Origin of the sequence: Leekyejoonella antrihumi (assembly GCF_007845645.1) — a bacterium.
In the GTDB taxonomy this organism is placed as follows: domain Bacteria; phylum Actinomycetota; class Actinomycetes; order Actinomycetales; family Dermatophilaceae; genus Leekyejoonella; species Leekyejoonella antrihumi.
The window spans coordinates 1-56,124 of sequence record NZ_VCQV01000003.1 but is presented as its reverse complement, the minus strand read 5'-3'; the positions used below and the strand labels follow the sequence as shown (position 1 = coordinate 56,124).

The 56,124-nt window shown below is 68.9% G+C and carries 56 protein-coding genes, 1 pseudogene and 1 riboswitch (1 of these 58 only partly in view); of the genes and pseudogenes, 31 read left to right on the top strand and 26 right to left on the bottom strand.

The features are described from left to right. The 9 genes from FGL98_RS02845 to FGL98_RS02805 form a co-directional block, all read left to right on the top strand. A protein-coding gene (locus FGL98_RS02845; RefSeq protein ID WP_146315160.1) for a TerD family protein crosses the window boundary here: on the top strand, positions 1–206 show its end. Its footprint begins 382 nt before the window's first position; only the last 206 of its 588 coding nucleotides appear in the window; the start codon falls outside the window, past its left edge; its stop codon occupies positions 204–206. 142 nt (positions 207–348) lie between these two features. After that, positions 349–1,518: a DUF475 domain-containing protein gene (locus FGL98_RS02840; protein ID WP_146315159.1), complete on the top strand. Its 1,170-nt coding sequence runs from the start codon at positions 349–351 to the stop codon at positions 1,516–1,518. Further along, positions 1,515–2,105, top strand: a complete 591-nt coding sequence (locus tag FGL98_RS02835) for a TerD family protein (protein WP_146315158.1) — start codon at positions 1,515–1,517, stop codon at positions 2,103–2,105. The genes FGL98_RS02840 and FGL98_RS02835 overlap by 4 nt, the downstream gene beginning before the upstream one ends. Before the next feature lie 8 nt (positions 2,106–2,113). Next, on the top strand, positions 2,114–2,815 hold the full coding sequence (locus FGL98_RS02830) for an HAD family hydrolase (RefSeq protein WP_146315157.1): 702 nt from the start codon (positions 2,114–2,116) through the stop codon (positions 2,813–2,815). Positions 2,816–2,820: 5 nt separating this feature from the next. After that, complete coding sequence (locus tag FGL98_RS02825) at positions 2,821–3,720, top strand: phosphoribosyltransferase family protein (RefSeq protein ID WP_186525940.1); 900 nt, start codon at positions 2,821–2,823, stop codon at positions 3,718–3,720. Then, positions 3,713–4,543 carry a phosphoribosyltransferase family protein gene (locus FGL98_RS02820; RefSeq protein WP_186525939.1) on the top strand — a complete coding sequence of 277 codons (831 nt, stop codon included), beginning with the start codon at positions 3,713–3,715 and terminating at the stop codon, positions 4,541–4,543. Before FGL98_RS02825 ends, FGL98_RS02820 begins: the two co-directional genes overlap by 8 nt. Positions 4,544–4,648: 105 nt before the next feature. Next, positions 4,649–5,176 (top strand): YbhB/YbcL family Raf kinase inhibitor-like protein, encoded by a 528-nt coding sequence (locus FGL98_RS02815; RefSeq protein ID WP_146315154.1) that lies wholly within the window; start codon positions 4,649–4,651, stop codon positions 5,174–5,176. 130 nt (positions 5,177–5,306) lie between these two features. Next, positions 5,307–5,588: a metal-sensitive transcriptional regulator gene (locus FGL98_RS02810; protein ID WP_146315153.1), complete on the top strand. Its 282-nt coding sequence runs from the start codon at positions 5,307–5,309 to the stop codon at positions 5,586–5,588. 38 nt (positions 5,589–5,626) lie between these two features. Further along, on the top strand, positions 5,627–5,842 hold the full coding sequence (locus FGL98_RS02805) for a heavy-metal-associated domain-containing protein (protein ID WP_146315152.1): 216 nt from the start codon (positions 5,627–5,629) through the stop codon (positions 5,840–5,842). A 134-nt stretch (positions 5,843–5,976) separates the two neighbouring features. On the opposite strand, the gene FGL98_RS02800 is transcribed toward FGL98_RS02805, so the two are convergent. The 5 genes from FGL98_RS02800 to FGL98_RS02780 all read right to left on the bottom strand — a co-directional run bounded on the left by FGL98_RS02800 (position 5,977) and on the right by FGL98_RS02780 (position 10,482). Continuing rightward, positions 5,977–6,633 (bottom strand): VOC family protein, encoded by a 657-nt coding sequence (locus FGL98_RS02800; RefSeq protein ID WP_146315151.1) that lies wholly within the window; start codon positions 6,631–6,633, stop codon positions 5,977–5,979. A 20-nt stretch (positions 6,634–6,653) separates the two neighbouring features. Then, positions 6,654–7,499 (bottom strand): TrmH family RNA methyltransferase, encoded by an 846-nt coding sequence (locus tag FGL98_RS02795; RefSeq protein ID WP_146315150.1) that lies wholly within the window; start codon positions 7,497–7,499, stop codon positions 6,654–6,656. Positions 7,500–7,518: 19 nt separating this feature from the next. Beyond that, complete coding sequence (locus FGL98_RS02790; RefSeq protein ID WP_146315357.1) at positions 7,519–8,307, bottom strand: HAD family hydrolase; 789 nt, start codon at positions 8,305–8,307, stop codon at positions 7,519–7,521. A 70-nt stretch (positions 8,308–8,377) separates the two neighbouring features. Next, positions 8,378–9,604, bottom strand: coding sequence for an ABC transporter permease (locus tag FGL98_RS02785; protein ID WP_146315149.1), 1,227 nt, complete (start codon positions 9,602–9,604; stop codon positions 8,378–8,380). Continuing rightward, a complete protein-coding gene (locus FGL98_RS02780; protein WP_146315148.1) occupies positions 9,601–10,482 on the bottom strand; it encodes an ABC transporter ATP-binding protein in 882 nt (293 codons plus the stop codon). Before FGL98_RS02780 ends, FGL98_RS02785 begins: the two co-directional genes overlap by 4 nt. A 206-nt stretch (positions 10,483–10,688) precedes the next feature. Here FGL98_RS02780 and FGL98_RS02775 point away from each other — a divergent pair, with 206 nt between their 5' ends. The 4 genes from FGL98_RS02775 to FGL98_RS02760 all read left to right on the top strand — a co-directional run bounded on the left by FGL98_RS02775 (position 10,689) and on the right by FGL98_RS02760 (position 13,820). After that, positions 10,689–11,426 (top strand): IclR family transcriptional regulator, encoded by a 738-nt coding sequence (locus FGL98_RS02775; RefSeq protein ID WP_222431993.1) that lies wholly within the window; start codon positions 10,689–10,691, stop codon positions 11,424–11,426. 105 nt (positions 11,427–11,531) lie between these two features. After that, the gene (locus tag FGL98_RS02770; RefSeq protein ID WP_146315146.1) at positions 11,532–12,545 is read left to right on the top strand and encodes a thiamine pyrophosphate-dependent dehydrogenase E1 component subunit alpha; all 1,014 of its coding nucleotides are present in this window, start codon (positions 11,532–11,534) and stop codon (positions 12,543–12,545) included. A 10-nt stretch (positions 12,546–12,555) separates the two neighbouring features. Further along, complete coding sequence (locus tag FGL98_RS02765) at positions 12,556–13,590, top strand: alpha-ketoacid dehydrogenase subunit beta (RefSeq protein ID WP_146315145.1); 1,035 nt, start codon at positions 12,556–12,558, stop codon at positions 13,588–13,590. Beyond that, positions 13,587–13,820: a lipoyl domain-containing protein gene (locus FGL98_RS02760; protein ID WP_146315144.1), complete on the top strand. Its 234-nt coding sequence runs from the start codon at positions 13,587–13,589 to the stop codon at positions 13,818–13,820. The genes FGL98_RS02765 and FGL98_RS02760 overlap by 4 nt, the downstream gene beginning before the upstream one ends. A gap of 97 nt (positions 13,821–13,917) precedes the next feature. Here FGL98_RS02760 and FGL98_RS02755 read toward each other — a convergent pair whose 3' ends face one another. From FGL98_RS02755 to serS, 3 genes are all read right to left on the bottom strand, one after another. After that, entirely contained in the window at positions 13,918–14,595 is a 678-nt protein-coding gene (locus FGL98_RS02755) for a response regulator (RefSeq protein ID WP_146315143.1), read from the bottom strand. Then, positions 14,588–15,949: a sensor histidine kinase gene (locus FGL98_RS02750; RefSeq protein WP_146315142.1), complete on the bottom strand. Its 1,362-nt coding sequence runs from the start codon at positions 15,947–15,949 to the stop codon at positions 14,588–14,590. Before FGL98_RS02750 ends, FGL98_RS02755 begins: the two co-directional genes overlap by 8 nt. Before the next feature lie 142 nt (positions 15,950–16,091). After that, complete coding sequence (gene serS, locus FGL98_RS02745) at positions 16,092–17,402, bottom strand: serine--tRNA ligase (RefSeq protein WP_146315141.1); 1,311 nt, start codon at positions 17,400–17,402, stop codon at positions 16,092–16,094. 140 nt (positions 17,403–17,542) lie between these two features. Between serS and FGL98_RS02740 the strand changes: the two genes are divergently transcribed. After that, the gene (locus FGL98_RS02740; RefSeq protein WP_146315140.1) at positions 17,543–18,460 is read left to right on the top strand and encodes a diacylglycerol/lipid kinase family protein; all 918 of its coding nucleotides are present in this window, start codon (positions 17,543–17,545) and stop codon (positions 18,458–18,460) included. Continuing rightward, positions 18,457–18,921: an SRPBCC family protein gene (locus FGL98_RS02735; protein ID WP_146315139.1), complete on the top strand. Its 465-nt coding sequence runs from the start codon at positions 18,457–18,459 to the stop codon at positions 18,919–18,921. Before FGL98_RS02740 ends, FGL98_RS02735 begins: the two co-directional genes overlap by 4 nt. Before the next feature lie 69 nt (positions 18,922–18,990). On the opposite strand, the gene pheA is transcribed toward FGL98_RS02735, so the two are convergent. Then, complete coding sequence (pheA, locus tag FGL98_RS02730; protein ID WP_146315138.1) at positions 18,991–19,923, bottom strand: prephenate dehydratase; 933 nt, start codon at positions 19,921–19,923, stop codon at positions 18,991–18,993. A gap of 138 nt (positions 19,924–20,061) precedes the next feature. Then, positions 20,062–21,297 carry a glycosyltransferase 87 family protein gene (locus FGL98_RS02725; protein ID WP_186525938.1) on the bottom strand — a complete coding sequence of 412 codons (1,236 nt, stop codon included), beginning with the start codon at positions 21,295–21,297 and terminating at the stop codon, positions 20,062–20,064. Between the two features lie 37 nt (positions 21,298–21,334). Here FGL98_RS02725 and FGL98_RS02720 point away from each other — a divergent pair, with 37 nt between their 5' ends. Beyond that, the gene (locus FGL98_RS02720; RefSeq protein ID WP_186525937.1) at positions 21,335–23,413 is read left to right on the top strand and encodes a US12 family protein; all 2,079 of its coding nucleotides are present in this window, start codon (positions 21,335–21,337) and stop codon (positions 23,411–23,413) included. A 13-nt stretch (positions 23,414–23,426) separates the two neighbouring features. Here FGL98_RS02720 and FGL98_RS02715 read toward each other — a convergent pair whose 3' ends face one another. Genes FGL98_RS02715 through FGL98_RS02685 form a run of 7 tightly spaced genes read right to left on the bottom strand, consistent with a single transcriptional unit; the run spans position 23,427 to position 30,014 of the window. Beyond that, a complete protein-coding gene (locus FGL98_RS02715; RefSeq protein WP_146315135.1) occupies positions 23,427–24,035 on the bottom strand; it encodes a hypothetical protein in 609 nt (202 codons plus the stop codon). A gap of 27 nt (positions 24,036–24,062) precedes the next feature. Further along, positions 24,063–25,523, bottom strand: coding sequence for a polyprenol phosphomannose-dependent alpha 1,6 mannosyltransferase MptB (mptB, locus tag FGL98_RS02710; protein ID WP_146315134.1), 1,461 nt, complete (start codon positions 25,521–25,523; stop codon positions 24,063–24,065). A gap of 43 nt (positions 25,524–25,566) precedes the next feature. Beyond that, positions 25,567–26,277 carry a glycosyltransferase family 2 protein gene (locus FGL98_RS02705; protein WP_146315133.1) on the bottom strand — a complete coding sequence of 237 codons (711 nt, stop codon included), beginning with the start codon at positions 26,275–26,277 and terminating at the stop codon, positions 25,567–25,569. Then, a complete protein-coding gene (locus FGL98_RS02700; protein WP_222431992.1) occupies positions 26,277–27,149 on the bottom strand; it encodes a DUF5926 family protein in 873 nt (290 codons plus the stop codon). The genes FGL98_RS02705 and FGL98_RS02700 overlap by 1 nt, the downstream gene beginning before the upstream one ends. A gap of 11 nt (positions 27,150–27,160) precedes the next feature. After that, the gene (locus FGL98_RS02695) at positions 27,161–28,687 is read right to left on the bottom strand and encodes a DUF2079 domain-containing protein (protein ID WP_146315131.1); all 1,527 of its coding nucleotides are present in this window, start codon (positions 28,685–28,687) and stop codon (positions 27,161–27,163) included. A 9-nt stretch (positions 28,688–28,696) separates the two neighbouring features. After that, a complete protein-coding gene (locus FGL98_RS02690; protein ID WP_246136340.1) occupies positions 28,697–29,131 on the bottom strand; it encodes an ATP-binding protein in 435 nt (144 codons plus the stop codon). A 46-nt stretch (positions 29,132–29,177) separates the two neighbouring features. Then, positions 29,178–30,014 carry a glycerophosphodiester phosphodiesterase gene (locus FGL98_RS02685; RefSeq protein ID WP_222431991.1) on the bottom strand — a complete coding sequence of 279 codons (837 nt, stop codon included), beginning with the start codon at positions 30,012–30,014 and terminating at the stop codon, positions 29,178–29,180. Positions 30,015–30,079: 65 nt separating this feature from the next. Here FGL98_RS02685 and FGL98_RS02680 point away from each other — a divergent pair, with 65 nt between their 5' ends. The 3 genes from FGL98_RS02680 (at position 30,080) to FGL98_RS02670 (ending at position 31,762) form a co-directional block, all read left to right on the top strand. Continuing rightward, the gene (locus FGL98_RS02680) at positions 30,080–30,580 is read left to right on the top strand and encodes an enoyl-CoA hydratase/isomerase family protein (protein ID WP_146315128.1); all 501 of its coding nucleotides are present in this window, start codon (positions 30,080–30,082) and stop codon (positions 30,578–30,580) included. Beyond that, a complete protein-coding gene (locus tag FGL98_RS02675; protein ID WP_186525936.1) occupies positions 30,564–30,692 on the top strand; it encodes an enoyl-CoA hydratase/isomerase family protein in 129 nt (42 codons plus the stop codon). Before FGL98_RS02680 ends, FGL98_RS02675 begins: the two co-directional genes overlap by 17 nt. Positions 30,693–30,889: 197 nt before the next feature. Then, a complete protein-coding gene (locus tag FGL98_RS02670) occupies positions 30,890–31,762 on the top strand; it encodes a PDDEXK family nuclease (protein ID WP_146315126.1) in 873 nt (290 codons plus the stop codon). A 153-nt stretch (positions 31,763–31,915) separates the two neighbouring features. Here FGL98_RS02670 and FGL98_RS02665 read toward each other — a convergent pair whose 3' ends face one another. Next, positions 31,916–33,376 (bottom strand): UDP-N-acetylmuramoyl-L-alanyl-D-glutamate--2,6-diaminopimelate ligase, encoded by a 1,461-nt coding sequence (locus FGL98_RS02665; RefSeq protein ID WP_146315125.1) that lies wholly within the window; start codon positions 33,374–33,376, stop codon positions 31,916–31,918. 179 nt (positions 33,377–33,555) lie between these two features. After that, positions 33,556–33,735, top strand: a riboswitch (cobalamin riboswitch). Between the two features lie 108 nt (positions 33,736–33,843). Here FGL98_RS02665 and metE point away from each other — a divergent pair. From metE to FGL98_RS02635, 6 genes are all read left to right on the top strand, one after another. Continuing rightward, positions 33,844–36,153 (top strand): 5-methyltetrahydropteroyltriglutamate--homocysteine S-methyltransferase, encoded by a 2,310-nt coding sequence (gene metE / locus FGL98_RS02660; protein WP_146315124.1) that lies wholly within the window; start codon positions 33,844–33,846, stop codon positions 36,151–36,153. Between the two features lie 36 nt (positions 36,154–36,189). Beyond that, positions 36,190–37,611: an MFS transporter gene (locus FGL98_RS02655; RefSeq protein WP_222431990.1), complete on the top strand. Its 1,422-nt coding sequence runs from the start codon at positions 36,190–36,192 to the stop codon at positions 37,609–37,611. Between the two features lie 117 nt (positions 37,612–37,728). Next, positions 37,729–38,871, top strand: a complete 1,143-nt coding sequence (locus tag FGL98_RS02650; protein ID WP_146315123.1) for an alkaline phosphatase family protein — start codon at positions 37,729–37,731, stop codon at positions 38,869–38,871. Between the two features lie 220 nt (positions 38,872–39,091). Further along, complete coding sequence (locus tag FGL98_RS02645) at positions 39,092–40,000, top strand: LysR family transcriptional regulator (RefSeq protein WP_222431989.1); 909 nt, start codon at positions 39,092–39,094, stop codon at positions 39,998–40,000. 238 nt (positions 40,001–40,238) lie between these two features. After that, positions 40,239–41,516 (top strand): flavin-containing monooxygenase, encoded by a 1,278-nt coding sequence (locus FGL98_RS02640; protein ID WP_146315121.1) that lies wholly within the window; start codon positions 40,239–40,241, stop codon positions 41,514–41,516. A gap of 63 nt (positions 41,517–41,579) precedes the next feature. Then, positions 41,580–42,401 carry a nuclease-related domain-containing protein gene (locus FGL98_RS02635; RefSeq protein ID WP_246136339.1) on the top strand — a complete coding sequence of 274 codons (822 nt, stop codon included), beginning with the start codon at positions 41,580–41,582 and terminating at the stop codon, positions 42,399–42,401. A 16-nt stretch (positions 42,402–42,417) separates the two neighbouring features. Here the strand turns inward: FGL98_RS02635 and FGL98_RS02630 are convergent, their stop codons facing one another. Next, positions 42,418–42,978, bottom strand: coding sequence for a YdeI/OmpD-associated family protein (locus FGL98_RS02630; protein ID WP_222431988.1), 561 nt, complete (start codon positions 42,976–42,978; stop codon positions 42,418–42,420). A 58-nt stretch (positions 42,979–43,036) separates the two neighbouring features. Continuing rightward, complete coding sequence (locus tag FGL98_RS02625) at positions 43,037–44,221, bottom strand: beta propeller repeat protein (RefSeq protein WP_146315119.1); 1,185 nt, start codon at positions 44,219–44,221, stop codon at positions 43,037–43,039. Positions 44,222–44,509: 288 nt separating this feature from the next. On the opposite strand from FGL98_RS02625, the gene FGL98_RS02620 reads away from it, so the two are divergent. Then, positions 44,510–44,707, top strand: a complete 198-nt coding sequence (locus tag FGL98_RS02620; protein WP_146315118.1) for a hypothetical protein — start codon at positions 44,510–44,512, stop codon at positions 44,705–44,707. Positions 44,708–44,736: 29 nt separating this feature from the next. On the opposite strand, the gene FGL98_RS02615 is transcribed toward FGL98_RS02620, so the two are convergent. The 4 genes from FGL98_RS02615 to FGL98_RS02600 all read right to left on the bottom strand — a co-directional run bounded on the left by FGL98_RS02615 (position 44,737) and on the right by FGL98_RS02600 (position 49,282). Next, a complete protein-coding gene (locus FGL98_RS02615; protein ID WP_246136338.1) occupies positions 44,737–45,543 on the bottom strand; it encodes a GTPase in 807 nt (268 codons plus the stop codon). 159 nt (positions 45,544–45,702) lie between these two features. Next, positions 45,703–46,461: an SDR family NAD(P)-dependent oxidoreductase gene (locus tag FGL98_RS02610; RefSeq protein ID WP_146315117.1), complete on the bottom strand. Its 759-nt coding sequence runs from the start codon at positions 46,459–46,461 to the stop codon at positions 45,703–45,705. Between the two features lie 23 nt (positions 46,462–46,484). After that, a complete protein-coding gene (locus FGL98_RS02605; RefSeq protein ID WP_146315116.1) occupies positions 46,485–47,492 on the bottom strand; it encodes an acetamidase/formamidase family protein in 1,008 nt (335 codons plus the stop codon). A gap of 146 nt (positions 47,493–47,638) precedes the next feature. After that, positions 47,639–49,282 (bottom strand): ABC-F family ATP-binding cassette domain-containing protein, encoded by a 1,644-nt coding sequence (locus FGL98_RS02600; RefSeq protein ID WP_146315115.1) that lies wholly within the window; start codon positions 49,280–49,282, stop codon positions 47,639–47,641. Between the two features lie 62 nt (positions 49,283–49,344). Between FGL98_RS02600 and FGL98_RS27020 the strand changes: the two are divergent. From FGL98_RS27020 to FGL98_RS02575, 5 genes and pseudogenes are all read left to right on the top strand, one after another. Then, positions 49,345–49,491 (top strand): annotated as a pseudogene (locus FGL98_RS27020) (zinc-ribbon domain-containing protein); the annotation flags it as partial. Between the two features lie 54 nt (positions 49,492–49,545). Beyond that, the gene (locus tag FGL98_RS02595; RefSeq protein ID WP_246136337.1) at positions 49,546–52,995 is read left to right on the top strand and encodes an adenylate/guanylate cyclase domain-containing protein; all 3,450 of its coding nucleotides are present in this window, start codon (positions 49,546–49,548) and stop codon (positions 52,993–52,995) included. A gap of 136 nt (positions 52,996–53,131) precedes the next feature. Beyond that, positions 53,132–53,725 carry a YdeI/OmpD-associated family protein gene (locus tag FGL98_RS02590; RefSeq protein ID WP_146315113.1) on the top strand — a complete coding sequence of 198 codons (594 nt, stop codon included), beginning with the start codon at positions 53,132–53,134 and terminating at the stop codon, positions 53,723–53,725. A gap of 313 nt (positions 53,726–54,038) precedes the next feature. Beyond that, a complete protein-coding gene (locus FGL98_RS02580; RefSeq protein WP_146315112.1) occupies positions 54,039–54,440 on the top strand; it encodes a VOC family protein in 402 nt (133 codons plus the stop codon). Positions 54,441–54,635: 195 nt separating this feature from the next. Then, the gene (locus tag FGL98_RS02575; RefSeq protein WP_146315111.1) at positions 54,636–54,986 is read left to right on the top strand and encodes an iron chaperone; all 351 of its coding nucleotides are present in this window, start codon (positions 54,636–54,638) and stop codon (positions 54,984–54,986) included. 69 nt (positions 54,987–55,055) lie between these two features. Here FGL98_RS02575 and FGL98_RS02570 read toward each other — a convergent pair whose 3' ends face one another. Continuing rightward, positions 55,056–55,502, bottom strand: coding sequence for a type II toxin-antitoxin system VapC family toxin (locus FGL98_RS02570; protein WP_146315110.1), 447 nt, complete (start codon positions 55,500–55,502; stop codon positions 55,056–55,058). Beyond that, positions 55,499–55,750, bottom strand: coding sequence for a FitA-like ribbon-helix-helix domain-containing protein (locus FGL98_RS02565; RefSeq protein WP_222431987.1), 252 nt, complete (start codon positions 55,748–55,750; stop codon positions 55,499–55,501). Before FGL98_RS02565 ends, FGL98_RS02570 begins: the two co-directional genes overlap by 4 nt. Positions 55,751–56,124 lie beyond the last annotated feature (374 nt).

Genomic DNA, 56,124 nt, shown 5'->3' with positions numbered 1-56,124 from the left:
ACATCCGCGTCTTCGACGCCGACGACCCGACCAACACCACCAAGGGGGTGCGCTTCGATCTCGGTGAGGACGCCTCGACCGAGACCGCACTGATCTTCGGCGAGGTCTACCGTAACGGCTCCGAATGGAAGTTCCGCGCCATCGCGCAGGGCTACTCCACGGGGCTGGCCGGAGTCATCTCCGACTTCGGTCTCCAGGTCGGTTGATGCCCACCGCCGCACTGGGCGGCGACGCTTCCGCCCGCCCGCCCGCGCGCCACGTCGGTGCCGCGCGGGCCGGCGAGAATCTCACCCGCAGCTCGGCCGTGCCGACCGGCGGCGCGCGTGACGCCGAGCTCGAGGGAGCTGCATGTCCGGCCTGAAACATTTCCGCATCGACTTCGCCATCTGCGCCGCGGTCCTGGTGCTGGCGTTCTTCTACGGCGGGGGCGCCGCGGTCTGGCTGACGGCGGTCCTCATCCTGCTGGAGATCGTCTTCTCGTTCGACAACGCAGCCGTCAACGCGAAGTACCTGATCCGGCTGAACGACTTCTGGCAGCGGATGTTCCTGACCGTCGGCGTGCTGGTCGCGGTCTTCGGTATGCGGCTCGTCTTCCCCTTCATAATCGTGTGCACCTCCGGCGGCATCAGCCCGGTCAACGCGCTGCACCTGGCACTGGAGAAGGGCGACCCGCATACCCCGGGCACCTATGGCTATCTGCTAAATGAGGCGCACCCCAGCATTGCCGCCTTCGGCGGCATGTTCCTGCTGCTGCTCTTCCTCGACTTCATGTTCGACCAGGAGCGTGAGCTGCACTGGCTCACCTGGATCGAGAAGCCGCTGCAGCGCATCGGCAAACTCGACATGCTCTCGGTCGTCATCGGCGGGATCCTGCTGCTGGCCGCCTCCAAGTTCCTTGCCGCGAGCGACAAGGTGGACACGGTCCTCTTCTCCGGCCTGCTCGGCATCGTGCTCTATCTCGCTGTCGGTGGGCTGTCCTCGGTCATGGAAGGCCGCGAGGAGGCCAAGGACTCGCAGCTCGAGGAGGCGGCGAGCAGAGGCCAGCAGGTGCTGCTGGCGGGCAAGGCGGCCCTGTCGATGTTCTTCTTCCTGGAGGTCCTCGACGCGACGTTCTCCTTCGACGGCGTCATCGGTGCGTTCGCGATCACGCCTGACCCGATCGTCATCATGCTCGGCCTGGGTGTCGGCGCGCTGTTCGTGCGATCGATGACCATCTACCTCGTGCGCAACGGCACGCTCGCCGAATACAAGTTCCTGGAGCACGGCGCCCACTGGGCCATCGGGGCGCTGGCCATCATGCTGTTGCTGACCATCAGGTTCCACCTCGGAGAGGCAGTCATCGGCGGCATCGGCATCGCCCTCATCGTCGCGGCCTGGGCGACCTCGATCCAGTCCAACAAGAACGCGCGCGCTCGAGAGGGCGACGACGACGCCACAGAGGGCGACGACGACGCCCCAGAGGGCGACGACGAGCACGACCACACCTCTACACCCGCACAGAACGGAGCGACATCATGAGCATCAACCTCGGCAAGGGCCAGACCGTCAACCTGGCCAAGCAGGACGGCGGCGCGCTCACTCGAGTCCGGATGGGGCTCGGGTGGGACGTGAAGGTCATCACCAAGAAGAAGCTGTTCGGTGGGACCAAGCAGATCGAGAAGGACATCGACCTGGATGCGTCCGCGATCATGATCGGCGGCGGCCGGGTCCTCGACGTCATCTACTTCGGCAGCCTGCGCAGCAAGGACGGCTCGGTCAACCACACGGGGGACAACCTGACCGGTGAGGGCGAGGGCGATGACGAGTCGATCATCGTCGACCTTCCGCTGGTCTCACCACAGGTCGAGCACATCGTCTTCGTGGTCAACTCGTTCAGTGGGGAGAACTTCACGGAAATCGAGAACGCGTTCGTGCGGGTCGTGGACTCCGCAGCCCGTGACACCGAGCTGATCCGCTACCAGCTCACCGGCTCCGGCACGCACACCGCGCTCGTCATGGCCAAGGTGTCACGCAGCGGACAGGGTTGGAGCTTCACCGCCATCGGCCAGCCCGGCAGCGGTCGGGTAGCCCGTGACCTCGAGCCGCTCGCGCTCGCGGCCGTCTGACCACACGCGTGCCGCAGCAGCCGCGTGCCGTCAGCCTCGACATCTGGGGCACCCTGCTCGGCAGCGACCCGGACTTCAAGCCGGAGCGCAACGCACTGCTGCGGTCGACCTTCGCGCCGCACTACGACGCGGTGGAGTTCGACCAGGCGATGCGCCGGGCCGACCGGGATGCCGACGAGATCTGTATGTCGCGCGGCCGGGACGTCGGATTTGCCGAGCGGGTGCGCCTGACCCTGCGGCGGCTGGGGACCGCCGGCGACTCGGATGTCGACGCCGAGCTGCCGAATCTCCTGGAGCAGCAAGCCAAACTGGCGCAGGCGCACCCGCCGCACGCGCTGCATGCCGACCTGCCCGCGGTCGTGCAGGCACTGAGCGCACGGATGCCGGTGGTCCTGACCAGCAACACCGGCATGCTGCCCGGCACGCTGATGCGGCGACTGCTGGAACTTGCCGGGTTCACCGGTGACCTGGGCCAGGTCTTCTCGTGCGAGACCGGTTGGGCCAAGCCGGACCGGCGGATCTTCGAGGTCTCCTGGGAGTGGATCCGCGCCAGGGCGAGGGAACCACTGACACGCCCAGACGTCGTACATGTGGGTGACAACCCGCGCGCCGACGTCGATGGCGCGGCAGGCTTCGGGATGCGCACGGCGCTGGTCACCCCCGACGGCGCGTCCACGCTGGCGGTGCTGAGGCGGATCGAAGGGGAGTGATGGGGATGCAGAACGTCCGTCGGGTGACGGCGCATGTGCTGACCGGGGCGCCCGAGCGGCTGCGGGACGTGCGCAGTGGCGCGGCGTTCGACGCGGACGCCTACTCGCGGATGAAGCACGGCGACCTCGATGCCATCGAGGCCCTCGGCGGCGAGCTGGCGCGAGTGCTGCTGGCCGACCTGCCTTCGCTCGTCTCATCGCCTGCGGCGCCGGTCTTTCCGGTGGCGTATCTGGAGGTGCCGCCCAGCTGCTACTTTCTCGCGGACGTGGTGCTGCGCGCCGTGAACGAACGGCGCCACGCCGCAGGGACCGCACCCGGCCGAATCGTCAAGGTGCACAAGGACTCGGTAACCCACACCGACTATGCCACCGCGACGCCGGAGCAGCGTCGGGCGGAGCTGTCACGCATCGCCTTTCGGCTGGACGAGCCGATCGAGGGCAACGCCGTCGTCGTCGTCGATGACGTGCGCGTGACCGGGCACGCCGAGGCCACCATCCTGCGCGCGCTGGCCGGCGGCCGCCCGGCAAGCCTGGTCACGGCATACGTCGCGGTGTGCGATGACGATCTGGCGCGCACCCCGCAGGTGGAGTCGGCGCTGAACCAGGCGCGGGTGACCTCGGTGCTGGACCTGCTGCCCGCGATCCGGGCGGGCCGGTTTGTGCTGACCATCCGCTTCCTCAAGCGGGCGCTCGCCAGCCCGGACCTGGCGCGGCTGGTGGGCGAGTGCCCGCGGTCGGTGGTAGAGGCGATGTGCGCCGGCGCCGAGGCGACGGGTCCGTCGTTCGTCACGGCATACGCCGAGGGGATGGCCGTGCTGGAGGCTGCCCTCGGCGGTCCGGGGGGGCCTCGAGATGGCGGGCGCGGTGGGCCGGTCGGTGGGATCTCGCAGGTGGCGCATGCGTGAGCGACTCGCGCTGACGACGCTGACGCTGCCCGCGCTGCCCGCGGACGGTGTCGTGTCCGCGCACGGCTACAGCCTTTTCAAGCACGGTGATGCGCGCCTTGCGCGGGTGTACGGCCGGGCGCTCGGCGCGCTCTGGCTGCAGGGCGTCGACCTGCGGGAGGTCTCGTCGTTGTGCGTGACCGCATCCGGGTTCGGCGCGGTGGCCCCGGCGGCATACTCCCTCGTGCGCCCCTTTGCGCAGTGGGTGCGTGCCGCAGTGCCGGTGTCGACCTTCGAGGTGCGGCGACGTGGGATCAGCGCGGGCGACTACGCCCAGATGACGCCCGGTGCGCGCAAGGTCGCGGTCAGCAGCTCCTGCATGCAGGTGGACGGCGGCCTTGATCTGCGCGGCGCACGAGTAGTGGCATTGGATGACATCCGGGTCACCGGCACCCACGAGCAGGCGATGGACGAGTGCCTCACGGCTGCCGGCGCCGCCGCGGTGGACCACCTGTATCTCGTGGATGCACACGCCTTCGCCGACGAACCGACCGTGGAGTCGCGGCTCAACCTGGCGGCAGTGCCCGACGTCGATGCCCTGCTCCGGGTGGTCGAACGCCGCTCGTTCGTGCCCAATGCCCGCGTGTGCCGCCGGGTGATGCAACTGCCCGTGACGCAGCTGGAACGTTTTGTGGCCGGTGCGCCGGAACCGGTGCTCGGGTGGATGCTGCGTGCCGTCGAGCTGGACCGGCTCGAACGGGTGGGACCGTATCGCGCCGGGGTCACCGCCTTCCGCGAGCTCACCGCCGCGCTCGACGGGCCCGCCCAGACCGCCACCGCCTGAACCCAACACCCCCCGAGAGGTCACCTTCAGCACCCGAGGAGTCAGTTCCCGCACCCCGAGAGGTCAGTCTGGAACGAGAACTGTTCGCGGACTAGGGTCGGCGGTATGAGCCTTGATCGTCCAGTCACCCCGAATCCCTACGACCTGCTGCCCAGCGTGCCGTCGTTCACGGTCACCAGTGACGACGTGCAGGACGGCCGGCCACTCAAGGACGACCAGGTCGCCGACAAGGGAAATATCTCGCCGCATCTGTCGTGGTCCGGTGTCCCCGAGGGGACCAAGTCCTTTGTCGTGACCTGTTTCGACCCGGATGCGCCGACGCCGTCCGGCTTCTGGCACTGGGTGCTCGTGGATCTGCCGGGTGACACCACGTCGCTGGATGCTGGTGCGGGGGCCGCAGGTGCGAAGCTGCCGGGCCACGCCTTCATGTGCCGCAATGACGGCGGCTTCCAGGGATTCATGGGCGCGGCCCCGCCCGAAGGCGACCAGGTGCACCGCTACTTCTTCGTCGTGCACGCTGTGGGCGAGGAGTCGCTCGGAGTGGACGCCGATGCCTCACCGGCGGTCGTCTCGTTCAACCTCGCCTTCAAGACCCTCGGCCGCGCGATCATTCAGGGCACCTACCAGCACTGACGCCGGCCCGTTCTTCACCACGGACCCACTTCACCGACGCCTGGCTCGCGCGTTCCTCGAGCACCCCTGAGGAATACCCCACCAGGGTATGCTGTTGTCTCGGTCGGAATGACAGTCCTCAGGAGGCGCGATGGTCGGCTACACGGGCACCAAGGAGCAGTACCTCGCACGGCTGCGCCGCATCGAAGGTCAGGTGCGCGGCATCCAGCGGATGGTCGAGGACGACACGTACTGCATCGAGGTGCTGACGCAGGTCAGCGCCGTGACCAAGGCCCTGCAGTCGGTCAGTCTCGGCCTTCTCGAGGACCACATCGGCCACTGCGTCGTGGACGCGGCCCGCGAGTCGGATGAGGCCGCCGACGCGAAGGTCACTGAGGCCGCCGCAGCGATTGCGCGCCTGGTGCGCAGCTGAGTCGTTCCGGCAACCCGACGAGGAGAGAGAGCACAAACATGACCCAGACGGACATTCGAGTGACCGGTATGACGTGTGAGCACTGCGTGAGGGCCGTCACCGATGAGCTGAAGCTGGTGCCCGGAGTTCAGGGCGTCAGCGTCGAGCTGGTGAGTGGTGGCGACTCGCCCGTGCACATCACCAGCGACGAAGCGCTGACCGCTCAAGCCGTTGCCGAGGCGATCGACGAGGCCGGCTACGCGATCAGCGCCTAACCCCAACCCACCGAGAAGTCACAAATAACACGCGAGAAGTCACACAGAACCATCGAGGAGTCAGTTGCTCGAGTCTGACTGACTTCTCGCGGGTTGGGAGTGACTTCTCGCGTGCAGGTTGTGACTTCTCGCGGTCAGATGGTGACGGTGCCCTTGGTCCTGCTCTGGAAGGTCACCGACATCAGCCCGGGGGTGCCGCGCAACGCCGCGAAGTCGAACTCGATGTCCGGCTCCCAGTCGTTGCGGTCGACGCCGGGCAGGCCGGACAGGCCCAGCCACTCCCGGATGCGGTCGGGGGTTCCGGCGATCTGCAGACCGTGCAGCAGGCAGTCACTGGGACCATCCTGCGACGGGTGCTTCTGGCCGGCGTCCCACTTGATGAAGAAGGGCACCTGCGGGTCGGCTATCAGGCCCTTGACGCCCAACTGGGTCCAGGTGAGCTCGCCGCCGTCCGGGCAGTGCCGGTTGCCCGGGACTGCCGACCGGCCGAGCTTGGCCTCCGGCGGCGCCATGTCCTCGACCTCGACGACCCAACCGAGCCAGCCGCCGCCGGCCTCGGAGCGAGCCCGCACGGCCTGACCGAAGGGTGCCTTGTCCGATGCCGGGTGGTCGAGCACCTCCACGATCTCGATGAAGCGGCCATCCAACAGCGGGATGACGCTGTTGCGCGTGCCGAAGCGCGGATGCAGACCGCCGTCGACCGGCTCCACCCCGAGCTCCGCCCCCAACCGCTTGGACGTCGCGATCAGTCCATCTGATTCCGCGGCATAAACCACGTGGTCAACTCGCATGAATTCATCGTGCCATCTACTCAACCGGGGGTGTAATCCGGGTCACGCACCGAGGGCTTGACAGCCCGCCGCTGCCGCACGGCTTCATACAAAACGATGGCCGCCGAGGTGGCGACGTTGAGCGAGTTTGCCTTACCTACCATCGGGATTCGCACCCGCACAGCCGCCGCATCGAGCACCCGATCGGTGAGGCCGTGCTTCTCGGTGCCGACGGCGATCGCCACCGGCCCCGTCAGGTCGACGTCGGTATGCAGCACGTCCGTGTCGGGTGTCGCGGCGACCAGATGCGCCCCGACCCGGGACAACCAAGCCAGCGTGTCGTCGGTGGATGCGGTGGCCACCGGGACCGAAAAGACCGTCCCCTTCGAGCTGCGGACCACGTTGGGGTTGCCCCAGTCGGTCACCGGGTCTGCAGCGATCACCGCGTCGACTCCGGCGGCGTCGGCGGTGCGCAGCATCGCGCCGAGGTTGCCGGGCTTCTCCACCCCCTCGGCGACCAACAGCAGCGGGTCGACCGGCAGGCTCAGGTCCGACGGTGCGCGGTCGATGGCGCGCACGACCGCGAGGAAGCCGTCCGCGCCCTCGCGGTAGGCGACCTTCTCGAAGGCTGCCCGCGACAGCCGCAGCGTCTCGACACCACCCTCGGCGAGCTCGCGCACCAGGACCGACTGCGTAGGCGCGTCGAGCATCAGCTCGGGGCAGTGCAGCAGCGTGCGTGGACGCAGACCGGCGTCGAGGGCCAGCCGCAGCTCGTCATACCCCTCGAGCAGAGTGAGCCCCGTCTCCTCGCGATGTCGGCGGCGACGTAGGCCGGCCAGCGTCTTGAGCCGCGGGTTCGCCGCGGACGAGATGACCCGCTCCGTCATGACTCCACCGCCCGGTGAGTCACGGCAGGATCAGCGATCGCAGCACCGGCACGGCGCCGTCCTCGTCGATGGTGCCGGTCACCTCGTCGGCGACGGCCAGCACATCGTCGAGTGCCTGACCCATCGCGACGCCGCGCGCCGCCCAGGTCAGCATCTCCAGGTCGTTGCGGTGGTCGCCGATCGCGACCGTGGCAGCCGGTTCGACGTGCAGGTTGCGGCGGATCTGTTCGAGAGCCGAGGCCTTCGACACCCCCTCAGGGTTGATGTCGAGCCAGGCGGTGTAGCCGACCCCATAGCTGACGCCGTGCAGTCCGAGCTGTGGCGCCAGCTTCACGAAGTCGTCCGAGGTGCCCGTCGGCGACCGGAAGGTGACGCGGGTCGTCGGTTCCGCGGCCATTTCCTCCCACGAGACCACCCGCTGCGTCCCGAGCAGCTCACCGTCCGGGAAGGGCGCGCTCACCTTGGAGCCGATGCCGATCTCCTCGACGGCGACCACTGCATCCGGCCACGCATTCTCCAGCGACTTGAGCACCGGCGCGGGGTCGAACGTCACGGTCTCCACGATCCGGTAGCCATTCGGCGCCGACGGGTCCAGCTCGATAGTCACGGCGCCGTTCGAGGCGACGGCGAAGCCGCGGTCGAGGCCGAGCATGCCGGCGATCTCCATCACGCCGAGCACCGAACGCCCGGTGGCGATCGTCACGTGATGGCCGGCGCGCGCCACTGCCTGCACCGCGTCGCGCACGGTCTCCGACAGATGGCCGTCGTAGTGCAGCAGGGTTCCGTCGACGTCCAGGGCAACCAGCATCTCTGTCACGCAGTCAGCCTAGGTGGTCGCATGACGCGGACGGCACGGCTCACGCCCGTATGCCGATTGTTCACTCAGCCGTACGCAGCGCGTCACGATAGGACAGCTTGCGGCCGGTCTGCATCAGCGAACGTCGATACATCGCATCCGCGACTCGGATGATGCCGTAGCCGGCGGCGAGCGCCAGGACCAGGGACACCAGGGGCTCCCACCAGGTCGCGGTGCCGGCGACCACTCGGATCGGCATCGCGATCGTGGAGAACAGCGGGAGGTAGGACAGCACGACCTGGGCGGTGCCGGACACCGAGATGCCGGCGATGAACACGGCGATGATGACGACGCTGATCGGGGTCGAGGTCGCCTGCAGGTCCTCGCTGCGGGTCGCGAGGGCGCCGGCGACTGCCCATACGCATGCCAGGGTGATGAAGCCGACGAGATAGAAGACGATGAACCAGCTGATGCCGCCGGAAATGCCCGCGAGTGCCGAGCTGTTGCCGGTGGCCAGCAGCGCGATCAGCGCGGCTGCGGCAAAGATCACCAGCTGCGCGATCGCGAGCAGCGAGTTGCCGAGCACCTTGCCGATCAGCAGCTGTCGCAGCGAGATTGCACTCGCAAGGATCTCGACGATGCGGTTCTGCTTCTCCTCGATCACGCTGTTCGCGATCGCGAGGCCGAAAAGCAGCGATGCCAGGTAGAACAGGAATCCGAAGGCATAGCCGACACCCTTGGCCAGGCCGGTCGACGTCGCGCGCGGGTCGATCAGGTCGTAGGGCAGCGCCGTCCCCTTCTGCAGGGCCGGCAAGGACGTGCCGGCGGCCACCGCGTTCTTCTGCATGGTGGCCTGCTGCACTGCTACGCCCAGCCAGGTCGAGATGACGTCGTCCTTGGAGTCCTTGCCGATCAGTCGCCAGCCGTCCCCGGCAGGCACCAGACCGGCGTCGACCTTTCCGGACTGCACGGCACTCCGGACTGCCGAGGTCGAGCTCAGGACCCTGCTCTTGAGGCTGACTCCGTCTCGGCCGCCCTGATGCGCCAAGGTATCGGCCAGCCTGACGATCTGGGTGCCCGGACCGCTGGTTGCGACGGTCTTCTTGCCGGCGTGCGCGGCCATGACCGTCTGGAACGCGACAGCGCCGATGATGATGGCCAGGGTCACGACCGTCGTGATCAGGAAGGTCCGGTCCTTGAGCTTGACGCTGATCTCGCGCTCGGTGACGGTCCGCCACGCATGGTGCGCGCTCGAGGTGTCGTCCGCGCTCGAACGGGACTGGGCCGGGCGAGTCTGCACGGTGCTCATCTGGTGACCTCGCGGTAGGTGTCGGCAAGGGTGGGCACGACTTCGGTGAGCTCACGCACGCCGCCCCGACGAAGTGCCTCGGTCAGGATCCGGTCGGTGTCCGCAGGCTCGGACAGCTCCAGCAGCGCCGTGCCGCCGTCGACGTCGATCACCTCGATGCCCGGAAGGCCGCGCACCCACCCGGCGTCGCCGGCGGTGATCAGGCGATGGCGCACGGGACCACGGCGGCGCAGCTCGGCAGCGGTGCCGCGCGCCACGACCCGACCGGCGGACAGCACGACCAGCTGGTCGCACAGGCGGTCGACCAGATCCAGCTGGTGTGATGAGAAGAGCACTGGCACACCACGGTCGGTGAACTCACGCAGCACGTCGGCCATCTCGTCGACCGCAGCGGGGTCGAGACCGGAGAACGGTTCGTCCAGCACCAGCATCTGCGGGTCGCTGATGACCGCGGCAGCGATCTGCACCCGCTGCTGGTTGCCCAGTGACAGAGACTCGAGCTTGTCCTTGTGGCGGTCGCCGAGGTTGAACCGCTCGAGCAGCGTCTTGGCTCGCTGCCGCGCGCCGGACGCGCTCAGGCCCTGCAGACGGCCGAGATAGATGAGCTGGTCCATGATCGGCTGCTTCGGATAGAGCCCGCGCTCCTCCGGCATGTAGCCGAAGCCGCGGCGGTCGGCGGCGGTGATCGGCCGGCCCCGCCACTGCACGCCGCCACCATGAATGCTGAGCACCCCCATGATCATCCGCATGGTGGTGGTCTTGCCGGCACCATTGCCTCCCACGAAGCCGGTCATCTGACCGTCGCCGACGGCGAACGAGATGGCGTCCACCGCCGTGATCTCCCCAAACCGACGGACCAGATGATCGACCTCGAGCACAGCACTCCCTCCGGCTGACAGTCCGCAACCCAGCCGGTCGCGGCGTGCCTCAAACGCTAAGCGACCTGGGCGCCCCACACATCCGCCGCGCGGCGGATCTTCGGCCCATGCCGCGCGGCGGGCCTCCGTCGAGCGGAGGACTTCGCCTCTGGACCGCCGCCGACCGAGGCAATAGGCTCGGGCCAAGGAGATCTATGGTCGGGTCGTTGTCGCAGCCGACCCTGATCACATCTGTGGTCCGGGCGCTCTCGCTGCTGGACACTGTGGGTGCCCAGTGCGGCCCGGTGCCTGCGAAGAAGCTCGCACGGCTGACGGGGCTGCCCCTGGCCACGACCTACCACCTGCTGCGCACGCTGCTGCATGAGGGATACCTGGACCGGGAGGATGGCGGATATGTCCTCGGTGCACAAGTCTCGACCCTCGCCGATCGTCGGCAGGAGGACGGTCATCGCACCCACGGGGTGCTGCGCGGACTGCATGACGAGCTGCACGCACCCGCCTACCTCTCCGTGCTCGATGACGGAGAGATCCGGCTCGTCGACGTGGCGGACAGTCCGGATGCGCCGCGCACCGACATGTGGGTCGGCTTCGAGGACGCCGCGCACGCCACCGCCCTCGGCAAGGCCGTGCTGGCATCTCTCCCGGAGGCGCGGTGCCGGGACTATCTTTCCGAACATCCGCTGGTGGACCTGACGTCGGCGACCGTGACCAGCCGGAGGGTGCTGCTCCAGCAGCTGCAGCGCAACCCCGAGATCGCCACCGACGAGCAGGAGTATGCCGTGGGTGTCGCCTGCATGGCCGTGCCCGTGCCGTCGACGGCGATTGTCGGCGCCGTCGCGATCTCTGTCCCGCTGGAACGCCGCTCGGCACTGCTTGCCAGCAGGCACGCGCTGCGTCGCGCCGCGCAGCTCATCGCGCTCGCGCGCGACGCGGTTGCCGGCTGAGCCCGACACGAGTTTTGTCACCAACTGAAATATTGCCGTGGCCCGGCCCTGGCTCTCGGCGCACGCTGGAGTGGTCAGATTCGTTTCCCGAGCAAGGGGAGTCCCATGACGACCGACCTCTCCGCCCGAGCGAGCTCCACTGAGCTCACGGGCGACCTACGCAAGGCCCTGTTCACCACGATGATCCGCAGCCGAACCTTCGAGGAGGCGATCCTGCGGGAGTATCACGCCGACAAGGCGCCCGGTTTCGACATCGGCAAGGGCCTGATTCCCGGTGAGATGCACCTCTCGGCGGGCCAGGAGCCCGTGGCGGCCGGGGTCTGCGAGCATCTTACCGCCGCCGATGCGGTCACCTCGACCCACCGGCCGCACCACTTCGCTATCGCGCACGGCGTGGACCTGAAGCCGATGGCGGCCGAGATCTTCGGCCGGGTCGACGGGCTCGGCAGAGGTCGTGGCGGCCACATGCACCTGTTCGACCCCTCGACACACTTCTCCTGCTCGGGGATCGTCGCCGAGGGATATCCCGCGGCCCTCGGTATGGCGTTCGCATTCTCTCGCCGCGGCACCGATGCGATCGCGGTTGCCGTCACCGGTGAGGGTGCTGCAAATGCCGGTGCCTTCCACGAGTCCCTGAACCTCGCAGCGCTCTGGAAGCTGCCGGTGGTCTTCGTGATCGAGGACAACGAGTGGGGCATCTCGGTCTCTCGCGAGGCGTCGACCCCGATTCCGTCCAACGCCGACCGAGCCGCGGCATACGGCATCCCTGGCACGCGGGTCGAGGAGAACGACGTCGAGGCCGTGTATGCCGCAGCCGGAGAGGCCGTCGCGCGTGCCCGAGGCGGCGGTGGACCCACTCTGATCGAGGTGCACACGCTGCGTCTGTGGGGTCACTTCGAGGGTGACGCCCAGGGATACCGGCCCGACCTGGACCAGGTGCCGGACCGGGATCCGATCCCGCGCTATGAGGCAACGCTGCGGGACGCAGGCGTGCTCGACGATGCCGTAGGAGAGCAGATCCGCTCGGCGGCGAGCATCGAGGTCGAGGGCGCTATCGCCTTCGCCAAGGCCAGTGCCGAACCGGACCCCGCCACCGTTCTCGACTACGTGTTTGTGTGAAGGAGCTGTCATGACTGTCACTGACCGGCCGGCCCAGGCGCCCACCCGCCGGCTCAACACCTCGAAGGCGATGGTCGAGGCCATCGCCGCGGAGATGGAGGCAAACCCCGAGGTGTTCTACCTCGGTGAGGATGTCGGAGCCTACGGCGGCATCTTTTCTTCCACCACCGGTCTGCTCGACCGGTTCGGCCCGCAGCGGGTCCTCGACACCCCGATCTCCGAGACCGGGTTCATCGGCCTTGCGATCGGCGCGGCCACCGAAGGCATGCGACCGATCGTCGAGCTGATGTTTGCCGACTTCATGGGCGTGTGCCTGGACCAGATCTACAACCACATGGCCAAGATCCACTTCGAGTCCGGCGGCAACGTCAAGGTGCCGATGGTCCTCACGACGGCCGTGGGCGGCGGCTACTCCGACGGAGCCCAGCACTCGCAGTGCCTGTGGGGCACCTTCGCGCACCTGCCAGGTATGAAGGTCGTCGCACCCGCGACCCCTGCCGACGCGAAGGGGCTGATGACCGCGGCAATCCGCGACGACTCCCCGGTGGTCTACATGTTTCACAAGGGCGTCATGGGCCTGCCCTGGATGGTGAAGAACCCGCGCTCGATCGACGTGGTGCCTGCAGGTGAGCACGTCGTCGAGATCGGCAAGGCCCGGGTGGCACGCGAGGGCAGCGACGTCACGATCGTCACCATCTCGCTGTCGGTGCACCACGCGCTGGACGTCGCCGAGCAGTTGAGCAACGAAGGGATCTCGGCCGAGGTGATCGACCTGCGGTCGCTGGTTCCGCTGGACCGGGATGCCATCTGCGCGTCTGTCGCCAAGACGGGCCGACTGGTCGTCGTCGACGAGGACTACCTCTCCTTCGGGATGTCCGCCGAGGTGGTCGCATCGGTCACCGACCGTGACCCGAGCCTGTTCAAGGCGCCGCCCGTGCGGGTGGCCGTGCCCGACATACCCATTCCCTATGCGCGGCCGCTGGAGTATGCGGCACTTCCACGGCAGGATCGGATCGAGGAGGCCGTGCGGAAGGCGCTTCGATGACCGACGTCCCGTTCCCCGTCATGAGCCAGAAGGAGCCGGATGCCGTCGGGGTGGTCGCAACCTGGTACGTGGCCGAGGGTGAGCAGGTGGTCGCTGACCAGCTGCTCGCCGAGGTGCAGTTGGACAAGGTGGACGTCGAGGTGCCGGCGCCGTGTGCCGGCACGGTCCACCTGACCACGGGCGAGGGCACCGAGGTGGCGCAGGGCACCATCATTGCGACGATCGACTGACCTTCTCCCGCCGACAGGCATACCAAACCACCGAGCGGCATACATGTTTCATGCACCTCTCGAGCGGTTGGTATACCTCTCGGCGCGGGTGGTGGCGTCAGTCGCCGGGGTGGATGAGGCCGGCCTCATAGGCGAAGACCACCGCCTGGACGCGGTCGCGCAGATGCAGCTTGGCCAGGCAGCTGGAGACGTGGGTCTTGACCGTCGCGGCACCGACCACGAGGTGGTCGGCGATCTCCGCGTTCGAGCGCCCGCGACCGAGCAGGGTGAGCACCTCCCGCTCCCGCGGTGTCAGATTTGCCAGTGCATTCTGCTGCGGGTACGGCCGCCCGGTCGCGGTCGCGGACGTCATCCGCTCAATCACGCGGCGGGTGACCTCCGGTGCAAGCAGCGCGTGCCCGTGGCCGGCGGCGCGGATGGCGCCCACGAGGTCGTCGGGGTCGGTGTTCTTCAGCAGGAATCCGCTTGCGCCTGCATCGAGCCCGGCGAAGAGGTAGTCGTCGTGGTCGAACGTCGTGAGGAGCACTACACGGGACAGGCCGTCCGCCACAATGCGGCGGGTCGCCTCGATGCCATCCATCCGCGGCATCTCGACATCCATGAGGACCAGATCAGGCGCCAGCTCACGGCACAGCTCGATCGCGCACACCCCGTCGGGTGCCTCACCGACGACCTCGATGTCGTCCTCAACCGACAGCATCAAGGCGAATCCACCTCGAACCAAACGCTGGTCGTCGGCCACGACGATGCGCAGTGTGGCCGCCTGCTCAGTCATGCGACATCTCCGCGGAATGCTGTGGCACCCCACCGTGCCGAGAGTTGCCGTCGTCGAAGGGGAGTCGCACGCGCACGCGGTACCCGCCCGTGGCGCGCGGCCCGATCTCGGCGACTCCGCCGTGTGCGACCACGCGCTCTTGTATGCCGAGCAAGCCAAGTCCGGTGCCGTGCATGCCGGGGCGCAGGCGGCCCGCGTCGAGAACCTCCGCCTCGGCATACGCCCGTCCCCGCTCGCGGCCCAGGCGGATGCACACCGTCGCCGACCTCGAGGTCGAGTGACGGCGCACATTGGCCAGCGCCTCCTGGGTCGTGCGGTAGAGACCGAGGCCGACCGCCGGAGGCACATCGTCGGTGAGCGCCGGTGTGTCGTCCACAAACTGGAGATCAACGTGCATGCCGGCGACGCGGAACTGCTCAATCAAGGTCGCTATGTCCGGGAACCCCGGCTCGGGAGCGCGGTCGCCACAGGTCTGGCTCGCGCGCAGGGTGCCGAGCAGGTTGCGCATCTCGCCGACCGCAGACCGAGACGACGCCTCGATGGTGGAGAGGGCACCCTCTGCAGCCGCGGGGTTCTTGTCGAGCACGCGCCGGGCTGCTCCGGCCTGCACGCCGATGACCGACACATGATGGGCGACCACGTCGTGCAGCTCCCGCGCGATCCGTAGGCGTTCGGCCACCACCGCCTGCTCCTGCAGTTGCTCGGACTGGGACGCAATGGTCGAGGCCTGGTCGGCGAGGGACGCGTGCTGGCGTGCGTTGCGCCAGGCGGCCGCACCGCCGAGGACGGCACCGCCGAAATAGATGGAGTTGACGAGGTAGGAGTAGATGATGCTGGCCGCTGTGGCAGTGAGCAGGCCCTTGGTGCCGGCTCGGTCCAGTGCGTGCACCTGGTCCAGATTCGGCCCGCCGGCGATGAACTGGTAGGCGATCCAGCCGAACATGAAGAGGACGAGCAACGCCGCCGCGACGGCCGTGCGACGCCGTGGGTGACCCCAGGCGACAGCGCTGAAGAAGCCGTAGAGGTAGAGGAACTGCACGATCACGCCGAGCATGACCTCAGACATCGTGATCCCGGTGATGAACATGTTGGCTCCGCACAGCAGCATCACCGTCAGCGGGAGGCGCCGTCGCCACACGAGGATTGCCGCACCGATCACCAGTGGGAGATATTGCAACCAGATCGGCTGGACCGTCTTGGTGAGCTGGTAGGTGCTGCGACTCAGCTCGATCCCGAGAGCGGCGAAGATCAGGAACCCGACCGCGATGATCAGGTCGTTGCGTAGCCAGTGCTCGGGCAGCGGCCGACGCCAGGTGTCACCGATGCCGAAGAAGCTCGCTACCCGATCTCGCATCGCCTCAGCCTAACCGGGCGGTGGGCGACGCTGCCCACCGTCGCCGCCGAGCCGCATACCGTCGCCGGGTGGTCGACCAGGGCCACCCCGGCAGTGCACAACCGAAGAGAGGTCTTTGCGAGCTGGCGTCTCGAGTGACCGCTCAGGCGAGCGGCTCGAGGACCTCGAGGCCGAGGAACGGCTGCAGCGCCTTCGGCACGCGCACCGAACCGTCGGCCTGCTGGTGGTTCTCCAGGATCGCGACGATCCACCGGGTGGTGGCGAGCGTGCCGTTCAGCGTTGCCACGGTGTCGGTCTTGCCCGATTCCGTGCGATAACGCGTGCCCAACCGGCGTGCCTGGTAGGTCGTGCAGTTCGACGTCGAGGTCAGCTCGCGGTAGCGCTCCTGCGTCGGCACCCATGCCTCACAGTCGAACTTGCGCGCCGCCGATCCTCCGAGGTCTCCTGCGGCGGTGTCGATGATGCGGTAGGGCAGCTCCATCTTGGCCAGCATCTCGCGCTCCCAGCCGAGCAGTCGCTGATGCTCGTCGACGGCATCCTCCGGCTTGCAGTAGACGAACATCTCGACCTTCTGGAACTGGTGCACGCGGATGATGCCGCGGGTGTCCTTGCCATGCGAACCGGCCTCGCGGCGGTAGCAGGTCGACCACCCGGCATACCGCCTGGGACCTGCGGTGAGGTCGATGATCTCGTCCTTGTGATATCCGGCCAGTGCGACCTCGGAGGTGCCCACGAGATAGAGATCGTCGGTGGGCAGGTGGTAGACGTCCTCGTGCGCGTCGAGATATCCGGTGCCGTCCATGATCTCCGGCTTGACGAGTGTCGGCGTGATCATCGGGGTGAAGCCGTACTCGACCGCCTGCGCCACCGCCATGTTGAGCATCGCGAGCTCGAGGCGCGCGCCGACACCGGTCAAGAAGTAGAACCGGGCACCGCCGACCTTCGCGCCGCGCTCCATGTCGATCGCGCCCAGCTTTTCGCCGAGCGCCAGGTGGTCCAGCGGCTCGAAGTCGAATGTCGTTGGCTCACCGACGTGCTCCAGCACCGTGAAGTCGTCCTCGCCGCCACTCGGCACACCGTCGAGAATGACGTTGCCGACCTTGCGCAGCAGCCGCTCGAAGGTCGCGCCCTGGTCGTCGGCGGCCTGCTCGAGCTCCTTGACGCGCGCGCCGAGGGTGCTCGCCTCGGTGCGCGCGGTCTCCGCGTCGGCCTCCATCGCTGTGAGGTCGCCGTCACCGGTCTTCTTCGCCTTGGCCAGCCGCCCCATCACCGCCCCGACGTTCTTGCTGACCGACTTCTGCTTCGAGCGCAGGGCCTCGAACTCGCCCAGGCTGGAGCGCCGGGCCTCATCCGCGGCCAGGATCTGGTCGACCAGACCCTCGTCGTCCCCGCGGGCACGCTGGCTGGCCCGCACCAGGTCGGGGTTGTCACGCAGCACTCTGATATCGATCACGCGGCAAGGTTAGTTCACACCTCACAAAGTCGTTGCTCATCCCTCGCTCAGTCCTTCGCGGGGACCCCGTCGTGAGGCGGCTCGGGTATGTTGCAACCCGACAACATCGGTGGCAGTGACGACAAGGCGGGTGAGAACGGATGAGGCGCGCGGCTGTCATCGTCAACCCCACCAAGTTCGACCGGCTGACCCCGCTGCGCGCTCGGCTGGAGGCCATCTTCCGGGCCGGCGGCTGGTGCGACCCCCTGTGGATCGAGACGACCGCTGACGACCCGGGCACCGGTCAGACCCGGCAGGCTGTGGCCGCCGGTGTGGACCTTGTGTGCTCGCTCGGCGGCGACGGCACGGGCCGGTGCGTGGCCGCGGGACTGGTCGGGTCCGGCATACCGCTCGGTGTGCTCGCCGCCGGCACCGGCAATCTGCTCGCGCGCAACCTGGGGCTGCCCCATCGGCGGTATGTCGATGGGCTGCGACTTGCGCTCACCGGCCAAAACACCGCGATCGACGTGATGCGGATCGAGCTGGACCGCGATGGCGATGGCACGTTCGCCGCGCCGGAGACCGGGCTGGTGATGACCGGCATACACCTGGACGCGGAGATCATGGCGAGCACCAGTGAGCGGTTGAAGAAACGCGTCGGCTGGCTGGCGTATCCCGCGGCCGGTGCGCGCCACGCCGTGCACGATCGGGTCACCATGCGGGTCGAGACCGATCGTGGCGATGTGGTGGGGCCGGCGCCGACCACCGGGGTCCTCGTCGGCAACTGTGGGCGGTTGACCGGAGGGATCAAGCTGATGCCGAGGGCGAGTGTGCAGGACGGGCAGCTGGATGCCGTGGTCCTGACCGCGCCCAGCGTGGTCGGGTGGGTGCCGCTGATCGCGCAGATTCTCAGTGGGTCCCAGAGGTCGACCAAGGCGATCCGGCGGCTGGAGTGCGCATCGCTCACCGTCCGGTGCGAGGAGCCGGCCATGATCGAGATCGACGGGGACGTGCTGGGGCGAGCACACGGGATACGACTGAGCGTGGATCCGCTGGCACTGACGGTCCGCACGACGTGACCACCTTCTTTCGCTTCGTGTCCAGTCATCGGCTGGACGCGCCGCGGGACGCGGTGTTCGACGTGCTGGCGGAGGCGGAGACCTGGGACCAGTGGTGGCCGCAGATCCGCTCGATCACGCCGTACTCGGCGGTCACCGGGCAGGTGCGGATCCGCAGCATGCTGCCGCTGACCCTGGTGCTCGAGCTGACAAGTGAGGTCGTGGACCGTGGCAGCGGGGTGCTGCGGGCGTCGCTCGCCGGTGATCTGGAGGGCTGGGCGCAGTTCACCGTGGCAGCGGAGGCGGGCGGTGCCCGGCTCGACTACGTGCAGGAGGCGCGGCTGGTGCGGCCACGCCTGCCAGCCGTCCTGGGCTACGTCATCCGGCCGGTGCTGATCGCGAACCACGCGCTGATGATGCGGGCCGGCATGCGCGGTCTCGCCGCCCGCGCCCACGTCCGCTCCCACCCCCTTCCCGAGTAGTCACAAATTGCACGCGAGGAGTCACTCCCAGCACGCGAGGAGTCACAAACTGCGAGAAAGGGGGGTGGGCTACTCGCCGCGGAGGTGACGCAGCCAGCCCTGAGCCTCCAGGAACGCGTCGTCGCTGGCGGTCGCCAGGATCGAGGCGCTGCGCCCGTCCGCTCGGGGGTAGGAGCCGAGGAACCGCACCTGCGCCGCGACCCGATGCAGCCCCATGAGGGCCTCGCCGACCCGTTCATCACGCGCATGACCTTCGAAGTCGATGGAGAAGCAGTAGTTGCCCATGACCGACTTCGTCGGGCGTGACTCGAGGCGGGTCATGTTGATGCCGTGCGCGGCGAGCTGCTCCAGCAGCTCGAGCAGGCCACCGGCACGGTCCTCATGCTGGAAGACCGTGATGGTGGTCTTGTCGGCCCCGGTGGGGTCCGGCATACGTCCCGGCCGCGCCACCAGCACGAACCGGGTCACGGCGGATGAGTTGTCGCCGATGTCCTCCGCGAGCACCTCCAGCCCGTTGTTGTGCGCGGCGACCGGTGCGCACACGGCCGCGTCGTATGCCGTGCCGTCGCCGTCCGAGCTCGCGGCGAGTCCCGCGGCGGCGCCGGCGGTCGACAAGGTCTGCACATAGGCGGCCTCCGGCAGATTGGCGACCATCCACCCCCGCACCTGCGCCCAGGCGTGCGAGTGGGTGCCGACGGACCGGATCGCGCTGCGCTGCGTGCCGGCGCGTGCCGCGAGCACGAAGGTGATCGGCACGAGCACCTCGCCGATGACGGACAGCGGCTCATCGGCATTCAGCGCATCCATCGTCGCCGAGACGCCGCCCTCGACGGAGTTCTCGATCGGCACCATCGCCGCGTCGATCGTGCCCTCGCGCAGCGCCGCCAACGCCAGGTCGACCGAGCCGAAGGGCCGGTGTTCGCCATCCTGCGCCGGCCGCCACGCGAGCAGGGCCATCTGGGTGAAGGTGCCCTCGGGGCCGAGGTAGCCGAACCGGGTCATGTGTCCTCCGGGGGGAGCGCGTTTAGGTGCCTACGGCAGGTTATGGCGCGCGGCCGGACCCCGGCGCAGCGGTCTCGACCTACGGATCCCGCATACGACCCGGGGTGCACTGTGTGACTACTCGAGTGCAATTCGTGACTACTCGGGTGTTGGGAGTGACTTCTCGGGGAGGGTCGTGGGGGATTTCCAGGTGCGGAGGGCGAAGATCACCAGGCAGACCAGGGCCAGCAGGCCGAAGCCGTTGTTCATCAGCACACCCCACGGATTGCCGTTGCTCTGCTGCGGGAACGACTGCCCGGTCGCCACCAGCCGCCACTGACCCCACCACGGCAGATCGAGCAGATACCCGACATACACCAGAGCAGCCAGCATCACCCGCCGCCGCGAACGGCCCGCACCGAGCAGCACACCGATGATCAGCACGACCCAGTCGAAATGGTGGATCCACGACACCGGCGACACCAGCACGGTGACCAGCCCGACCAGCGCCACCTCGGCGATGGTGTCCCGGCGGGCGTATGCCGCTCGCGCCAGTCCCAGCCCCACGATCAGCACGACGACCACGAGCACCGCCCAGATGGCGGTGCCCCAGAGCCCGCCCGGGCCCACGCGCAGCAGCATTCCACGCAACGACTGATTGGACGTGCCGTCATTGGGGCCCAGGCGTGAGGTGTCCTCCAGCGCACCACCCCAGAACGCGAACGATGCACTGGGCAGCAGCAGCGCCCCGAGCCCGGTGGTGCCGGCGGCGGCGCCGATCGCCCACGCGGCGGCCCGCCACCGGCGGGTGACCAGCAGCTGCACGATGAACATGCCGGGGGTCAGCTTGATCGCGGTGGACACGCCGATCAGCACACCCTGCGGGAGCCGGGCGATCCAGGGCGGCCGGTGGAGGTCCAGCAGGCAGGCCAGCAGCAGGAACGCGTCCACCTGGCCGAACCGCAGTCCGTCGTTCACCGGCAGCAGATAGAACGACGCGACCGCGGCGACCGCGAGCACGAGCGGCGCCCGGGGGCCGGCGCGGCGCAGGAGGGGGCGCACGGCATACCCGGCGATGGCGACGTCGGCGGCCGCCTGCACGAAGAACCAGCACCAGCCGGCTACCTTGAACGGCACGATCGCGAGCGGGATCGCCAGGATCGACGCGAACGGTGGATAGGTGAAGGGCAGAGACTGCGGCGGCGCGAGGTAGTCGTAGACCGCGCGGCCGCGCAGGTTCGACACACCGGCCTGGCGGTAGACCGACAGATCGACCTGCCAGTGCTGCGGCGTCGCCTGCACCAGCTGCTTCAGGATGGTCGGCGTCAGACCGCCGGCGATGATGGCGATCGCGAGCGCCCACCACAGGAGGCGGCGGCGGGTCGATGCGGTCACGGCGCCATTCTGACGGACGTTTCGTACGCTGGGGCCCATGGTTCGCCGCTGGTCCGTTGTCGTCGTCGCGGTGCTCCTCATCTTCATCGGCCTCGATCTGGCCGTCGGCAGGGCCACGGCGACACCGAAACCGCAGCCGATCAGCGGAAACGGCCCGGTCGTGGTCATCGGCGTGCCGGGTCTGCGCTGGCAGGACGTCTCGGCGAAGGACACGCCCGAGCTGTGGCAGCTGCTCAGTCTGGGCGCGACCGGATCGGTGTCGGTGCGTGCGGTCACCACCGACACCTGCACGCCGACCGGCTGGCTGTCGCTGTCGGCAGGTGTGGGCGCGAGCCCGGGCGTCGGCGCTGCCGCCTGCCGGACGAAGACCCCGCAGATCAGCGGGCACACCGCCACCTGGCCGCAATGGGCGCAGTGGCAGCGGGACGCCAAGGGCGACACCACCATTGGGGCGCTCGCCTCGACCATGGAGAGCCACCGCCAATGCGTCCAGGCGGTCGGCCCGGGTGCGGCGCTCGCGGCTGCGGACGAGGACGGGAAGGTCTCGCACTACGCCGCCTCGATCGACACGGCGAACCTCTCGTCCTGCGCGGCGACCTTCGTCGACCTGGGCGCAACGGCGAGTGCCGGCAACGCGTCGATGATGAGTGCGCTCAGCACGGCGATGGGCAAGGTGCCCGGGAACGCGACCGTGATCCTCACCGGGCTGTCCGACGGCGCCCACCCCACCGGCACCGGTGACGCCCACCTGCGGGTGCTGTATGCCGTGGGGCCGGGCGTGCCGCACGGCCGACTGCGGTCGTCCTCGACCAAGCAGGCCGGCCTCCTGCAGGCCGCCGACGTCAGCGCGACCATTCTGCAGCGCGGCGTGCCGCAGACCGGCGACTGGCCGGCGTCGATGACCGGGCAGCCACTGCAGGTCATCCCCTCGAATCAGAGCACCGCGGCCGAGGTGCAGAACGGTCGGGACCTGGACGCCGTGCTGCACCACGAGCACGCCGTCGTCGGCTGGCTGTATGTCGGTCTCGGCGCCCTGATCCTCGCGATGGTCCTCGGCGAGTGGCGCGGCTGGCGGCGACAGCAGCCCTCACCGGTGTGGGTGCGTCCGCTCGCGATCTTCACGTCGGCCGTGCCGGTGGCCACCTTCGTGAGCACGTGGGTGCCCTGGTGGCGGGTGCCGCCCGCGAGCCTGTGGCTGGTCGTCACGACGGCCGCGTTCGCGGCGGTCCTGACCGGCGCGGCCTACGCCGGGCCGTGGCGCCGAAGCGGCCTCGGACCCTTCCTGCTCGTCGGTGTCGCCACGATGCTCGTGCTGATGCTCGATGTGATGAACGGCGCGCGGCTGCAGCTGGTCGGCATGCTCGGGCTGCAGCCGGTGCTCGGCGGGCGCTACTACGGCATGGGCAATGTCGGGTTCGCGGTGCTCGCCACGGCGACGCTGGTCGTGGCAACCGCCGTCGCGGCCTACCTGGTGGGCAAGGACGAACGCCGGTTGGCCGCCGCGTCGGTGCTGCTGATCGGCCTGCTCGCGAGCGTGGTGGACGCGGCGCCGCAGTGGGGAGCCGATCTCGGCGGACCACCGGCGCTGCTGGTCGCGACCCTGCTGCTGGCCGCTCTGGCGCTCGGGCTACGCCTGACCTGGCGACGGATCACCGGGATCGTCGTGGTCGCGGTGGCGCTGGCCGTGCTCGGAGCCGTCGCGGACTGGCTGCGACCGGCCGCATCCCGCACGCATCTGGGCCGATTCGTGCAGCAGTTGATCGACGGGACCGGCTGGTCGGTGATCGGTGAAAAGCTCGCCGCCGATGTGCGACTGGTCTTCGGCACACCCGCCACTCCGCTGGTGCCGATCGCCCTGATCGCCCTGATCGTGCTGATGGCGCGCCCGTCGACCCGGCCGGGCCGCTCGGTGCGCGGGGTGCTGTCGGCGGTGCCGTTCCTGCGGGAAGGCGCCGTTGCCCTGGTCACGTGCTGGGCGGTCGGCTTTGCCATCAACGACTCCGGGGTGGTGATCCCGATGGTGGGTGGACTGATCGCCCTGCCGGTGTTGGTGGGGGCCCACACCTTCCGCGAATCCGAGGACGTTGCAACGGTTGTCGAGGCGCCGGTCGAGTAGCGGGTATCAGTGCCTACTCAGGGTAGGCCGAGGGGTCTACCTGCGCCCGATAGCCGGCCCGAAGCACGGCAACGCTCGATGGCGGAGTGATGACCTGCGCCGCACCGGTGGTCGGTCTGGCGCGGCCCCCCGCATAGCCGTGGGGTGTCCAGCCGACCAGCGCATCGCCGAGCACCAGCACGGGCTGATCGTCCACAACGGCAAAAGTGCCATCGGGCAGCGTCTTCCACTCCATCGGGTGCAGCCGCCGCTGGTGGGTCCCCCGCACGATCCGCTCGCCGTGCAGCCGCCGGTTCATCTCCTTCGCCGACGGTGCCTCAAGCGTCGGCCACGCAGCACGGTAGGCGTTGTAGTCGTCGCGTCGACACTCCGCGCACGGGCGGTGCCCGGCCGCGAGCGAGACGGCTTCGTCGTGGAAGAACAAGTAGGTGTAGTGGCCCGGTTGCCACTGCGGCTGCCAGCGCCCGCGGAATTCCAGCGCGCAAGTGATCCACAAGTCGCTCGCGTGGAACCGGACGATCTCTCGGCCGCGGTGCAGCAGCCCACGGTTGCCGGTCCACGCACCTCGTAGCGGGGTGGCGATGATGTCACCGAGCGGGGTGACTCTGTTGCGGTCGGGCATTCGCTGCTCCTCGTCCTTCGCAGCAGGTTACCGGCGGACGGGCGTGCGCGGGGCCGGACGCCCGATACCGGCCCGCCGCATCCACACTGCGAGCGCACCGAGCACGATCCAGCCGACCCACGGCGACACGTTCTCGCGGAAGCCGAGCGTCCAGGTCTCGACGGACGATTGGACCCCTTGCACCCGCCCCGGCACGTAGGCCAGCGCCATGAAGAGATAGCGCACGACCAATGCCGGGTCCCAGGCGAACGGCGCGAGGAGCGGCAGCAGCGCCCAAGTGAGCGTGTCATACCAGGGCAGTGAATACGGCGCTGCCACAACGTATGCCGTGTTGAGGGCGAACGTCGTGGCAACTGCCTGCCGCAGCATCGGGTTCGCGATCCAGCGGCCGAGGACGTAGCGGTTCGCCACTCGATGGAAACCGTAGGACAGCGCGATCATTGTTGCCGCAGCGAGCACAAAGGCCACTGTGGTCACGGCCCACTCGGGCAGAAACGTGCGCAGCAGCCGGATCACCAGCGACCACGGTGAGGCATACGAGAAGGACCCACCGGCCGCACCGAACTGGTGGAAGGCATGCGGTCCGGCGACCGCGAAGCAGGGCACCAGGATGAGCAGGACGCCGAGCACCAGGTTGCGGACGCGGCGCACCAGCTGATCGGCCTCGCCGCACTGCCGCCAGGCCCAGATAATGCCCAGTGCGACCACGGCATACGTGAGCTTGGTGCTGGCCGCGGTGCCCACCAGCACACCGGTCGCCAGGGCGCTGCGGCGCATCGTAACCAACGCCGCGACCGCCAGCACACCCGCAATGGCGTCGACATGGGCGCCGAGCACCAGCACGCCGAAGACCAGCGGGTTGAAGGTCCACAGCACGTCGATCCGACGACGGGACCGCTCCTCCCAGGCAATCTGCCGCAGCAGCCATCGGGTGACCAGCCAGGAGGCCACGACGAAGATCTGCCAGATCCACACCGTCTCGCGCAGGTTGTCCCCGCCGATCAAGTTAGAGAATGCCTGCAGGCTGGTCGCGAACGGGCCGTAGATGCTGGGGGTGTGCTGCCACGGTGGCTGCACGGCCGCGGTGATCGGGTCGAGCCCGCCGCGCCAGTCGATCGGCGACTGCGAATAGGGGTCGCCGCCCTGGACGGCGATCCGCCCGTAGGCGGCGTAGTTGGTGTGATCCCCGGACCCGAACGGCCCCGTCAGCAGGGCAAGCACGGCGAGCGCGAAGACCCACGGCCAGGATGCGCTGCGACCGGTGCGGTGGAGGAGGCCGAGCAGCACCCCGGCTGCGCCGAGGCTGTAGGCGAGGAAGAGGATCACTGTGACCGTCAGCGAGGACGGCTCCCACGGCAGCATGCCCGGTGCGAAGCCGCGCAGCCCGAGCGGTGGCTTGGCCGCCGAGGTCTGGGCGAGGCCCACGAGCACCAGGAGGGCAAACGCGATCCAGAGGAGCGGGGTCCGCACCCGCTCGAACGCGGTCATCGCGCGTCGCCCGGGCGGCCCGAGCGCCAGTCGGCCTGCCCCGTCATGGCTTGTCGCCCGCGGGTTTCCGGCGCCGGCGGGCCAGCGCGAGCCACACGTCGCGATATTGCGCAGCCCGGTGCAGTCGGCCACGCCAGCCGGGTCCGCTGACGCGGTGGTGCAGCTCGCACGGCACCTCCCGCACCCGTAGGCCGGCATTAAGCACGTCGATGGTGAGGGCGACCTCCACACCCCAACCACGGGCCAGCGGCATCGCGGTGGTCAGGGCGGCACGGCTCAGGCATCGCATCCCCGAAAGGGGCTGTGCCGCCTGCCAGCCGGTGCGTGACTGGATGCCATCGCGAGCCAGGCGCACCACGAAGCCGTGCCCGCCGCCGGCCCGGCGCTGCGGCGGCAGGACGGCAATGGTCATGTCGGCTGTGTCGCCGGTCACCGGGTCCACCAGGGCACCGAGTGCGCGGGCGGACTCCTCGAGGTCGGCGTCGACGAAGAGGACGGGCAGCTCGGCATACCCCTGGGCCACGGCGTATGCCGAACCGGTGGTCATCGCGGCGGCCTTGCCCTTGTTGCGGTGGTGCCGTACGACCTCGGCGCCGGCCCCGTGGGCCACCTCGGTGGTCGCGTCGGAGGACCCGTCGTCGACGACGATGACGCAGGCCACCTGCGGCAGGTCGCGCACGCCGCGCACCGTCGCCGCGATCCGCTGCGCCTCGTCCTTGGCGGGGATCACGGCCACACACGAGGCCGTGCGCATCAGCGCAGGGTCACCTGCCGGCTCACGATCCCGTGCCGGGCGCGGCGCTCGTCGGCAGTCAGCGGGGTCGTCTCGGCGAGCGCGGTCTCGAACCGGGCCGCGAGCTCACCCAGGTCGTCGGCGTGCGACTCGGCGGGCTGGTCGGCGGCCACCTCCCAGACAGGCACGAGCAGCCCACAGGTGCGGAACGCTCCCAGCAGCCGGCCGTCGCCGAGGCGGCTGTTGCCGGCGGCATGCAGGCGGGCGAGCGCGTCGGTGGCGGCGTCCTCGTCGTGCGGGAGGATCCAGCGGACGTAGCAGCGGTTGCCGAGGCGGCACCAGTAGGCGGACGCCGCCGAGCTCAGCCGCACGGTTGGGGCAACGGCCTCATTGGCCCGATCGAGCGACGCCTTGCCGTCGGCATCCAGCTCCTGGTCCTCGACCCAGAAGTCGAATCCCTCGTGCAGCGTCACCTCAAGGTCGGTGCCGGTGAGCAGGTCCTGCAGCCGGGGGCTGGCCGCGGAGGCCTTCGGCGCGGACGTCAGCGGCGTACCCTCTGGCAGCGCGAGGGTCGCCAGGAGTGCCTCGGCCAGGTCGCGGCTGGCGTCACCGGACGAGCCACCGGACTGCAGCGCCACGAGGACGCTGCCGTCGGAGCGGTGCAACCCGGACCAGGCCATCGGCAGCACCGTCGCCAGCGTGGCCTCGTGGTCGCTGCCCTCGTGGGTGAAGGTCACCGTGGCGGTCGCGGCCGGGATGATCTCGCGCATCCCGACCAGCTCGGACTCACCGGGCAGCCCCTCGAACGGGCGGCGGGCGAAGGGCGCCGGCATGGTCCGCGGGTCGCGCGGCGCCTTCTTGCCCTGCGACTTCTTTCGCGATGCTTTTCCCATGAGGGTCAACCCTACTGGCCCGAGGATCTGTCCTGGTCGCAGGAGGGGAACGCGGCGGGGCGCGGCGTCGGGAAGGTGACGAGCAGCACACTGCCGATCCGGGTCAGCCGCCAGTGCCGCTGCGGTTCACGGGCCAGGCGCAGGTAGGTCGTGCGCTGGCAGGGCGTCGCCTGGAACTGTGAGACGTCGCCCAGGGTGAAGACGGCGTAGGAGACGTGCTCGGGCCGTCCCGAGCCGAGCATTGTGACCCGGTGGTCGGCGATCAGGTAGGGGCCTAGGTTGTTCTGCGCAGCCACCCGCGCACCGTCGGGGATCTGTGCGGACGCGCGCTGCAGGTCGCGCACCCGAGCGCTGGTGTGGAACGCCGCGAGCGGCGAGATCTGCTGGCGGGTCAGTGACGCGACGCCGCCGCCGACGGTCAGGCCGGCGGATGCCAGGGCCACGACGATGGCGCACGGCGTGGCCCAGCGGCGTGCGTGCCACCAGGCCACGGCATACGGCCACGCCTCGATCGCGGCGCCGAGGGCGATCGGCACCAGGTCGACGGCGTAGTGGTAGCGGCTGGACCAGTAGTGCGGGTTGGACGAGAAGGTGCGCCAGGCCAGGGTCGGGATCGCCAACCAGGTGAGGTTCGAGCGCCAGCCGATCACCAGGCACGCCGCGGTGAAGAAGACGAGCGGGCCGGCGCGTCCCAGCAGGTCCAGGCCGTTCACCGGGGCGGCCGAGCTGCCGATCAGCTCGTCCCCGCCGCCGGCACCGAAGTAGGTCAGGTAGGAGCTGCTTCCGCCCGGGTTGAAGTGCGCGATCACGCCAACGGCGACGATGAGTCCGACCACTCCCAGACCGCTGAGCACCAGCCCTTCACGTCGTGCCCGGCGCTCGCCGTCCCTGCCGCGGGCGTGCCACCAGCCGCGCCACCACCACAGGGCGCCGGCGGCGATCACCGTCAGCCCGAGATCCTCCTTCACAGTCAGCAGCAGCACACAGGCGACCACCACCCACCGCAGCCGGTGCCACAGCATCGCCCAGACCAGCAGCGCCATCAAGGGTGCGGCAAAGCAGACCTCGTGCACGTCGAAGAGGTCGCCCGCGACCAGCGCCCGCCCGGCCGCGCCCAGCAGCAGCACCGCGAACCCGGCCCACGTGCCGATGCGGATCGCGGCGATGCCGGCCACCACCCCGACGGCGATCGCCAGGCACAGCCCCTGCGTGAGCAGCAGCGCCCGCGGGTCCGGCCAGATGCGCCAGGCCACCCCGAATACGGCGGTGATCGGGCTGAAGTGGTCGGCGAGCAGCGTGTGCGGCCCCCGGATGAACGAGCTGGGCAGGTGACCGATCGACCACTGCTGCGCACCCTGGCTGAAGATGCCCAGGTCGTAGGAGGTGGTGCGGCCGAGGTCCCAGCGCGCGAGGGCGATGATGGCGAACCACGCGAAGGCGACCGCGCCGGCGAACAGCCCGACCAGGCATGCCCGCGCGGTGTCACCGGCGAGCGGTATGCGGACGGCCGCACCCGCCGGGGTGGCGTCGCCGCTCACCCTGGGCTCCTACACGCGGCGGCGGGATGGGCCGCCGAGGGCGGCCCACACGGTCGTGCGGTGCTCCTCATCGGTGACACCCCACTCGTGGGCGAGCGAGCGCACGATCCGCAGCCCGCGCCCGCTCGGCGCCCAGGTCGTCTGAGGCTTGGGCCGCGGCGTGGTGTCGCTGCCGCCGTCGGACACCTCAACCTCGACCCGGGGCGCACGGACCTTCCAGTGCACGCGCACGCTACCGTCCGGCAGTGGGTGGCCGTGCAGGATGGCATTGGCGACCAGCTCGGCGACGACGGTCTCGGCCTCATCGACGATCCGCTGTGGCACGGTGCCGTCGCCCAGGTCGTCGACGAGGGTGCGGCGGATCTCTGGGACGGAGTCGGTGGTCCAGGCCAGCCGGACGGTGCGGACCCGTAGCTGTGACGGGGACGAGCTGGTCGTGCTCACGGTGCATACCTCCAGGTTTGACACATCATCACCGCCGGTGATGATGTCACCTGCGGACGCCACCTGGATAGACCGCATCGACCGCTTCTCGCACGACCGACGGCTTGTTGGTGATGATGGCATCCACGCCGAGGTCGAGACAGATCTCGATGTCGCGTGGTTTGTCGACGGTCCAGACGTGCACCTGGTGGCCCGCGGCGTGGTGCTTCTGGACGAACCCGCGGTGCCGTCGCACGATCGGCATACCGGGACCCGCTATGGCGACGCCTCGCGGCAGGCCGTCGCGGAACGGCAGCGGCGCTCCGGGCTCGATCAGCAGCACCCGCTGCAGGTGCGGCGCGTACTTGGCGAGGCGCTGCATCGCCAGGGTCGAGAAGGACATGGCCCGCACGGTCACCAGCGAGTTGCCGGGGATGAGCAGGTCGAACTCGTGCAGGACCTGCACCAGCTGCCGCTCCACCTCACCGGCATATCGGGTCGGGTGCTTCGTCTCGATCACCAGATCCAGCGGCCGGTTGGCGGCCAGCGCGGTCAGAATCAGCTGTCGCAGGGTCAGCAGATTTGCCTGGTTGCGGTCCGGCTCCTCGGGGTCACCCGTGTCCGGCCGCCTCTTCCAGCTGCCCCAGTCGAGGTCTTCCAGGTGCGCGAGTTCGAGGTCGGAGACCACGCCCTTGCCGTTGGAGGTGCGATTGACGCGGCGGTCGTGCACGCAGACCAGATGGCGGTCAGCGGTCAGGCGCACGTCGCACTCGATGCCGTCAGCACCCTCGGCGATCGCCCGTTCATACGCGCCGAGCGTGTGCTCCGGCTCGACATGGCTGGAGCCTCGGTGAGCGATGACCTTGGGAGGTCCACCGTTCAGCGGTTTGCCGTTGCGGTCCACGCATCCATCCTGCCAGGTCCGGCCCACGCAGGTCGACAGGTGGGGCCCTGCCATATCGTGCCGCCATGAGCACAACCGAGCAGGTGAGATGCCAGGCGCAGGGGCCGCTGCGCCGGATCATCCTCAACCGCCCGCACGCCATCAACGCGCTCACTACGGCGATGGTGGAGGCCGTCGAGGCGATGCTGAAGGAGTGGGCGGGTGACGACGCGGTCACCGGTGTGACGATCGAGGGCGCCGGCGACAAGGGTCTCTGCGCGGGCGGTGACGTGGTGGCGGTGCGCCGCGGCGTGCTCGAGGGCGGTGACTTCCGGCGGTTCTTTCGCAGCGAGTATGCGATGAACTCGCTGATCGACTCCTTCCCGAAGCCGCTGGCGGTCTTCCAGGACGGGCTGGTATTGGGCGGCGGGGTCGGGGTGTCCGCGCACGCCGGGCTCCGCGTTGTCACCGCACGCACCCGAATGGCGATGCCAGAGACCAACATCGGCTTCTTTCCGGATGTGGGCGCCCTTTTCCTGCTGTCCCGTGCGCCGGGTGAGACCAAGCAACATGGCGCGCACCCGTGACTTCGACGAGGGCGTGCGTGCCCTGCTGGTCGACAAGGACCACGCGCCGCAGTGGGAGCACGCGTCGGTGGCGGAGGTGCCGCGCGAGGTGGTGACCGCGCTCTTCGAGTGACGCTTCCACCGTGCTCCGAGGTCGCAACTTCTCGCCTCGTCTCTCGTCGAGATCGCTTTATCCGGGCGTATTTCGCGGTTTGGGACGACATCGTGCGATGTCGGCGCGTCCTTTGACGAGATGGTGCGATCTCGGCCAGCTCGGTGGCCCGTGGATGACGTCCTGGTCGGCATGCCGGTCTACGCAAGGGTGGGCGTATGCCTCGATCACCGGACCCGCTGCCGGACCACTTGCGCCGGATACCTTTCACTGTGGCGAAAGCCCGCGCCGACGGAGTGGCCGCCGGTCGACTGGAGGCGTCCGACCTGGCGCGACCGACGTCCGGAGTTCGCGCGTTGGCCGTCCCGCGGACCACCCTCGATCGCGCACGCGCCTTCGCGCTGGTGCTGCCGAACGGCGCGGTCTTCAGCCATCAGAGCGCCGCGGAGATCCTTGGGCTGCCCCTGCCCAGGCGACTGGAGACGAATAATCTGCACATCTGCATACCCGGCGACGGTCCGGTCGTGCGGCGCAACGGGGCCGTGGGTCATCGTCGGGCGGAGCACAAGCGCCGGCTGACCGTGCGCGGCCTGTGCGTGGCAGCACCCGAGGACGTGCTCGTCGATCTCGCGCCGGTGCTGAGCGTGGAGGAGCTGGTCCAGATCGGTGACGCGATCCTGGTGCGGGCGCCGGAATGCGCCGAGCGGGTGGCGTCCGCGGTCACTCGCCGGCGAGGCGCTCGCGGGATGAGCCGGCTGCGCCAGGCGATGGAACTCATGCGGGTGGGCAGCGCGATGGAGACCGTGTGCCGGCTTCGGATGCGCGAGCGCGGGTTGCCCGCGCCGCTGCTCAACCACGACATCGTGGATCAGCACGGTCAGTGGATCGCCTGCGTGCACTTCTGCTGGCCGGACCAGCGGGTGGTCCTCGAGTACGACGGAGAGGTGCACGGTGATCCGCGCCAGCGCCGGAAGAATGCTGGGCGTCGGCGTCAGCTCAGCAGCTGCGCGTGGACGGTCATCGTCGTGACCGACCAGGACGTGCTCGGATCGGGCGATTGGCTCGATGACCTGCACGGCCTGCCGGGCTGAGGCCGCAGCCTCCGTTTGCCGAGATCGCAATTTCCCGCCGAATCCGCCCTCGAGATCGCACCATCTGGGCGTATTTCGCGATTTCGGGCGGGACAACGCGATCTCGGGAGCTGCGTCAACGGATAGTGCGACGTCGAGGTCGTGCGGCTGAGTTCAGAGCCGGTGGATCAGCTCGGTGACCACGCTCACGTCGTGGAAGTCGATGTCTCCGGTCGGCAGGTGCTGCACCCGCTCGTGCCCCTTGCCGGCGACCACGATGACGTCGCCCCTGTGCGCGACCTGCAAGGCGCTCCGGATCGCCTCCTGTCGATCGACGACGACGCTGGTGTGCGACATGTCCGCGCCCGCAGCAACCTCGTCGGCAATCGTCTGCGGGTCCTCGGAGTACGCGTCATCCGTGGTGATGATGGCGACATCCGCCAGTTCCGACGCCACGGCGCCCATGAGCGGCCGCTTGGCCTTGTCACGGTCGCCGCACGCGCCGAATACGCAGATCAGCCGCGCGTCCGGGCCGTGTCCGGCGGCCACCTCACGAGCCACCTCCAGCACCGCGCGCAGCCCGATCTCGGTGTGCGCATAGTCCACGACGACCTCGAAGCCACGGTCCACCGCGGCCGGCACCCGCTCGAACCGCCCGGGGACCTGGCCCATCTCGGAGACCGCCTTGGTCAGCACCCGCGCGGACATGCCGGTCTCGAGGGCGATCGCGGAGGCACCGGCGACGTTGTGCACGTTGTAGTCACCCAGCAGCGGTGTGTGCAGCTCGAGCACGCCGTGATCGGGGGTGGTCAGGTTGAAGACCGTGCGGGCACCCTGCCGGTGGACGTCGCCGATGCGGTAGTCGGCATCCGCGCAGTGGCCGAAGGTGCGGGTGCCGGAGATCTCCTGCGCCATCCGAGCGCCCGCCGCATCATCGGCATTGGCGACCTTGGGCCCGACGGTCCACTCGAAGAGCTTGCGCTTGGAGCGGTAGTAGTTCTCCATCGTCCCGTGCAGGTCGAGATGGTCGCGGGTGAGGTTGGTGAACAGGGCCGCGGCATACCTGGTGCCGTCGACCCGGTGCAGGTGTATGCCGTGCGAGCTGGTCTCCAGGACCACGTGGGTGACGCCCGCGCCACGCATCCGCACGAGGTTGCCCTGGACCTCCGGTGCCTCGCCGGTGGTGCGCACGGACATCGAGTGATGCCTGCCGATGATCACCTCGGCCGTGGTCATCAGGCCGGTGGACGTCTCGCCGTAGGCCGCGGTGAGGATCGCGTGCAGGACGTAGGAGCTGGTGGTTTTGCCGTTCGTGCCGGTGATGCCGTAGACCGTCAGGTCGTGCGAGGGGTTGCCGGCCAGCTCGGTGGCCAGCGCGGCCAGCGCCACCCGGTCGTCAGGAACGACGGCAGTGCGGACGCCCGGGATGTCGTGCTGCGCCACGATCAGGGAGGCGCCGCGCTCCAGCGCCTGCGGCACGAAGTCCGCGCCATCGGCGGTGAACCCCTTGATCGCCACGAAGGCGGCCCCAGGGCTGACGTCGCGGGAGTCGTGGGTCACGGAGGTGATGTGTTCGGGCAGCGGAGGCACGTCGACGCCGAGGATGCGGGCGACTTCTGCTTGGTCCAAGGGCACCGAGCGACTCTACATCGCCGCGCGGCCGGTCAACGATTGCGGGATCTAAAACAATCTAGCGACATGCCTAGACCTCGTTAGATGCCGTGATCGATCGCGTCCTGCTCACCGACGGGGGCTACCGTGGCAGGTGCAGCTGGTTCCGGTGCGGGCGTATCCCGTGCGCGCCGGTCGAAGCCCACGTCGTCTCTGCCGTGGGTGAGAGGGAACCCGGTGAGATTCCGGGACTGTCCCGCAGCGGTGAGCAGGAACGACCGCCGTCATCGGCACTGGGCATGAGCCCGGGAAGCGACGGCCACTAGGTCCGGGAGAACCGGGCGCCTGCGAGTCCGAAGACCTGCCCGTTGCGCCGGGCACACCGTGCCCGGCGGTCGTCGCCTCGAGGGCTGGGCGCGCGGTCTCGATCCTGAGCACCCGTGCCTGCATGGCGACCGGCCATCCGCGACGTAGGCAAAGGGGAAATCCTAATGAGCAGCACCGTCACCTCGGCGTCGGTAGGGGCGCCATTCACCGCAACCGTCACCGGCACCGCCCGCATCGGGCCGCGGCGCGAGCTCAAGCGCGCGGTTGAGGGCTACTGGGCAGGACGGGTCGACCGCGCCGGGCTGGAGCGCATCGCGGCGGGTCTGCGGATGGACGTTCAACGGGCCCTGGTCGATGCCGGCCTGGACTCCGTGCCGGTCAACACCTTCTCCTACTACGACCAGATGCTCGACACCGCAGCCATGCTCGGTGCGCTGCCGGCCCGGGTCGCGCACCTCGAGGACGGCCTCGATCGCTACTTCGCGGCGGCACGCGGCGATGCCGACACCACGCCGCTGGAGATGACCAAGTGGTTCGACACCAACTACCACTACATCGTCCCGGAGATCGGCCCGGACACCAACTTCCGACTCGACGCCGGCAAGGTGCTGGGCGAGCTGAAGGAGTCGCTGGATGCGGGCATCCCGGCGCGCCCGGTGATCATCGGCCCGATCACCTTCCTGCTGCTGGCGAAGGCCGTGGACGGCGGCGCCGACCCGATCGGGCGGATCGCGGAGATCTGGCCGCTGTATGACGAGCTCCTGGGTCGGCTACGGGACGCCGGTGCCGGCTGGGTCCAGCTGGACGAGCCGGCGCTGGTCGGCGACCTCACCCCGGACCAGCTCGCCCTGGTCGCTCGCACCTACGGGCGCTTCGCCGGACTGGAGCACCGACCGGCGTTGCTGGTCACCTCCTACTTCGGCAGTCTTGGACCCGCGCTGGAAGAGCTGGCCACGACGGGTGTGGAGGGGATCGGGATCGACCTGGTGCGAGGCAATCTCGATGAGCTGGACGAGAACACCCGCAGCCAGGTGCTGCGCGACAAGCTGCTGGTCGCGGGAGTGGTGAACGGGCGCAACGTCTGGCGCACCGACCTCGACAAGGCACTGGCCCTGCTCGACGGCCTCGACGACCTTGCCGGCTCGGTCGCGGTGTCCACCTCCTGCTCGCTGCTGCACGTGCCCTACTCGTTGGCCGACGAGACCGGTCTGGATGACGCGCTGCGCAGCTGGCTGGCGTTCGGGCACGAGAAGGTGCGCGAGGTCGTGACGCTGGCGACCGCGCGACGGCACGGCGCGGAGGCCGTAGGCGCCGCGCTGGACGAATGCCGCGCGGCGCTCGTCTCGCGGTCCCGCGACCCGCGACTGCACGAAGACGACCTGCGCGCCCGGCTGGCCGACACCGCCGAGCGCGGAGCCCGGCGATCGGCATACGAACAGCGTCGCGAGCTGCAGGACAAGGTGCTCGGTCTGCCGGTGCTGCCGACGACGACCATTGGTTCCTACCCGCAGACCGCTGCGATCCGTGGGGCGCGAGTTGCGCTGCGCAAGAACGAGATCGATGCTAGGGAGTACACGCGGCGGATGAAGTCGGAGATCGCGCAGGTCATCGAGCTGCAGGAGCGGCTCGGTCTCGACGTGCTGGTGCACGGCGAGCCGGAGCGCAACGACATGGTGCAGTACTTCGCTGAGCAGTTCGAAGGATTCGTGGCTACCCAGTACGGCTGGGTGCAGTCCTACGGCTCGCGCTGTGTGCGTCCGCCGATCCTCTTCGGTGAGGTGCGCCGCCCGCGGCCGATGACCGTCGAGTGGATTCGGCACGCGCAGTCGCTGACCAGCAAGCCGGTCAAGGGCATGCTGACCGGGCCCGTGACGATTCTCGCGTGGTCGTTCGTGCGCGACGACCAGCCGCTTGCGGAGTCGGCCCAGCAGGTCGCGCTCGCAATCCGCGAGGAGGCGCAGGACCTGGAGAGCTCCGGGATCCGCGTGATCCAGGTCGACGAGCCGGCCCTGCGCGAGCTGCTGCCGATCCGCAGCGCGGATCGTGCGGCATACCTCGAGTGGGCCGTCGGCGCGTTCCGGCTGGCGACCGGTGGTGTCGCCGACGACACCCAGGTGCACACGCACCTGTGCTACTCGGAGTTCGGCGAGGTCATCCAGGCGATCGCCGACCTCGATGCGGACGTCACGTCGATCGAGGCGGCGCGCTCGCGGATGGAGGTCCTGGACGACCTGACGCAGATCGGCTTCGCCGCCGGGGTCGGGCCGGGGGTGTATGACATCCACTCGCCGCGGGTGCCGACGGTCGACGAGGTCGCGGCCTCGCTGCGGCTCGCGCTACGGGCGGTGCCGGCGGCCCGCCTGTGGGTCAACCCGGACTGCGGCCTGAAGACCCGTGCGCCGCAGGAGGTGGAGGCCGCGCTGTCGAACGTCGTGCAGGCGGCCGACCGGGTGCGCTCCGAGCTCACCGCCTGACCGGAATGCGGCGGGCTCGCCCGCCGTTGAACGAGGGTGACGACAGATGCGGTGCAGACGTCTGCGCCGCGTCTGTTCGCCGGACAGTTGCGCTCGACGAGCGTAGGCATCCTGATCCTGATCACGCTGATCGCGTTCGAGGAGATGGCCGTCGCTCCGGCATTGCCGACGATCGCGCGGGATCTGCACGGGCTGGGAGCGTATGGCTGGGCGTTCACCGGGTTCCTGGTCGCCAATGTCCTGGGGATGGTCGTGTCCGGCCAGCTCAGCGACACGCGGGGGCCCCGCACTCCACTGGCGGTGGGGATGCTGGCGTTCATCGGAGGACTGCTCACCTCGGGCACGGCCACGACGATGCTGCAGCTGGTGGGGGGCCGAGTGGTCCAGGGCCTGGGTGGCGGGTTGCTGATCACGGCCATCTACGTGGTGATCGGTGAGCGTTACCCGCAGGCAACCCAGCCGAAGGTGTTTGCGGCACTGGCTTCCGCGTGGGTCGTGCCGTCTCTGGTGGGCCCGGTGCTCTCGGGCGCGATCACCGAGCACGTGGGGTGGCGGTGGGTCTTCCTCGGACTGCTGCCGCTGGTCCTGCTGGGCTCGGCACTGATGCTGCCCGTGCTGCGATCGTTGCGGCGACCCATGGGGCGGCGCGGTGACGGGGTCGGGCCCCGTCGGGTGGTGCGGGCGCTGGCGGTTGCGGTCGGGATCGCGGTCCTGGAGCAGGCCGGCCAGCACCCGACCCCCTTGTGGCTCGGGGTGGGTGTGCCCGGTCTGGTCGCGCTGGTATGGGGGCTGCGGGGGCTGCTGCCGGCCGGCACCGTTCGCGCCCGGCGGGGCGTGCCGTCCACCATTGCGCTGCGCGGGCTGCTGGCGGGCGCCTTCTTCGGGGCCGAGGCGATGGTGCCGCTGTCGCTGACGATTCAGCACGGGTTCGGAGCCACCCAGGCGGGGTTGCCGCTGGCCTGTTCGGGGCTGACCTGGGCGGTGGGCTCCTGGTGGCAGGGTCGGGAGGTGCGCGGCGACGAGCAGGTGCGGCGGGTCCGACTGGTCCGCTGCGGATACTCGATGATTGCGCTGGGGGTGCTGGGTATCGCGGTCTCCGTGACCACCGGCGGTGGAGCTCTCCTCGCCTACCCGGCGTGGGCGCTGGCGGGGCTCGGCGCCGGGATGACGATGGCGACCCTCAGCGTGCTGCTGCTGCGCTACACCAATGACGTCGATCGGGGCGCCGACTCCGCATCGCTGCAGCTGGCCGACGTGACCTCCAGCGCCGTGACCACCGGGGTGGGCGGTGTCCTGATAGCAGCCGCAACCGCGGGATCGCTCGGCTTCACCACGGCATTCGTCACCCTCGACCTGGCGATGGTTGCCATCGCCCTCGTCGGGGCACTGGCGGCGGGCCGACTACGATCGCCCGGGGCAGCCAGGCAGGTCGCGCACGATCTGAGCATCGACCGATAGGGGCGGTGCGGGGTTGACGGGCACAGGGGTCAGCAGTTCACTACATGGGCACTACCCCATCGGCTAACCACCGACCGTCACAGATCGTCTCAACGGTTTTACCCGGAGGAGTACACCATGCGTTTGTCCCGCAATGCCTCGATCGCCGCACTGAGCGCGGCTTCCCTTGTCGCCGTCGGCACCACCGCGATGGCCGCCACGCCCTCCCACGGCGGCGGCAACCATCACCGGGGGAGCAGTCCCGCGCCGCTGGATCACGTCTACGTGATCATGCTCGAGAACCACTCCCAGTCCAGCGTGATCGGCGATCCGAACGCTCCGTTCATGACCAGCCTGGCCAAGAAGTACGCCATGGCGGACCACTACTACGGCGTGACGCACCCGTCGATGCCGAACTACGTCGCGACCCTTGCCGGCGACAACTTCGGCCTCCAGGACGACAACGACCAGAACGTCGTCAACCTGGACCGGCCCAACCTGGTCGACCAGCTGGAGCGCCAACACATCAGCTGGGATGCCTACCTGGATACGCTCCCGGCCGACAAGCTCGCCCGATTCGGCCCCACCCTCTCGGACGGGACAGTGGTCCAGCTCTACGCGAAGAAGCACAACCCGTTCGTGCTCTTCGACGACATCAAGAACGACCCCGCCCGCATGGCTCACGTGAAGGACTACACGGCTCTCGAGCAGGATCTCAACAGCCGACACGCACCGCAATTCGTCTGGATCACGCCCAACCAGTGCAACGACATGCACGGTGGGGTGTACCAGTCGGTGGCCGGTCACTCGGAGACTCCCTGCCCCTACGGATCGACCAAAGACGACGCCAATGACGCCGCGCTGAAGCGGAAGGCCGACACGTTTGTGAAGGGCGCGGTCAACACGATCATGAGCTCCCGGTCCTGGACGAAACGCTCGGCCATTGTCATCGTGACCGACGAGAACGACTACACGGGCAACGAGGAGACCGGTGGCTGGGAGAGCGCGGACGGATGCTGTGACTCGCCGTATGTGCCGGCACACGACCCGCGCATCAGCGCGGACTGGCCGGGGGGCACCTACGGCGGCGGTCTCATCCCCGCGATCGTCGTCCGCGACGGGTTGCAGCACGTGGTGGACCACACGCTGTACAACCACTACTCGTTGCTGACGACGATCGAGGACAACTGGCACTTGGGCCACATCGGCCACGCCGGTGACAGCGCAGGCGGTGTCGTCCCGATGTCGAAGGCGTTCGGTATCAACGGTCGCCAGCACTGACGGTTGCCCACCGGGTTCGACACCCTCCGGGCTGCGGCCCGGAGGGTGTCGAGCTCCGAGCCCGCTGACCAGTTGTGCACTTACGCTCCAAAGGCGCAGCTGTAGCTGCGCCTTTCGGCGGTAAGTGCACAACTCGGCGGGGTTGCGGGCCGCCTTTCTCGGTGCGCTGACCGCACGATCTTGATGCGCAGATCGGGCGCGGTCGGGCATGATGGCGACTGTGCCCGGACCCTCCTTCACGCTGATCCAGCTGCGCTACTTTGCAGCCGCGGCCGAACGCGGCAGCATGACGGCGGCGGCCCGGGACCTGGTGGTCTCGCAGTCGGCGATCTCCACTGCCGTCAGCCAGCTGGAGAAGGAGCTGGGCGTCCAGCTCTTCCTGCGCCACCACGCCCGGGGCCTGACGCTGACTGCGGCGGGCTCGGACTTCCTGCGCGAGCTGCGCAGCTTCCTGGCGCACGCCGCCGACCTGGAGGAGACCGCGCGCAGTGCCGGGGCCACGCTGGTCGGGGACCTGTCGGTGGGGTGGTTCACCACCCTGGCGCCGTTCCAGCTGCCCCGGCTGGTGGCAGCCTACGAGCAGAAGCATCCCGGCGTGCGGGTCAGCGTGGTTGAGGAGGAGCACGCGCATCTCAAGCAGGGTCTGCGCGACGGGCGGTGCGAGCTGTCGGTGATGTACGGGTACGACCTCGAGGAGGACCTGGACCACGTCGTCGTCGGTGCCGCGGCACCTTACGTGATCGTGCCCGCTATGCAACGCTGGCTCCGACGCAAGCGGGTCGGCCTGCGCGAGCTCGCCGACGAGCCGATGATCCTGCTGGACATGCCGCATACGGCCGACTACTTCACCTCGATGATGGCCGCGGCCGGAGTCCAGCCGGCGGTGCGCTTCCGCAGCCCGTCCTACGAAACCGTCCGGGCGCTGGTCGCCCACGGGCACGGGTTCGCGCTGCTGAACCAGCGACCGGTCCACGACACGACGTATGACGGTGCCCGCGCACTGGCTCTTGAGCTCACCGACGACGTCGAGGCGCTGGAGATTGTGGTCGCGTGGATGCGGGGCGCCCGACTGACCCGGCGGGCGCGGGCCTTCGTGCGGCTGGCCAAGGCCGAGCTCGGCACCTCCTGAGGCAACCGTTCCAGCCCCCCCGGCTGGTTGAGCCGACGGCGAACGAAGTGAGTCCGACGTGTCGAAACCTGGTGGCCCACACGCGGTAGCCCCCGCAACGCATACATCGGGGAAACCGATCTAAAAGACCAAAAACATCTGTTGGACAGGCGTAGCGCCGACCGGGAGGATCAGGGGAGATGCAGGGCTGCGCCGCACGTCGGCGCAAGGCGCCCTGCCCCAGCGAACAGAGGTTGATATGTCGAGCCAAGAGGTCGAGGTCCTCGTCGTCGGCGCCGGTCAGGCCGGAATCGCCACGAGTGAGCACCTGAGCAACACCGGTGTGTCGCATCTCGTCCTGGAGCGCCGCCGCATCGCCGAGAGATGGCGCTCCGAGCGGTGGGACTCGCTCGTCGCGAACGGACCCGCCTGGCACGACCGCTTTCCCGGACTGGAGTTCTCCGACGTCGGCCCCGACGGGTTCGCGTCGAAGGACCAGGTCGTGGGCTACTTCGAGGCGTATGCCGAGAAGATCGAGGCGCCCGTCCGGTGCGGCGTCGAGGTGACCTCGGTGCGACGACGCGTCGGCGCACCCGGCTTCCGAGCAGAGACCTCCGAGGGCACCATCGACGCACGATTCGTCGTGGCGGCGACCGGTCCCTTCCAGCAGCCTCTCGTCCCGTCGATTGTGCCGGCGGACTCGGGCCTGCTGCAGATGCACTCCAGCGCCTACCGTAATCCCGGTCAGCTGCCGGACGGCAACGTCCTCGTCGTCGGGGCCGGGTCATCCGGGGCACAGATCGCCGCCGAGCTGCAGCAGTCGGGGCGACAGGTCTTCCTGTCCGTCGGGCCGCACGACCGACCGCCGAGAAGCTACCGTGGGCGCGACTTTGTCTGGTGGCTGGGCGTTCTCGGACTGTGGGACCTGGAGACCCCGCCCCAGGGCGCGGAGCACGTCACGATCGCGGTCAGTGGCGCGCACGGTGGCAGCACCGTCGACTTCCGTGACCTCGCCGCCGATGGCATCACCCTCGTGGGCCGGACCACGTCGTTCGAGGCCGGCACTCTGCGCTTTGCCCCGGATCTCCGTGGCAACATCGCCGGCGGCGACGCCAACTACCTCGGGCTGCTCGACGCGGCAGATGCCTACGTCGAAAGCCTTGGCCTGGACCTGCCCGAGGAGCCGGAGGCCCGAGTCCTCGGCCCGCTGCCGGGCTGCGTCACCGACCCCACTCTCGAGCTCGACCTGGCGGATGCCGGTGTCACCACGATCCTCTGGGCCACCGGCTTCGCGGTCGACTACAGCTGGCTGCAGGTCGACGCCTTCGACGATGAGGGCAGGCCGCAGCACCGGCGCGGTGTGTCGTCCGAGCCGGGTGTCTACTTCGTGGGGCTGCCCTGGCTGTCCCGGCGCGGGTCCAGCTTCATCTGGGGTGTGTGGCACGACGCCCAGCACATCGCCGACCACATCGCGACCCAAATGCGTTATCTCGCCTACGAACCGGCCGCGGCCGATCGAGAGGTCGCCAACGTCTGACGGCGGGTTGGTCACTTTCCGAGAACCGCGGCAGCCGGGATGTTCAGCACTTACGATGGGCGAGTGGCACTCGAACCGGCCGAGAAGCACCTGCGCCTTCGCTATGCCGGCACGTGCCGAGTCTGCGGGCTTGCGCTTCCTGTCAGGGCCGAGGGGATCTACGACCGAGTCACGAAGACCGTCCGGTGCGCGATGCACGGGGCGGCTCCAACCGGCAAGTCGACCGTCATGGGCGTTGTCGAGGCCGACACACCCGGAGCGTCAGCTCGGCGAGAGTTCGAGCGCCGCAAGGCCAAGCGCGAAGGGCAAATCCGCGCCAAGCACCCGAGAATGGGCGGCCTCATCCTCGCGGTCTCCGATGAGCGGCAGTCGACCAAGGCCTGGGACAGGGGCGCGGTTGGCGAGGAGAAACTCGGCAGCCGGCTCAATGAACTCGCTTCGGAGACACTGAGGCTGTTGCATGACCGGCGGATCCCCGGAGGGCGGGCAAACATCGACCATCTGGCGGTGACCCCCACCGGGATCTACGTGATCGACGCCAAGAAGTACCGCGGCCGCCCGCACCTCAGGACCGAAGGCGGACTCGTTCGACCACGTGTCGAACGCCTGCTTGTCGGAAGCCGCGATCGCACCAAACTCGTCGATGGGGTACTGAAGCACGTTGACGTGGTTCGCCGCGTGCTCGGTGATGACCTCCCGGTCCACGGTGTGCTCTGCTTTGTGGATGCCGACTGGCCGATGATCGGGGGCGCCTTCACCACTCGTGGCGTGCAGGCGCTGTGGCCCAAAAAGCTCTACCCGAAGCTGCAGGCGGCTGGGCCACTCGCCGTCGACTCGCTCGCCGACATCCACTGGAGGCTCGCCAGCGCCTTACCCCCCGCCTGACACCTACGTGCTCGACCTACGACGGCTCGACGAGCTTGCCGCTCTTGGAGACGTCGGGGTCGGTGCACGAGGAGAGGTCGAAGCAGCACGGCCGACGCTTGCCGTGGTCCAGCTTGTCGATGCTGACCTGGACCCGTCGCTGCCTCGTGTCGGCGTTCTTCGTCGCGCCGACCCAGCGCACCCACTCCCACCGGGCCATCGGGGTGATGTCCGCCCAGATGTGCTGGATCTTCTCCGGGGCTTCGTCGAGCGCGGCGGACAGGTCCGGGGGCACCTCGGGCTCCGGCCAGCCTTCGGCGATCTCGACGGCAACCTGCACCGTGTCGCCTGGGGTCACCTCGGCGACCTGAGCCAACGCATCGTCGACACGGATCCAGTGTCCCCGCCGACCGTCCGGCTCCAGCACGGTCGCGACCTGGTGGCCATCGACCGCAGCCTGCACGGCCACCTGCCCGCGGGATGGCAGCTGCGCGCTCGCCTCCTGGGGCAGCCGCAGCAGGGTCGTCTCGCCGACGACCTCCGCCTCGGCGGTGAAGCTGATGGTCGGGGCCTTGCTGCCATTGGTCGAGGTGGTCACGGTCTGCAGTCTCCCTCTGTCCGGTGCGGACGGCTCTGGTGCGCCCGAGCGATTGCGCTCAGCCTATGGCCGCACCCGACGACCCGACCGGCTCGAGGACCTCGACGGCCAGCACGGTAGGCAGGTGCCGGGCGATCTCGTCCCAGGTCTCGCCCTCGTCGTGGCTGGCGAAGACCGAGCCGGTGTTGGTGCCGAAGTACACGCCGGCAGGGTCCAGCCGATCGCCGCTCATCCCCTGCCGGAGCACGGTGAAGAAGCACGCCTTCTGCGGCAGCCCTGCCCGTTGAGCCTCCCACGACGCACCGCCGTCCCGGGAACGCCAGACGGCGGCGGCCGCATCGGGTGGGTACCGGCCGTCGGAGTCGCCGTTGAGCGGAACGGTCCAGATCGTCCGCCCGTCGCGCGGGTGGGTCCAGAGGGCAAAGCCGAACGTCGAGGGCAGGCCCGCCGTGATGTTGTGCCAGCTGTGGCCATCGTCGTTCGAGCGCCAGACCCCGTGGTGGTTCTGCTGATAGAGCGGGGCGCCGTCGCCGGTGGCACGCTCGACGTGGTGCACGCAGAACCCGGTATGCCCGTCGGATGCGGCCGCGGGGTGGGCGTTGCCCTCACCGTCGGCGGGGTCCGCGAGGTCGTTGCGCCGCTCCCAGGTCACCCCGCCGTCCTCGGTGACGAAGACTCCCGCGGCGGAGATCCCGATCCACATCTTCTCGGGGTCTTCCGGGTCTGCGACGATCGTGTGAAGGACGAGTCCTGCTGCGCCTGGGCCCCATTCGGATGCTGACGGGTGGTCGGTCAGTCCCTTGACGGCCTGCCAGGTCACCCCGTCATCGTCGCTGACGAGCAGCGTCGCCGGCTTCGTCCCTGCGTAGAGCCGGCCGCCGACTCGTCCCAGGGACCACACCTGGGAGAAGTCGGCGCCGAACGGAGTCGGTGCCTCGGTCCAGCCGATGGACTCGGCGAACTCGGGGTCGCCCGCCGCCCACTCGTCCAGCTGACCTGTCGTCAGCTTCGTGACCTTCCAGGTCCGGCCGCCATCACCCGAGTGCCACACCCCGGCACCGAACCAGTCGCCGCCGCCGCCGGCCCACATCGCTCCGGTTGCCCGGTCGCCGATGACGTGGTTGATCGGCCATCCGTCGCAGAACGGTCCGCGCACCTCCCAGCGGGCGCGATCGGCATACCCGTCGAGGACGAAGGCGCCCTTGGTCGTCCCCACCAGCAGGCGAATGGTTGCATCGGACATCGGATGCCCCTTCCGGGAGGCTCATCCGTCCGTCGCGGGCAGCGGACGTGTGTATTCAAGTGTCGCCAGGTCGCGGCGCGGTGGCAAGACTCAGGCGCGCATCGATCAGGCCCAGTCCTAAGGACTTGGCTGTGGGCCGTCGATTGGCGCTACCCGTCGGCGCGAACGGTCCCGCTACCTAGCCACCCGAGGCGAAATACCTGTCAAAGCGGCCGACGGACCCGCGATCGGCGCCATCGATCTCGTTTCCCGCTAGGCTTGTTCGTAGGTCATGGATGGAGGTGCACCGTGCGGCGGATCGTCTTCGTCGTGGTCGGCGTGGCGCTGATCCTGGCCGGCGTCATCTGGATGCTCCAGGGGCTCGGCGCCATCGGCGGCAGCTCCATGTCGGGCAACACCAAGTGGGCCGTCATCGGCCCGATCGTTGCCCTCATCGGCATCGGGATCACGGGCGCGGGTCTTCGCAGACGCCGGCCGCAGCGTTAGCCGGTCGAGCTGAGACGACCGCGTGTCGCTCAGGCGTGACCGCTGAGCTGGGCAAGGCGGGCCGCGAGGGCATCGATCATGGTGCCGGCATCCTTGGCCGAGATCGCCGCCTTGCGGTCGCCGCCCTGGCTGGACACCGGAAGCACGTCGACCGAGAGTTTCGCTCCGCCCGCCAGGGCGCGCAGCGCGTCGACCTTGTCGCCGAACTGCGAGCCGCTGCCCGGCGAATAGTAGTGCACCACCTCGTCGACGTCGTGGGGGTAGAGGTCGGTCTTGGTCACGGCGATGACGAGCCAGATCGGCTTGTCACGGCGTACGGCCATCGAGGCGATTCGGTGGGACGTGATCGCCCAGTCCTCGAGCTCGGCGGCCAGCTGTTCCTCGCGGGTCGCGGTCGCCTTGCCGGTGGTGCCTGCGGTGCGCCGCGGGGTGGCGTAGCCGTTGGCGACCACGTGGATCACCCCGTCGACGGGCTCGTCGTGAAAGACCTCGTCGAGCGCGCCGAGCCGCGTCGCCGCGTTGTCGCCCGGCACCACCAGGAAGCGAAAGCCCCGCAGCCGGGCGGAGCGGCGGGACCGGCGTTCCATCACGGCCGAACCCACGTCGGCCACGCCGTCACCAGAGGTGCGGCGGGTGAGTCGGTCCACGAGCTGACTCTTGCCGGCGCCCGTCATCCCGGTTACGGCCACCATGGGGAAGCGGTGCCGGAAAAGTCGGCTCATCCCCTCAGGGGCCGATGCGAGACCGCTCAGCACACTGCCGGCGACGGTCGCGCCCAGGGCAGTCAGGCCCGAACTTGGCAGAATCGTCCGTAGGCGGGACGGTGGGTGAGACACGAAGCCTCCTCGGCGGGCTGGTCAGAAGCAGACTGGCACCCTGAGCCTACGTTCCGTCGTTCACGGCTTCGGCACCCCGGGTGAGCGCGGGCCTACGACCAGCGGACACAGGTCGCGAGGCCGGCGGGGCGGTCGTCCTGGTGGCGGGCGGCCAAGGGGTCAGAGCTGGATACCGCGGGTGAGAGCGCCGTCGACCACCAGGTTGGTCCCGCTGATTCGCGACGCGCGTGGACTGGCGAGGAAGACGATCGCCACCGCAGACTCATCTGGGCGGCCCATCCGTCCGGTCGGGTTCAGGGCCGTTGCGGTGTCGAACAGCGTGTGGTCACTACGCTCGATGTCGGCCCAGACGCCACCTTCGAAGTAGGTGTTGCCGGGTGAGACCGTGTTGGCGCGGATCCCCTGATCGGCCAGCTGCAGCGCGAGCCCGTGGATGTATCCGACGATCGCGGTCTTGGCGGTGCCGTAGGGACCGGAGGCGAAGTCCGACTCGCGGCCCGACACGCTCGAGACGGCCACGATCGCAGGCGTCGGGCTCTGTCTCAGGTGGGGCAGCGCGGCCTTGACCAGTCGGACCGTATGCATCAGGTCGACGTTCAGGGAAACCTCCCAGTTCTCCTCTGTGTCGGGGATGGCGAGCGCGCTGACGCAGGCCACGACGACGTCCAGCCCACCGAGGGTCCGGGCGGAGTCGTCGACCCAGGTCGTCAGGGCCTGGCCGTCCGAGACGTCGACGACGCAGCCATGCACGGTCCCGCGTGCGCTCAGCTCGGCCTCGGTCCTGGCGACGTCATCCGGGGTGCGGGCGCAGAATCCCACGTGCGCGCCCTCATCCAGGAACGCGGACACGGTCGCGCGGCCGATGCCCCGGGTCCCGCCGGTGACGAGCACGCGCTTGCCGGACAGCTGCAGGTCCATACCGTTCTCCTGGTCTGCGGGTTTCAGCCCGCTGTGAGTGAGGCGGCGCGCTGCCGCAGCTCGCGATGAAGTCCGTGGTAGGCCGACGCGTGCGGCAGCAGCGACTTGGCTGCCTGCACGACGACGCTGTAGTTGGTGTCGACGACGTTGGCCACAGGCACGCGCGCCATCTGGGTGAGCAGCTGGTAGGCGTCGATCGGATCGAGTCCGAACAGGTCGGCAAACCAGGTGATCATGTCGCCCGTTGCGATGCGCCAGGCGTCCTCCATGGGGCGGCTGGATCCGACCGACATCCAGGTGGCATCGTCCTCGACTCGCGGCCACGGCGTCGGCACGCCCTTGATCAGCTCGACCAGCACGGTCGTCGTCATCGCCCCCTCGACGGCGGTGCCGCAGGCCTCACCCTCGCCCTGGCGGTAATGGCCGTCGCCGAGTGAGAACAACGCGCCCTCGACGTTGACCCCAAGGTAGACGGTGGCACCGGCGCGCACCTGCGGGACGTCCATGTTGCCGCCGAACCGCTCCGGCACCAGTGAGCTGTGGGCCTCTCCTCCCGCGGGCGCCACCCCGATGGTCCCGAGCATCGGCTCGACGGGCAGCTCGATGACGTGGTCGCTGCGGTTCGCCACGAACGTCACGGTCGACTTGGCCCGGTCCAGCTCGTAGATCCAGGTCGTCTCCGGCAGCGGTGGTTGCAGCGTCACCACCCGGTCGGTGCTGGTCAGGCCTCCGAAGAACGGGATCAGTGCCGAGGCACCCCAGTCGCGCGCCGGTTCCAGTGACACCAGGTGCAGGGCCAAGGTGTCGCCCGGCTCGGCCCCCTCCACGAAGAAGGGCCCGGTCTGCGGATTGACGTACGGCATCGTCAACCGCTGCGACGGCAGATCCCGCACGCTGCGCAGCGCTCCGCAGAACGCGTCGTCCGACCAGAGACGCAGAGCGTCGCCGGGCCGGACGCGCTGCACCGGGGCCACCCCGCCGAAGGTGAAGGCGTACTGCTCGGGTGTGGGCACGAACTCGGTGACCTCCATGCCATCTGAGCCTAGCCGCGGACGCCCGCACGCCACCTACAAACGCCCACATCCATGTCGTGCCGGCGAGCCCAGGTGGTGAAGGGCACTGTTGGTGAGCCGACTCGGGTGAACGGGCTCTGCGCGGTCAAGGTCCGCGCCAGAGGTCAAGCGGTCGTGACCTGGCCGTCCTGGACGTGCCAGCGCTGGTCCAGCCGGACGTTGTCCAGCAACCGCCGATCGTGCGAGACGAGCAGCAGCGCCCCGTCGTAGGACTCGAGGGCTTCTTCGAGCTGCTCGATCGCCGGCAGGTCGAGGTGGTTGGTGGGCTCGTCCAGGACGAGCAGATTGACCCCGCGGGCCTGGAGCAGGGCCATCGCGGCGCGAGTCCGCTCACCGGGTGACAGCCGCCCGACGAGGCTGTTGACCTGGTCGGCCTTGAGCCCGAACTTCGCCAGCAACGTCCGCGCGTCAGCGGGAGTCAGCTGCGGCAGCGCCGCCTCGAAAGCGTCGCCCAGCGATAGGTTTTCGGCCAGCCCGGTGCGCGCCTGGTCGATCTCGCCGACCGCGACCGAGGCGCCCAGGCTGACTCTGCCCGTCTCGGGCGCGAGCCGTCCGAGGAGAAGCTGCAGAAGCGTCGTCTTGCCGGCGCCGTTGGGACCGGTGATCCCAATCCGGTCACCCGCGCTCACCTGGAGGGAGATCGGCCCCAAGGTAAATCCGCCGACGATCGCGGAGGCCTCGTCGAGCGTCGCGACAACGGAGCCGGATCGGGGGGCGCCGGCGATGGTGAACTGAAGGGCCCACTCCTTGCGAGGCTCCTCGACCTCCTCCAGGCGCGCGATCCGCGACTCCATCTGGCGGACCTTTTGGGCCTGCTTCTCGGAGGACTCGCCCTGCGCCTTGCGCCGGATCTTGTCGTTGTCCGGTGCCTTCTTCATGGCGTTGCGGACACCTTGGGAGCTCCACTCCCGCTGGGTGCGGGCACGGCCTACGAGGTCGGCCTTCTTGGCGGCGAACTCTTCGTAGGTCTCCCTGGCGTGTCGGCGCGCGATGGCCCGTTCGTCGAGGAACGCGTCGTAGCCGCCGTCGTAGACGGATACGCGGTTCTGTGCCAGGTCGAGCTCGACGACGCGCGTCACGAGGCGGGAGAGGAACTCGCGGTCGTGGGAGACCAGCACGACCCCGGAGCGGAGCGCGCGGACGAAGCCTTCGAGCCGTTCCAGCCCGGCGAGGTCGAGATCGTTCGTGGGCTCGTCGAGCATCACCACGTCGAATCGGCTGAGCATCAGCGAGGCCAACGCCGCCCGGGCGGCCTGCCCGCCGGAGAGCGAGGTCATCAGTGCGTCCGGTCCGACGTCGAGGCGCAGGTCGGCGAGCATCGGCGGGAGCCGGTCGTCCAGGTCCGGCGCTCCGCTGACCATCCAGTGGTCGAAGCTGTCTGCGTAGGCGTCATCAGCGGCCCGGGACTGTTGTTCATCGCCGAGCGCAGCGGCCGCCTGCTCCATCGCAGTCGTCGCGGCGGCGGCGCCCGTGCGGCGGGCCACGAACTGACTCACGGTCTCGCCGCGGATCCGCTCGTGCTCCTGGGGAAGCCAGCCCACAAAGGCGTTGCTGGGGGCCGTGGAGACCATGCCATCGAGCGGTTCAAGGTCGCCGGCGAGGATCCGCAGCAGAGTGGTCTTGCCGGCGCCGTTGGCTCCGACAACACCGACCACGTCGCCGGGCGCAACTGTGAGGTCCAGGGATTCGAAGAGGGTGCGGTGAGCGTGGCCGCCGGCAAGGTTTTTCGTGACAAGGTTCGCGCTCACCCGGAGATCCTAGTTCCCTCCGACTGCCGTCCTGTCGGGTTTAGAGTGTTGGCGTGAGCTCGATGGGGTTGGCCCCGGCGTGTGTCTCTTGTGGTGCGGAACTGGTGGAGGATGCCCGGTTCTGCCGTTTGTGTGGGACGCCGGTGGCTGTCGGGGGCGGCGAGTGCGCGGTGTGCAGGGTGGAGCTTCCGGGCGGGTCCCGGTTCTGTCCTGGGTGTGGTGCTGCGGTGCCGGGTGCTTCGGTATCGCCGACTGACTCGCGCGTGCCGGATGTTGGGGTGGTGTCGCCGACCGCCGAGCGTCGGGTGACGTCGGTGCTTTTTGGGGATCTGGTGGGGTTCACGGCGCTGTCGGAGTCGCGGGACCCGGAGGAGGTGCGGGACCTGCTGTCGCGTTACTTCGACGCAGCGCGGGAGATCGTGACCCGTTATGGAGGGCTGATCGAGAAGTTCATCGGCGACGCGGTGATGGCGGTATGGGGAGTGCCCACCTCGCATGAGGATGATGCCGAACGGGCGGTGCGGGCCGGGTTGGACCTGGTGGAGTCGGTGGCGAGCTTCGGGGAGTCGGTGGGCGCGCCGGGGTTGGCAATGCGGGTGGGGGTGGTGACGGGGCAGGTGGCGGTCACGGTTGGTGCGACGCAGCAGGGGATGGTGGCCGGGGATGCGGTGAATACCGCCTCGCGGGTGCAGGCAAAGGCGGATCCGGGGTCGGTGTGGGTGGATGAGCAGACCCGCTCGCTGGCAGGGTCGGTGTTCGACTTCATCGATGTGGGGGCGCATCAGCTGAAGGGCAAGGCTGAGCCGCTGCAGCTGTTCGGGGTGCGAGCGGTGATGCGGGCTTTGGAGGGAGATCTGAGTAGCGACCGGGTGCAGGCTCCGCTGGTCGGGCGGCACCGGGAGGCTGCGGCGTTGCGGGATCTGTTGCATCTGACCGGGGAGGAGCGGCGGCCCCGGCTGGTGATCGTGTCGGGTGCTGCGGGGGTGGGCAAGACCCGGTTGGGGTGGGAGCTGCGCAAGTACATCGACGGGTTGCCGCAGCTGTTGCTTTGGCACTGGGGGCGGTGCTTGTCCTACGGAGACGGGGTGGCGTTCTCGGCGTTGAGTACCGCGGTCCGTAGCAGGATCGCGGTCGCTGAGGACGATGACGAGGCCGCGGTGCGGGCGGGGCTGGACGTGGCGTTGCAGCATTACGTCCCCGACGCCGGCGACCGGACGTGGTTGGGCCCGCGGTTGGCGGCATTGCTGGACAGTGACACGACGGCGTTCGGTCGCCAGGAGCTGTTCGGGGCGTGGCTGATGTGGTTCGAACGGTTGTCGCTGACCGATGGTAAACAGCTGGTGTGGGTGATCGATGACGCGCAGTACGCCGATGACGGGCTGTTGGACTTCGTGGAGCACCTGGCGACCGCCGCGCGGGTGCCGTTGTTGTTGGTGGTGCTGGCTCGCCCGGAGCTGTTGGCGCGGCGTCCGGGGTTGGCGCTGGTGCATGGCGCGAACCTGGTCGGGTTGGAGACGCTGTCGGCCACGGACACGGGGGCGTTGTTGGATCTGCTGGTGGAGGGGTTACCGGCCGATGTGCGTGATGAGCTGGTGGCCCGGGCTGAGGGTAACCCGTTGTTCGCGATCGAGACCGTTCGGTCGTTGTATGACCAGCATCTGGCAGTCGACGGGCCGGTTCGTACGCCCGGGGCATTGCGGCTCGCCGAGGGGGTTGACGCTGCAAGATTGCGGGCGATGACGGCGCCAGCGAGCCTGCAGGTGTTGGTTGCCAGCCGGTTGGATCTGCTGACCTCCGCGCAGCGATCGGTGTTGGCGACTGCTTCGGTGCTGGGCCAGACGTTCACCATGAAAGGTTTGGCAGCGCTGACCGAGAGGGCCGGGCTGGGTGGTGAGGCCGAGTTGGTGGTCACGTTGCGGGAGCTGATTGCGCGGGACCTGCTGACCACGATCACTGACCGGTTGGCTGCTGATACCGGGCAGTACGCGTTTGTGCAGGCGGTCGTGCGGGCGGTCGCATATCAGACGCAGTCGCGTCGGGATCGATGCGAGGCGCACCTGGGGGTGGTGGAGTATCTGCAGTCCCTGGCGGAGACCGACGGTGAGGTCGGTGCGGTCATCGCGCAACATCTGCATGATGCGTTGGGGCTGACATCTATTGATGATCCTCGTCGTGTCCAGCTGCAGGCCCGGCTGGTCGACTGGATCGAGCGCAGTGCCCGCCGCGCGGCTGGTCTGGGTGCGCCGGCGCAGGCGCTGGCGGCCTACCAGCAGGCCATCGAGATCACGACGGACCCGATCGCGCTGATCGGGTTGCGGTTGGCTGCGGCCGACTGCGCTCTGACCCTGGCCGACGTCGAGCTGGTGGTGGGCCTGGCTGGTGACATCGCCGATGGCACGATGACCGGGGCCACGCGCGAAGACCGCGCCCGCGCGGTCGCAACGGTCTCCCGGATGGTCCGGGAGACTGAGCGGCGGGCTCAGGGTTGGGCGCTGTTGCAGCCGTTTCTGGCCGGTGGGGCCATGGATGAACTCAGCGCCCGCACCGCCCTGCGCCTGGCGCGTGAGCTGGCGAACTACCTGGGTGATAGCGGTGATGTCGGCGAACGCGTCTGGGCCGAGAGGGCGCTGGTCTATGCCGAGCAGAGTGCTGATCCCGCCGAGATCGCCCTCGCGCTCAACTGCCTCTACGTCGCAGAATCCGGGTTGGGGCACGAACGGGTCGCGGCCGGGATCATGGAGATGATGATCGACCTGGGCCGCACCCACCGCCTGGGCACACCGCTGGCACTCGCCCTGACCAACAAGGCGGAACTCTACTGCCCGCGCGACTTGGAGGTCTCACTGGCGTGTAGCTCTGAGGCCCTCGAGCTTGCCCAGTCCCACGGCAACTCCGCCGTGGCGAGCTCAGCACGCAAGCATGCCGGAGCGGCGCTCACCATCATGGGCCACTGGGACCGGGCGGCCGAACTGGGGGTGTTGGCTCCGGCCGTGGGCCGGCGCTACCTCCACAGCGACGCGATCGTGCTGGCGTGCACGGCGGCCATCGCGCGGGCACGCGCCCAGGACGTCGACGTCGAGCCGTTCAGACAGGCGCTGGGTTCGGTCGACGACGGCCTCGCCGACACGGAAGCGGGTGTGTGGGGCAGGCTGCTGCAGCACCTGAACGCCCGGCTGACCGGCGACCTGTCGGCAGCGACGCAGCACGCGCTCGTCGCCGCCGAGCTGTCGGTGCGGCTCAACGGTATGGAGGTGGACACGCCGCTCGTGCTGCCGTGGGCCGTCGACGCGATGGTCGACTCCGGCCAGTTCGACCGAGCCCGCGCGCTGTTGAGCTACGTCGACTCCACCGACGACTGGCTGGTGCCACCCCTGCTGGCCGGGCAAGCGCTGCGACTGCACGGCAGCATCGAGGCCGCCGACCCGGCCACCAGCGCCGACCCCGCCGACATCGAGCGAGACCTGCTCGCCGGCATCGAGGCCCTCGACCGCCTCGGCGCCGCCCCCGACCGGGCCCGCGCACAAGCCGTCCTCGGCTGCTACCTGACCCGGCTCGGCCGAAGCGCCGACGCCGTCGACCACCTCACCGCCGCTCGCGCCACCTTCACCGACCTCGCTGCCACCGGTTGGCTCCACGAACTTGAGCTGTCAATCCCTGATCCTGTGACACCTGGACGCTATCGAGCACCTGAACAGCGCGCCGAGAGTTCATAATTCATCGTGTGTCACCGTTGTGCGCATCGGCTCGAACCGCTCACTGAGCCGCGTGCCATGAGCATGCGTGATGAGCTGCCGCACCTGCTCGCCGCCAACCCGCCTTCCTGTCCGTGCGCGGTGAAAGGATGGCCCTATGGCCGACCAGGAGATGCCGGAGGAGTTGGCTGGTCAGCCGGTGATCTCGTTCGCCACCGTGCCGGACTGCGAAGCATGGTTCGCCGAGCACCACGCCGAGTATCGCGGCTTCTGGCTCAAGATCGGGAAGGTGGGCGCGGCGGAGACGGTCAGCTACGCCGAGGCGCTCGGGGTCGCCCTCTGCCACGGCTGGATCGACGGGCAGAAACGGGGATATGACCAGACCTATTGGTTGCAGCGCTTCACCCTGCGCGGGCCGCGGAGCAAATGGTCGCAGATCAACCGGGACAAGGCCGAGGCGCTGATCGAGGCCGGTCGCATGCGACCGGCCGGGCAGGCGCAGATCGACGCGGCGAAGGCCGACGGCCGGTGGGCGGCGGCCTATGCCGGCCAGAAGAGCGCGACCGTCCCCGATGACTTGGCCGCCGCACTCGCGGCCGACCTGAAGGCCAAGGCGTTCTTCGAAACACTCACGGGTGCCAACCGGTATGCGATCCTCTACCGCGTCCAGGATGCGAACAAGCCCGAGACCCGGGCCGCGCGCATCGCCAAGTTCGTCGAGATGTGCCACAACCATGAGACCGTCCACTGACTGCACCACAGGGGGTTTGCTGGACCGGCGTGGATCGGAAGGTGTTGGTGTGAGTGCCGAGGAGGTTCAGTGTGGACTCGGGCGTGCGGGTTGGGTCGCTACTTGATGGTGGTCATCGTGATCCGGGAGCCGACCCGTGCGATGGCTGGGTCTCCGAGCAGCCGCGTGGTCAACCAGTGTTCGTACTCCTCGACCTCGGCGCCGCCGACCGCGGCGCCTCACAACTCGCCGGTGTCGCCGCCACCGGCGCCGTGCGCCTGGATGCCGGAGTCGACAGCCCCCATTGCGGGGCTGCGACGTTACGCTGGTGATCATGACCATTCGACTGAGCGGCGTTCGCCAGCAAAGTGTCTGGGCGAGTGTCGTCAGTGATGACGCCCCGCGGCTTCGCGCGTGGCTGCTCGCTCTCGGGTTCACTGAGGACCTGCTGATCCCTGGAGAGGGAGAGAACTCGATCCACCACGGCCAACTTGACTGGCCCGAAGGTGGACGGGTTCTGCTCTCGAGCACCGGCGAGCGACCCACACCGTGTCGGTCGGGTACGAGTTCTTTGCACGTCGTCACTGCCGACCCTGACGCGGTCATGGCGCGCGCTCGCGCTCTCGATGCGACGGTCGTGCATGAACTCACCGACCAGACCGACTATCCATCGCGTGACTTCACGGTGGCTGATCCTGACGGCAACCTCTGGACATTTGCAACCTTCGCGGGGTAGAGCCCACCGAATCGCGCTGTCCGTCAATCTGACTGTCATCGGGCATGAAGCTGCGCTTCGTCGGACGCCGGCTCGCGCCGGAGGGACGCGCCCTGTGGAATCCTACGAACGAGCACTTGCGCCGAACGGAGGACGTTCCACAGTCGGCCGCCCAGATGATGACGGATCCAGCAAACGGAGAGGAGACTGTGTGCTATGACCGTGGACGAGGTGGATGCCTACCTGGCAGCGCTGGAGGAACCCAAGCGCGGCACGCTCGAAGCCTTAAGGCGCTCGATCCGTACCGTCGTCCCGGACGCCGAGGAGGGTATCTCCTACGGTGCGCCGGCGTTCCGAGTCAGCGGGCAGGTAGTCGCCGGGTTCGCGGCGTTCAAGAACCACCTTGCGTATCTCCCGCACAGCGGTCGGGTGCTTGCCGATCTGAGCGAGGCACTCACGGGGTACGAGCACACGAGTGGCTCGCTTCACTTCCCGATCGACGAAACCCTCCCCAATGACCTCGTTCGCAGGCTCGTCGAAGCGAAGATCGCGATCCTTGGTATCTGAGTGATGCCCCGGCTCGCAGCACATCTCGTCACAGCAGCGCGTTTCAACGCGGCGAAGTGACGCGGATCGTCAACCGTGTCGTCGCTGCCGGGGGTCAAGGCGTGGCGGGTGCCACGGATCGAGGCATGGGACACCGAGGGGTTCGAAGTGCCTGATATTTCGCGTCGCGACCGTCATCTCCGCAGACTGTGCGACCGCGGCAATGAGGGCGTCGTCCAACGGTGCGTGCTCGGGAATCCGGTAGGCAGCGAGGATTCGCGCGGCCGACAGATCGAACGGCAGGACGCGGTCGGCGAACGTGGGCAGGACGCGCTCGTCGAACCATCGGCGCAAGATCGTCCCCTGCCTGATGTCGGATCGCTCCTTGGCGATCACTCCACGTTCGATCTCGGCGATGGTCGTTGCGGTGACGAACTGGTCGGCCACGGGGATGGACGCCGCCCAGGATTCGACCCCCTGATTGCGTCCTCGCACTCTCAGCGCGGACACCACGTTGGTGTCCAGGACGTACTTCACAGCTCGGGGGTTCGCGCGGTCAGGGGTAAGCGTTCGGGCTCGAACTCGATGTCGGCGCCCTCGGGGGTGCTCAACAGGTCGATGATCGTGACGGGCTCACTTTGCAGGGTGTCGGCGAGTATTTCGCGTGCTTCTGCCTCGACTGACCGGTGATGCTGCTCGGCACGCGCGCGAAGCGCGGCCTTGGTCCCGACGGGCAGGTTGCGGATCAAGATCTGTTCCACGCCGACCACCTCCGATATCGCCATGACGATATCATTTTCTGGGATGGCCTGACCAGCGCGTTGGGGACCTGTGTCCTTCTGGGCTACTAGAGAATTCTCGTAGGGCCGGTGTCTGGCCAGACTCGGTCTAGGTGCTCGGCGGGCGGCTCTCTTCTGGGCTGCCCACCGGTGATGCTGGTGTGGCTCTCTTTCCGGTCTGCGGCCTGCCGAGCTCCGTGACGAGGCGTGGCTCAAGAGGGGACTGCCCTGCTCGTAGTAGCGATGCCCACCTCGCCGTCAGATCAAGGCGAGTAGAAGCGGGAGCCGAGTATGGAACAGGTCATTATCGGGGTCGATCCCCACAAACTGTCGGCAACGATCGAGGTCGTCGATCGCAACGAGCAGATGCTCGGGTCGGG

What these genes read in the sequence shown, in the direction of transcription:
- FGL98_RS02640 (WP_146315121.1), top strand. Translation starts at nt 40,239, where the DNA reads ATGTCGAGCCAAGAGGTCGAGGTCCTCGTCGTCGGCGCCGGTCAGGCC.
- FGL98_RS02840 (WP_146315159.1), top strand. Translation starts at nt 349, where the DNA reads ATGTCCGGCCTGAAACATTTCCGCATCGACTTCGCCATCTGCGCCGCG.
- FGL98_RS02705 (WP_146315133.1), bottom strand. Translation starts at nt 26,277, where the DNA reads ATGCGCACGGCCTCGTGTGTGGCCGTGATCCCCGCCAAGGACGAGGCG.
- FGL98_RS02590 (WP_146315113.1), top strand. Translation starts at nt 53,132, where the DNA reads ATGGCCGACCAGGAGATGCCGGAGGAGTTGGCTGGTCAGCCGGTGATC.
- FGL98_RS02765 (WP_146315145.1), top strand. Translation starts at nt 12,556, where the DNA reads ATGACTGTCACTGACCGGCCGGCCCAGGCGCCCACCCGCCGGCTCAAC.
- FGL98_RS02760 (WP_146315144.1), top strand. Translation starts at nt 13,587, where the DNA reads ATGACCGACGTCCCGTTCCCCGTCATGAGCCAGAAGGAGCCGGATGCC.
- FGL98_RS02610 (WP_146315117.1), bottom strand. Translation starts at nt 46,461, where the DNA reads ATGGACCTGCAGCTGTCCGGCAAGCGCGTGCTCGTCACCGGCGGGACC.
- FGL98_RS02720 (WP_186525937.1), top strand. Translation starts at nt 21,335, where the DNA reads ATGGTTCGCCGCTGGTCCGTTGTCGTCGTCGCGGTGCTCCTCATCTTC.
- FGL98_RS02675 (WP_186525936.1), top strand. Translation starts at nt 30,564, where the DNA reads ATGGCGCGCACCCGTGACTTCGACGAGGGCGTGCGTGCCCTGCTGGTC.
- FGL98_RS02805 (WP_146315152.1), top strand. Translation starts at nt 5,627, where the DNA reads ATGACCCAGACGGACATTCGAGTGACCGGTATGACGTGTGAGCACTGC.
- pheA (WP_146315138.1), bottom strand. Translation starts at nt 19,923, where the DNA reads ATGACCCGGTTCGGCTACCTCGGCCCCGAGGGCACCTTCACCCAGATG.
- FGL98_RS02700 (WP_222431992.1), bottom strand. Translation starts at nt 27,149, where the DNA reads ATGGGAAAAGCATCGCGAAAGAAGTCGCAGGGCAAGAAGGCGCCGCGC.
- FGL98_RS02575 (WP_146315111.1), top strand. Translation starts at nt 54,636, where the DNA reads ATGACCGTGGACGAGGTGGATGCCTACCTGGCAGCGCTGGAGGAACCC.
- FGL98_RS02715 (WP_146315135.1), bottom strand. Translation starts at nt 24,035, where the DNA reads ATGCCCGACCGCAACAGAGTCACCCCGCTCGGTGACATCATCGCCACC.
- FGL98_RS02815 (WP_146315154.1), top strand. Translation starts at nt 4,649, where the DNA reads ATGAGCCTTGATCGTCCAGTCACCCCGAATCCCTACGACCTGCTGCCC.
- FGL98_RS02580 (WP_146315112.1), top strand. Translation starts at nt 54,039, where the DNA reads ATGACCATTCGACTGAGCGGCGTTCGCCAGCAAAGTGTCTGGGCGAGT.
- FGL98_RS02650 (WP_146315123.1), top strand. Translation starts at nt 37,729, where the DNA reads ATGCGTTTGTCCCGCAATGCCTCGATCGCCGCACTGAGCGCGGCTTCC.
- FGL98_RS02790 (WP_146315357.1), bottom strand. Translation starts at nt 8,307, where the DNA reads ATGCTGGTTGCCCTGGACGTCGACGGAACCCTGCTGCACTACGACGGC.
- FGL98_RS02565 (WP_222431987.1), bottom strand. Translation starts at nt 55,750, where the DNA reads ATGGCGATATCGGAGGTGGTCGGCGTGGAACAGATCTTGATCCGCAAC.
- metE (WP_146315124.1), top strand. Translation starts at nt 33,844, where the DNA reads ATGAGCAGCACCGTCACCTCGGCGTCGGTAGGGGCGCCATTCACCGCA.
- FGL98_RS02605 (WP_146315116.1), bottom strand. Translation starts at nt 47,492, where the DNA reads ATGGAGGTCACCGAGTTCGTGCCCACACCCGAGCAGTACGCCTTCACC.
- FGL98_RS02740 (WP_146315140.1), top strand. Translation starts at nt 17,543, where the DNA reads ATGAGGCGCGCGGCTGTCATCGTCAACCCCACCAAGTTCGACCGGCTG.
- FGL98_RS02750 (WP_146315142.1), bottom strand. Translation starts at nt 15,949, where the DNA reads ATGCGAGATCGGGTAGCGAGCTTCTTCGGCATCGGTGACACCTGGCGT.
- FGL98_RS02795 (WP_146315150.1), bottom strand. Translation starts at nt 7,499, where the DNA reads ATGACGGAGCGGGTCATCTCGTCCGCGGCGAACCCGCGGCTCAAGACG.
- FGL98_RS02785 (WP_146315149.1), bottom strand. Translation starts at nt 9,604, where the DNA reads ATGAGCACCGTGCAGACTCGCCCGGCCCAGTCCCGTTCGAGCGCGGAC.
- FGL98_RS02810 (WP_146315153.1), top strand. Translation starts at nt 5,307, where the DNA reads ATGGTCGGCTACACGGGCACCAAGGAGCAGTACCTCGCACGGCTGCGC.
- FGL98_RS02755 (WP_146315143.1), bottom strand. Translation starts at nt 14,595, where the DNA reads ATGACTGAGCAGGCGGCCACACTGCGCATCGTCGTGGCCGACGACCAG.
- FGL98_RS02670 (WP_146315126.1), top strand. Translation starts at nt 30,890, where the DNA reads ATGCCTCGATCACCGGACCCGCTGCCGGACCACTTGCGCCGGATACCT.
- mptB (WP_146315134.1), bottom strand. Translation starts at nt 25,523, where the DNA reads ATGACCGCGTTCGAGCGGGTGCGGACCCCGCTCCTCTGGATCGCGTTT.
- FGL98_RS02825 (WP_186525940.1), top strand. Translation starts at nt 2,821, where the DNA reads ATGCAGAACGTCCGTCGGGTGACGGCGCATGTGCTGACCGGGGCGCCC.
- FGL98_RS02800 (WP_146315151.1), bottom strand. Translation starts at nt 6,633, where the DNA reads ATGCGAGTTGACCACGTGGTTTATGCCGCGGAATCAGATGGACTGATC.
- FGL98_RS02835 (WP_146315158.1), top strand. Translation starts at nt 1,515, where the DNA reads ATGAGCATCAACCTCGGCAAGGGCCAGACCGTCAACCTGGCCAAGCAG.
- FGL98_RS02680 (WP_146315128.1), top strand. Translation starts at nt 30,080, where the DNA reads ATGAGCACAACCGAGCAGGTGAGATGCCAGGCGCAGGGGCCGCTGCGC.
- FGL98_RS02820 (WP_186525939.1), top strand. Translation starts at nt 3,713, where the DNA reads ATGCGTGAGCGACTCGCGCTGACGACGCTGACGCTGCCCGCGCTGCCC.
- FGL98_RS02625 (WP_146315119.1), bottom strand. Translation starts at nt 44,221, where the DNA reads ATGTCCGATGCAACCATTCGCCTGCTGGTGGGGACGACCAAGGGCGCC.
- FGL98_RS02770 (WP_146315146.1), top strand. Translation starts at nt 11,532, where the DNA reads ATGACGACCGACCTCTCCGCCCGAGCGAGCTCCACTGAGCTCACGGGC.